This window comes from Rhodanobacter sp. FW106-HT46G03, assembly GCF_058789895.1.
On the sequence record NZ_JBYTCC010000001.1, the window covers coordinates 2,566,748 to 2,622,784 of the forward strand.

Annotated in this window: 54 protein-coding genes and 1 riboswitch (2 of these 55 only partly in view); of the genes, 26 read left to right on the plus strand and 28 right to left on the minus strand. The window is 66.9% G+C overall.

Annotated features, from left to right (window positions below):
• The 7 genes from AC3WP6_RS11390 to AC3WP6_RS11420 form a co-directional block, all read right to left on the minus strand.
• Positions 1-501: the 5' portion of a cytochrome c oxidase assembly protein gene (locus AC3WP6_RS11390; RefSeq protein WP_492627819.1), read on the minus strand. It extends 354 nt beyond the left edge of the window; the window shows 501 of its 855 coding nt (coding positions 1-501); it begins with the start codon at positions 499-501; its stop codon lies off the left edge, out of view.
• A 79-nt stretch (positions 502-580) separates the two neighbouring features.
• Positions 581-2,494, minus strand: a complete 1,914-nt coding sequence (locus AC3WP6_RS11395) for a Gldg family protein (protein WP_492627820.1) — start codon at positions 2,492-2,494, stop codon at positions 581-583.
• 2 nt (positions 2,495-2,496) lie between these two features.
• A complete protein-coding gene (locus tag AC3WP6_RS11400; protein WP_492627821.1) occupies positions 2,497-3,231 on the minus strand; it encodes an ABC transporter permease subunit in 735 nt (244 codons plus the stop codon).
• On the minus strand, positions 3,228-4,169 hold the full coding sequence (locus tag AC3WP6_RS11405; RefSeq protein WP_492627822.1) for an ABC transporter ATP-binding protein: 942 nt from the start codon (positions 4,167-4,169) through the stop codon (positions 3,228-3,230). The genes AC3WP6_RS11400 and AC3WP6_RS11405 overlap by 4 nt, the downstream gene beginning before the upstream one ends.
• A 105-nt stretch (positions 4,170-4,274) precedes the next feature.
• Positions 4,275-5,714 (minus strand): SRPBCC family protein, encoded by a 1,440-nt coding sequence (locus AC3WP6_RS11410; RefSeq protein WP_492627823.1) that lies wholly within the window; start codon positions 5,712-5,714, stop codon positions 4,275-4,277.
• Positions 5,715-5,970: 256 nt separating this feature from the next.
• Positions 5,971-6,612 carry a response regulator gene (locus tag AC3WP6_RS11415; protein ID WP_492628693.1) on the minus strand — a complete coding sequence of 214 codons (642 nt, stop codon included), beginning with the start codon at positions 6,610-6,612 and terminating at the stop codon, positions 5,971-5,973.
• Between the two features lie 151 nt (positions 6,613-6,763).
• Complete coding sequence (locus tag AC3WP6_RS11420; RefSeq protein ID WP_492627824.1) at positions 6,764-7,987, minus strand: sensor histidine kinase; 1,224 nt, start codon at positions 7,985-7,987, stop codon at positions 6,764-6,766.
• A 182-nt stretch (positions 7,988-8,169) separates the two neighbouring features.
• On the opposite strand from AC3WP6_RS11420, the gene AC3WP6_RS11425 reads away from it, so the two are divergent.
• The 14 genes from AC3WP6_RS11425 to AC3WP6_RS11490 all read left to right on the plus strand — a co-directional run bounded on the left by AC3WP6_RS11425 (position 8,170) and on the right by AC3WP6_RS11490 (position 20,892).
• Positions 8,170-8,778: a GNAT family N-acetyltransferase gene (locus tag AC3WP6_RS11425; protein ID WP_492627825.1), complete on the plus strand. Its 609-nt coding sequence runs from the start codon at positions 8,170-8,172 to the stop codon at positions 8,776-8,778.
• The gene (gene minC, locus AC3WP6_RS11430) at positions 8,775-9,530 is read left to right on the plus strand and encodes a septum site-determining protein MinC (protein WP_492627826.1); all 756 of its coding nucleotides are present in this window, start codon (positions 8,775-8,777) and stop codon (positions 9,528-9,530) included. The genes AC3WP6_RS11425 and minC overlap by 4 nt, the downstream gene beginning before the upstream one ends.
• A 53-nt stretch (positions 9,531-9,583) precedes the next feature.
• Positions 9,584-10,399, plus strand: coding sequence for a septum site-determining protein MinD (gene minD, locus AC3WP6_RS11435; RefSeq protein WP_492627827.1), 816 nt, complete (start codon positions 9,584-9,586; stop codon positions 10,397-10,399).
• Between the two features lie 4 nt (positions 10,400-10,403).
• Positions 10,404-10,682 (plus strand): cell division topological specificity factor MinE, encoded by a 279-nt coding sequence (minE, locus tag AC3WP6_RS11440; protein WP_492627828.1) that lies wholly within the window; start codon positions 10,404-10,406, stop codon positions 10,680-10,682.
• 34 nt (positions 10,683-10,716) lie between these two features.
• Positions 10,717-11,217 carry a hypothetical protein gene (locus AC3WP6_RS11445; protein ID WP_492627829.1) on the plus strand — a complete coding sequence of 167 codons (501 nt, stop codon included), beginning with the start codon at positions 10,717-10,719 and terminating at the stop codon, positions 11,215-11,217.
• Between the two features lie 288 nt (positions 11,218-11,505).
• Positions 11,506-12,624 (plus strand): T6SS phospholipase effector Tle1-like catalytic domain-containing protein, encoded by a 1,119-nt coding sequence (locus AC3WP6_RS11450; protein ID WP_492627830.1) that lies wholly within the window; start codon positions 11,506-11,508, stop codon positions 12,622-12,624.
• 278 nt (positions 12,625-12,902) lie between these two features.
• A riboswitch (Fluoride riboswitch) is annotated at positions 12,903-12,999 on the plus strand.
• 74 nt (positions 13,000-13,073) lie between these two features.
• Positions 13,074-13,454 (plus strand): fluoride efflux transporter CrcB, encoded by a 381-nt coding sequence (gene crcB, locus AC3WP6_RS11455; protein ID WP_492628694.1) that lies wholly within the window; start codon positions 13,074-13,076, stop codon positions 13,452-13,454.
• A 16-nt stretch (positions 13,455-13,470) separates the two neighbouring features.
• Positions 13,471-13,809, plus strand: coding sequence for a DUF190 domain-containing protein (locus AC3WP6_RS11460; protein WP_492627831.1), 339 nt, complete (start codon positions 13,471-13,473; stop codon positions 13,807-13,809).
• Positions 13,810-13,817: 8 nt separating this feature from the next.
• Complete coding sequence (cfa, locus tag AC3WP6_RS11465; RefSeq protein ID WP_492627832.1) at positions 13,818-14,936, plus strand: cyclopropane fatty acyl phospholipid synthase; 1,119 nt, start codon at positions 13,818-13,820, stop codon at positions 14,934-14,936.
• A gap of 7 nt (positions 14,937-14,943) precedes the next feature.
• Positions 14,944-15,810, plus strand: a complete 867-nt coding sequence (locus AC3WP6_RS11470; RefSeq protein ID WP_492627833.1) for a TraB/GumN family protein — start codon at positions 14,944-14,946, stop codon at positions 15,808-15,810.
• A gap of 84 nt (positions 15,811-15,894) precedes the next feature.
• Complete coding sequence (gene parC / locus AC3WP6_RS11475; RefSeq protein ID WP_492627834.1) at positions 15,895-18,132, plus strand: DNA topoisomerase IV subunit A; 2,238 nt, start codon at positions 15,895-15,897, stop codon at positions 18,130-18,132.
• A 111-nt stretch (positions 18,133-18,243) separates the two neighbouring features.
• Complete coding sequence (locus AC3WP6_RS11480) at positions 18,244-18,690, plus strand: hypothetical protein (protein WP_492627835.1); 447 nt, start codon at positions 18,244-18,246, stop codon at positions 18,688-18,690.
• Between the two features lie 264 nt (positions 18,691-18,954).
• On the plus strand, positions 18,955-20,196 hold the full coding sequence (locus AC3WP6_RS11485; protein WP_492627836.1) for a M20 family metallopeptidase: 1,242 nt from the start codon (positions 18,955-18,957) through the stop codon (positions 20,194-20,196).
• Positions 20,197-20,253: 57 nt separating this feature from the next.
• Positions 20,254-20,892 (plus strand): trimeric intracellular cation channel family protein, encoded by a 639-nt coding sequence (locus tag AC3WP6_RS11490; RefSeq protein ID WP_492628695.1) that lies wholly within the window; start codon positions 20,254-20,256, stop codon positions 20,890-20,892.
• Between the two features lie 3 nt (positions 20,893-20,895).
• On the opposite strand, the gene ygiD is transcribed toward AC3WP6_RS11490, so the two are convergent.
• The 5 genes from ygiD to AC3WP6_RS11515 form a co-directional block, all read right to left on the minus strand.
• Positions 20,896-21,690 (minus strand): 4,5-DOPA-extradiol-dioxygenase, encoded by a 795-nt coding sequence (gene ygiD / locus AC3WP6_RS11495; RefSeq protein WP_492627837.1) that lies wholly within the window; start codon positions 21,688-21,690, stop codon positions 20,896-20,898.
• Between the two features lie 85 nt (positions 21,691-21,775).
• Entirely contained in the window at positions 21,776-22,255 is a 480-nt protein-coding gene (locus AC3WP6_RS11500) for a DUF6691 family protein (RefSeq protein ID WP_492627838.1), read from the minus strand.
• Between the two features lies 1 nt (position 22,256).
• Entirely contained in the window at positions 22,257-22,706 is a 450-nt protein-coding gene (locus AC3WP6_RS11505) for a YeeE/YedE family protein (protein WP_492627839.1), read from the minus strand.
• A 31-nt stretch (positions 22,707-22,737) separates the two neighbouring features.
• Positions 22,738-24,009 (minus strand): OmpP1/FadL family transporter, encoded by a 1,272-nt coding sequence (locus AC3WP6_RS11510; protein ID WP_492627840.1) that lies wholly within the window; start codon positions 24,007-24,009, stop codon positions 22,738-22,740.
• Between the two features lie 304 nt (positions 24,010-24,313).
• Positions 24,314-25,522: an MFS transporter gene (locus AC3WP6_RS11515; protein WP_492627841.1), complete on the minus strand. Its 1,209-nt coding sequence runs from the start codon at positions 25,520-25,522 to the stop codon at positions 24,314-24,316.
• Positions 25,523-25,865: 343 nt separating this feature from the next.
• On the opposite strand from AC3WP6_RS11515, the gene lplB reads away from it, so the two are divergent.
• Positions 25,866-26,156, plus strand: a complete 291-nt coding sequence (gene lplB / locus AC3WP6_RS11520) for a lipoate-protein ligase small subunit (protein WP_492627842.1) — start codon at positions 25,866-25,868, stop codon at positions 26,154-26,156.
• Positions 26,153-26,929, plus strand: coding sequence for a lipoate--protein ligase family protein (locus AC3WP6_RS11525; protein ID WP_492627843.1), 777 nt, complete (start codon positions 26,153-26,155; stop codon positions 26,927-26,929). Before lplB ends, AC3WP6_RS11525 begins: the two co-directional genes overlap by 4 nt.
• Positions 26,930-26,941: 12 nt before the next feature.
• On the opposite strand, the gene AC3WP6_RS11530 is transcribed toward AC3WP6_RS11525, so the two are convergent.
• A complete protein-coding gene (locus AC3WP6_RS11530) occupies positions 26,942-27,436 on the minus strand; it encodes an NUDIX hydrolase (RefSeq protein WP_492627844.1) in 495 nt (164 codons plus the stop codon).
• 94 nt (positions 27,437-27,530) lie between these two features.
• On the opposite strand from AC3WP6_RS11530, the gene AC3WP6_RS11535 reads away from it, so the two are divergent.
• Complete coding sequence (locus AC3WP6_RS11535) at positions 27,531-28,325, plus strand: phosphodiester glycosidase family protein (RefSeq protein ID WP_492627845.1); 795 nt, start codon at positions 27,531-27,533, stop codon at positions 28,323-28,325.
• Positions 28,326-28,343: 18 nt separating this feature from the next.
• Here the strand turns inward: AC3WP6_RS11535 and AC3WP6_RS11540 are convergent, their stop codons facing one another.
• The 3 genes from AC3WP6_RS11540 to AC3WP6_RS11550 are packed head-to-tail and all read right to left on the minus strand — an operon-like array spanning position 28,344 to position 31,991.
• Positions 28,344-29,720 carry an MBL fold metallo-hydrolase RNA specificity domain-containing protein gene (locus AC3WP6_RS11540; RefSeq protein ID WP_492627846.1) on the minus strand — a complete coding sequence of 459 codons (1,377 nt, stop codon included), beginning with the start codon at positions 29,718-29,720 and terminating at the stop codon, positions 28,344-28,346.
• Positions 29,721-29,742: 22 nt separating this feature from the next.
• Entirely contained in the window at positions 29,743-30,876 is a 1,134-nt protein-coding gene (dapE, locus tag AC3WP6_RS11545) for a succinyl-diaminopimelate desuccinylase (protein WP_492627847.1), read from the minus strand.
• Positions 30,877-30,926: 50 nt separating this feature from the next.
• Positions 30,927-31,991: a VIT1/CCC1 transporter family protein gene (locus AC3WP6_RS11550; RefSeq protein ID WP_492627848.1), complete on the minus strand. Its 1,065-nt coding sequence runs from the start codon at positions 31,989-31,991 to the stop codon at positions 30,927-30,929.
• Between the two features lie 298 nt (positions 31,992-32,289).
• On the opposite strand from AC3WP6_RS11550, the gene AC3WP6_RS11555 reads away from it, so the two are divergent.
• Complete coding sequence (locus tag AC3WP6_RS11555) at positions 32,290-35,322, plus strand: ligand-binding sensor domain-containing diguanylate cyclase (RefSeq protein ID WP_492627849.1); 3,033 nt, start codon at positions 32,290-32,292, stop codon at positions 35,320-35,322.
• A gap of 1 nt (position 35,323) precedes the next feature.
• Here the strand turns inward: AC3WP6_RS11555 and AC3WP6_RS11560 are convergent, their stop codons facing one another.
• Both AC3WP6_RS11560 and dapD read right to left on the minus strand, forming a co-directional pair.
• Positions 35,324-35,686 (minus strand): Spx/MgsR family RNA polymerase-binding regulatory protein, encoded by a 363-nt coding sequence (locus AC3WP6_RS11560; RefSeq protein ID WP_492627850.1) that lies wholly within the window; start codon positions 35,684-35,686, stop codon positions 35,324-35,326.
• Positions 35,683-36,504 carry a 2,3,4,5-tetrahydropyridine-2,6-dicarboxylate N-succinyltransferase gene (dapD, locus tag AC3WP6_RS11565; RefSeq protein WP_492627851.1) on the minus strand — a complete coding sequence of 274 codons (822 nt, stop codon included), beginning with the start codon at positions 36,502-36,504 and terminating at the stop codon, positions 35,683-35,685. The genes AC3WP6_RS11560 and dapD overlap by 4 nt, the downstream gene beginning before the upstream one ends.
• 578 nt (positions 36,505-37,082) lie before the next feature.
• Here dapD and AC3WP6_RS11570 point away from each other — a divergent pair.
• Positions 37,083-38,198, plus strand: a complete 1,116-nt coding sequence (locus AC3WP6_RS11570; RefSeq protein ID WP_492627852.1) for an HD-GYP domain-containing protein — start codon at positions 37,083-37,085, stop codon at positions 38,196-38,198.
• 319 nt (positions 38,199-38,517) lie between these two features.
• On the opposite strand, the gene glnD is transcribed toward AC3WP6_RS11570, so the two are convergent.
• Complete coding sequence (gene glnD / locus AC3WP6_RS11575; protein ID WP_492627853.1) at positions 38,518-41,160, minus strand: [protein-PII] uridylyltransferase; 2,643 nt, start codon at positions 41,158-41,160, stop codon at positions 38,518-38,520.
• A 179-nt stretch (positions 41,161-41,339) separates the two neighbouring features.
• Positions 41,340-42,104: a type I methionyl aminopeptidase gene (gene map, locus AC3WP6_RS11580; protein WP_492627854.1), complete on the minus strand. Its 765-nt coding sequence runs from the start codon at positions 42,102-42,104 to the stop codon at positions 41,340-41,342.
• A 325-nt stretch (positions 42,105-42,429) separates the two neighbouring features.
• Here map and rpsB point away from each other — a divergent pair, with 325 nt between their 5' ends.
• Positions 42,430-43,266, plus strand: a complete 837-nt coding sequence (gene rpsB / locus AC3WP6_RS11585; protein WP_492627855.1) for a 30S ribosomal protein S2 — start codon at positions 42,430-42,432, stop codon at positions 43,264-43,266.
• Between the two features lie 92 nt (positions 43,267-43,358).
• Positions 43,359-44,240: a translation elongation factor Ts gene (gene tsf, locus AC3WP6_RS11590; RefSeq protein ID WP_492627856.1), complete on the plus strand. Its 882-nt coding sequence runs from the start codon at positions 43,359-43,361 to the stop codon at positions 44,238-44,240.
• A gap of 383 nt (positions 44,241-44,623) precedes the next feature.
• Here tsf and AC3WP6_RS11595 read toward each other — a convergent pair whose 3' ends face one another.
• Both AC3WP6_RS11595 and purE read right to left on the minus strand, forming a co-directional pair.
• Positions 44,624-45,784, minus strand: a complete 1,161-nt coding sequence (locus AC3WP6_RS11595; protein WP_492627857.1) for a 5-(carboxyamino)imidazole ribonucleotide synthase — start codon at positions 45,782-45,784, stop codon at positions 44,624-44,626.
• Positions 45,781-46,284, minus strand: coding sequence for a 5-(carboxyamino)imidazole ribonucleotide mutase (gene purE / locus AC3WP6_RS11600; RefSeq protein ID WP_492627858.1), 504 nt, complete (start codon positions 46,282-46,284; stop codon positions 45,781-45,783). Before purE ends, AC3WP6_RS11595 begins: the two co-directional genes overlap by 4 nt.
• Positions 46,285-46,345: 61 nt before the next feature.
• On the opposite strand from purE, the gene AC3WP6_RS11605 reads away from it, so the two are divergent.
• The 4 genes from AC3WP6_RS11605 (at position 46,346) to AC3WP6_RS11620 (ending at position 50,515) form a co-directional block, all read left to right on the plus strand.
• Positions 46,346-46,618, plus strand: coding sequence for a Trm112 family protein (locus AC3WP6_RS11605; protein WP_492627859.1), 273 nt, complete (start codon positions 46,346-46,348; stop codon positions 46,616-46,618).
• Between the two features lie 109 nt (positions 46,619-46,727).
• Positions 46,728-49,016 carry a DUF1631 domain-containing protein gene (locus AC3WP6_RS11610; protein ID WP_492627860.1) on the plus strand — a complete coding sequence of 763 codons (2,289 nt, stop codon included), beginning with the start codon at positions 46,728-46,730 and terminating at the stop codon, positions 49,014-49,016.
• Complete coding sequence (gene nadC / locus AC3WP6_RS11615) at positions 49,013-49,870, plus strand: carboxylating nicotinate-nucleotide diphosphorylase (RefSeq protein ID WP_492627861.1); 858 nt, start codon at positions 49,013-49,015, stop codon at positions 49,868-49,870. The genes AC3WP6_RS11610 and nadC overlap by 4 nt, the downstream gene beginning before the upstream one ends.
• Positions 49,871-50,071: 201 nt before the next feature.
• Positions 50,072-50,515: a DUF3301 domain-containing protein gene (locus tag AC3WP6_RS11620; protein WP_492627862.1), complete on the plus strand. Its 444-nt coding sequence runs from the start codon at positions 50,072-50,074 to the stop codon at positions 50,513-50,515.
• Positions 50,516-50,522: 7 nt separating this feature from the next.
• Here the strand turns inward: AC3WP6_RS11620 and AC3WP6_RS11625 are convergent, their stop codons facing one another.
• The 5 genes from AC3WP6_RS11625 to petA all read right to left on the minus strand — a co-directional run bounded on the left by AC3WP6_RS11625 (position 50,523) and on the right by petA (position 54,295).
• Positions 50,523-50,957, minus strand: coding sequence for a ClpXP protease specificity-enhancing factor (locus AC3WP6_RS11625; protein ID WP_492627863.1), 435 nt, complete (start codon positions 50,955-50,957; stop codon positions 50,523-50,525).
• Positions 50,957-51,580: a glutathione S-transferase N-terminal domain-containing protein gene (locus tag AC3WP6_RS11630; RefSeq protein ID WP_492627864.1), complete on the minus strand. Its 624-nt coding sequence runs from the start codon at positions 51,578-51,580 to the stop codon at positions 50,957-50,959. The genes AC3WP6_RS11625 and AC3WP6_RS11630 overlap by 1 nt, the downstream gene beginning before the upstream one ends.
• Before the next feature lie 75 nt (positions 51,581-51,655).
• Positions 51,656-52,384, minus strand: a complete 729-nt coding sequence (locus AC3WP6_RS11635) for a cytochrome c1 (RefSeq protein WP_492627865.1) — start codon at positions 52,382-52,384, stop codon at positions 51,656-51,658.
• Between the two features lie 13 nt (positions 52,385-52,397).
• Entirely contained in the window at positions 52,398-53,690 is a 1,293-nt protein-coding gene (locus AC3WP6_RS11640) for a cytochrome b (protein WP_492627866.1), read from the minus strand.
• Positions 53,690-54,295 (minus strand): ubiquinol-cytochrome c reductase iron-sulfur subunit, encoded by a 606-nt coding sequence (petA, locus tag AC3WP6_RS11645; protein WP_492627867.1) that lies wholly within the window; start codon positions 54,293-54,295, stop codon positions 53,690-53,692. Before petA ends, AC3WP6_RS11640 begins: the two co-directional genes overlap by 1 nt.
• A gap of 193 nt (positions 54,296-54,488) precedes the next feature.
• On the opposite strand from petA, the gene AC3WP6_RS11650 reads away from it, so the two are divergent.
• Entirely contained in the window at positions 54,489-55,652 is a 1,164-nt protein-coding gene (locus AC3WP6_RS11650; protein WP_492627868.1) for a S1C family serine protease, read from the plus strand.
• 3 nt (positions 55,653-55,655) lie between these two features.
• Here AC3WP6_RS11650 and AC3WP6_RS11655 read toward each other — a convergent pair whose 3' ends face one another.
• Positions 55,656-56,037: the final stretch of a lytic transglycosylase domain-containing protein gene (locus AC3WP6_RS11655; protein WP_492627869.1), read on the minus strand. 659 nt of this gene lie beyond the right edge of the window; only the last 382 of its 1,041 coding nucleotides appear in the window; the start codon falls outside the window, past its right edge; its stop codon occupies positions 55,656-55,658.

The window sequence follows — 56,037 nt, forward strand, 5'->3', positions numbered from 1 at the left end:
AAGCAGCATCGTCCAGTTCATGAAGCGGTACACGCGCCAATCCAGCATGGCCAGCGTCTGCATCGACGGCACCAGCCAGATCAGCACGAAAAACACGAACATCGCCGAGGCGAACAGCGGCTGGAACAGCACCCCGCTGGTTGCGCGCCACAGCCGTGAACGACGCAGCCCGGCGAACCGGCGCACGCGCCAGCGGCGCGGCAAGCCGGCGCGCAGCACACTGGCCGGAAACGAGGCGCAGATGATGAGCGGGACGAGATGGTGCAGCACGAGTTGCTGCAGGCGATGCACGAAAAACTCGTGCTCGGCGTAGAAATCCAGATACGTCTGCAGACTCAGCCAGATGATCGCCATGCCGGCCCAGAACGCGAGCCGGCGCGCACGCGGCACGTGCAGCCGGCGGCTGCCGCGCCAGTACAACGCACAGGCAACGAAGAAGCTCGCGAGAAACACCCACGAAAACTCCCACGGCACCAGCCATTTCAGCAGTATTGCCATCACACCCGACATCGCAGCAAACCCGGCCAGCATAACGGCAACACCGCCGGCACCCCAGCGGCGCATTGCCGCCGCCGATGCTTCAGCGCCGCCGATTGCGCCGCGTGCGACGCCAGCCGAGCAACAGGCCGATCAGCGCGACCAGGGCCGGCATCACCACGATGTTGATCACCTTGAGGCGCAGGCCGAGCGCGTCGATCTCGGCGTTGAGCTGGTGCTGCACGTCGCGCAGTTCCTTGTTGATGGCGAGCTGGCGCTGGCGGAATTGCTCCACCTCCTGCCGCTGCTCGCGGCCCGCGTGGCTGCCGTCCTTGGCGGATTGCAGCTCGGCCAAGCGCTGCCGGGTTTCCGCCAGCTCGCCTTCCAGCTCCTGCTCCTTCTGCAGGAATTTCTGGTCGGCGACGTTGCGCAAGGCCTGCACGCGGGTGAACGGTCGCTGCGAGCCGATCCGGCCGCGGATCGAGAGCAGCGCGGAGGAGCCGCTGAGGTTGTCGACGAGATTGCTGACCAGGCCGCCGTTGTTGGCGAACGGCCGCATCATGCTTTGCCCCAGCACGGTTTGCGGCTCCAGCCACAGGCGGTCGCTGAGCAGGTCGGTATCGGCCACCAGCACGACCTCGCCACCGCCTGCCGAATGCGCCAGATGACCCGGAGCCTTGGCACGTTCGGGAAACGCGCTGGCAAAGCGGCCGCGCAAGCGTGCCGCAAACACGTAGCGCGTGTTGTCGGCGCGGTAACCCTGCAGCAGCAGCGAGGGGTTGTCGTTCACCTGCTGCACCCGCGCCACCGGCACCGCCTCGGCATCGGTGCTGCTCTGCATCAGCGGAATGAGCCGCAGGGTGGCATCCGGCGCCAGATCAAAATGACCGGCAGTGGAGAGATCGATGCGCTGCAGGCTGGCCGTCACCGGGTCGGCACGATTGAGCAACGAGCTGTCCAGCCACAGCATCGCGGGGTGACTCACGCTGGCGCCGCCAAGCTCGATGGTCAGCGCATGCGAGGGGTCGAGCACCACGCGTTGCGGGTCGTAACGCACACCCCATGCCTTGAACAGGCGCGGCAAATCGGAGCTGGCGGTGGTCGCCGGCGGCGCGGACGAGGCGCCGGCCGGGGCCTCGTCGATATCCGCCATTTCGGCGTCCGGATCGACGAACACCACGAGATGGCCGCCGCGCAGCACGTACTGGTCGATCGCGTACAGTGCATCGTCGGGCAGGTTTCGCGGCTGGATCAGCAGCAGCACGTGGATATCCGCGCCGATGGCTTTGAGCCCGGCAGGGTCGAGCGTACGCACGTCAAATTGCTGCGCCAGCTGCTGCATCACCATCCACGGCGGCTGCCCCAACGCCGGGTTGCCCTCGACCGGCAGCGAGCTGATGACGCCGATCGGCGGCTTCGTGGCCTGGTTCAACTCGTAGATCAGCTTGGCGACGTCGTATTCGAGAAACGCCTCGCGCGCGGGGTCGAAAAACGCGATCGACAGCGACCGCTCCGGTACCGTCGTCTCGTCGGCCTCCTCCTGCCCGGCTTCGAGCACACTGCCGACAAGGCCGAAAAACACCCGCTCGCCGTTGGTGCCGCCGCCGGCCGAGATCAGTCCGGCACCCTCCGCGCTGGCTTCGTCGTCGGAATACGGCACCGGATCGATCAGGTTGAAATGGATGCGCCCGTGCGCGCGCGCGGTCATCTCCTGCAGCATGTCGCGCACGCGCTGCTCGTAGCTGTGCAGCTTGGGCAGATCGCGCGTGGCGTGTTCGGAAAAATACAGCGTGAGCCGCAGCGGGCGTTGCAGATGTTCGACGATCGCCCGCGTGCCGGGGCTCAGCGTGTACAGGTGATCAGTGGTCAGATCCACCCGCCGCGCGCGCAGCCAGTGGCCGCTGGAGACGATGAGCGACACCGACACCAGCGCGACGGCCATGAGCGCCGCATTCAGCAGCAAATGCCGCGTCAGGTGCAGCGGCGTGGTGAACAGCGCGGGCAGTTTCCAGCGCATCGTCAGCGCACCCGCTTGAGTTCAAGCAGCAGTACGCCGGTGGTCAGCCAGCCTGCCGCGCTGAGCAGGAAATACGCGAGGTCGCGCAGGTCGAGCACACCGCGCGCGATCGCCTCGAAGTGGCGCAGCATGCTGAGGTAAGCCAGCGCGTTCACCAGCCGTCGCGGCAATGCGCCGGAGAAGAAATCCACCACCTGCGGCTGACCGACCAGGATCAGCAGCACGCACACGGTGGCGGTCAGCACGAACGCCACGACCTGGCTGCGGGTGAGCGCGGAAAGGCACGCGCCGATCGCGACGAAGCTGCCGGCCATCAGCCAGCTGCCGATGTAGCCGGCAACGATCACGCCGTTGTCGGGTGAGCCGAGATAATTGACGGTAAGCCACAACGGAAACGTGAGCGCCAGCGCCAGCCCGATGAACAGCCACGCGGCAAAAAACTTGCCGAGCATGGCCTGCCACAGGGTCACCGGCAGGGTGAGCAGCAATTCCAGCGTGCCGCTCTTGGCTTCCTCCGCCCACATGCGCATCGTCACCGCCGGCACCAGGATCAGGTACAGCCACGGGTGGATCACGAAAAACGGTTGCAGATCGGCCTGCCCGCGCTCGTAGAAATCCCCGGTGTAGAACGTGAGGATGCCGGCCAGCACGAGAAAGATGACCAAAAACACGTAGGCCAGCGGGGTCACGAAAAAGCTGCGCAACTCGCGCCGCAGCACGGCAAGCACCGCGCTCATGCGCCCGCCTCCGCGGCTTCACCCGTGGTCGTGATGCGCCGGAAAACCTCGTCCAGACGCCCGCGCTCGAGCTGGATCTCGGACACCTCCAGCCCCTGCTCGCGCAACAGCTGCTCCACGTCTTCGAGAATGCGCGTGCCTGGTCGGGGAAACACCGTGACGCGGCCATCGAGCGCATCCACTTCGATCGCGGCGACGTTCGGCAGACGTCCGAGCATCTCCTGCGCCAGGGCGCTGCCGGGAGCGCTGAACGACACTGCACCGTGGTAACGCGAGCGCGCTTCGAGTTCGGCCGGCGTCGCGTCGGCAAGCAGTTTGCCGTGAGCGATGATGACCACCCGGTTGCACAGCGCGTGCACCTCTTCCAGCAGGTGGGTGGACACCAGGATGGTGCGCTGGCGCGCCATGGCGTCGATCAGCTTGCGCACCGCGTGTTTCTGGTTGGGGTCCAGGCCGTCGGTCGGTTCGTCGAGCATCAGCACCGGCGGGTCATGCAGGATCGCCTGCGCCAGCCCCACGCGCCGGCGCAAGCCCTTGGACAAGGTGTCGATGCTGGCTTCGAGCACGCTTTCGAGTTGCAGCCAGCCGACCACTTCGTCGAATCGATGCCGCCCGCGCTCGGCGTCGAGCCTGCGCACGCCGATGATGAAGCGCAGAAACTCGCGCACCGTCATCTCGCCGTAGCTCGGCGCCCCTTCGGGCAGGTAGCCGAGCGCGCGCCGTGCCGCCAGCGGCTCGCGCTGCACGTCATGCCCGCACACCCGCGCGGTGCCGCTGGTGGGTGCGAGGAAACCGGCAATCATGCGCATCGCGGTCGACTTGCCGGCGCCGTTCGGGCCCAGCAGGCCCAGCACCTGCCCCGGTTCGGCGCGAATGCTCAAGCCATCCACGGCGGTGAGCTGGCCGTAACGGCGGGTTAGCTGGTCGGTTTCGATCATGGAGACGCTGGTGAAAACACTGCCCGCAATGTAACGCAAAGACGCAAACGAAACGGCCCTTCCGAAGAAGGGCCGTGGCTGGATCGAAGTCGATGGCGGAAACGCTCAGCGGCGCTTGTGCTCGGTCTTGCGGGCCGGTTTGTGCACAGCCTTGCGTTCGGCCTTTGCGGCCGGCTTCTTCGCCACTTCGGGTTTGGCGGCTTCCGGTGCCGCGGTGGTGGACGCCGGGGCCGGTGCTGCATCGGCGCTGGGCTCCGGCGCTTCCAGCACCGGCTGCTTGATGCCGGCGTTCTGCTCCGGGGTCTGCTCCGGTGCATGGCTGAGCGGCAGGTAGACGTCGAACTCGGCGTAGCTGGTGATGTTGCCCTGCGCGTCCTTGACCTCGGGCTTGACCTCGATGTCGTACGGGCGGTTCACCACTTCGTCAAACTTGTAGCCATGGGTCAGCGAGTAGGCCTTGAGCATGTCCCGGGTCTGCGGCACGCCGGCGGCAGTGCCGTTCCACGGGGCCTCGAGCGCGGCACCACCGAACGCCAGCGTGGCGCGCACCGGGCCATCGACGATCAGGCGGCCGAACTTGTCGTGGTCGCCGACCTTGAGCGCGGCATCGGCCGCGGCCTGCTTCGCCGAATTGTCATCCTCCGAGGAGTCGGCATTGATTGCCGGCGGAATCGGTGCCGTGAGCTGCTGGGTCTGGCCGTTGACGTTGAGCGTGCTGGAGTCGATCGGCATCGCCACGTCGAAGGTGTAGGTCTCTTCGCCGTAGTTGGTGGTGAAGACGATGCGCGGGCCGGTCACGTTGACGCCGAGCTTCTTCGCCGTGGCTTCGATCTGGGCGACCGCCTTGCCGACGGTGGCAGCCAGGCCTTCGATGCCGTCCTTGCGCTGGATCGACGCCGGCACCAGCAGCACCGGGGTCTGCTCGGTCCGGCGGATATACGGAATGAGCTGGCTGTAATCGACATTCGGCACCGAGGCCAGGATGTTCTGCATCGTGTTCAGGCCGAACTCGATGAAGGAATCCGGATCGCCGTGGATATACAGGTTGGCGAAGCGGTTGTAGAGGTTCCAGCCGTACGTCACGTCATACGACCAGGTGACGTTGGTGAACTGGTTGCGGTTGCCCTGACGCTCGAGGTCCAGGGTGAAGGTCTTGTCGTAGCCCTTCCAGCTGTTGGTGAGATCCCAGACGATCTTGGCGCTCTTCACCGTGCCGTCGATCTTGTCGAAGTTCGGCGTGGCGCTGTCGATCGTCAACGAACCATTGCCCACGCGCGGGTCGGCGCTGGTCCAGTTGATCTCCGCGCCGGGGCCGTAGGCCTTGCCCGCATACGCGTATTTGATGTCGCGGTCGTAGGTGCCGAGCACCGAGTACTCCGGCAGGCGCTGGAAATTGTCCAGCACGTCGTAAACCTGACGCATGTCCTTGCTGATGACCTGCGAGCGCTCGATGTGTCCACTGCCCGGCATGATGATCGCGGCGAGGATGCCGATGCCGACGACGATCGCCAGCGCCACGAGAAATTCAAGAACACGAACACGCATGATTCCAAGGTCTCCGAGCGTCTGTACGCGGTACTCTCAGGGGTGCCCCAGCCAGCGCGCGAGTCGTGCCGCGGCTCGATGGCGGTGAAGTGCACCGGGGGTCGGCATACGCCGAAGGAACGGATGGTAACCGCTCAAGGGCCGGAACGCCATCACGCCCATAGGCGATATTTGGACGGCCACAAACCCGCGTGACGGCGTGCTTTGCGACCGGCGCCAAAGCATGCGCCGGCGCATGGTTCGCGCAGCCCGCGGCTCACACGATGCCCAGTTCCAGCGCCTTGAGCACGGCGCGCGTGCGGTCGCGCACGCCGAGTTTGGAGAGAATGTTGGACACGTGGTTTTTCACCGTGCCCTCGGCCACCTTGAGCGAATTGGCGATCTCCTTGTTGGAGTAGCCGCCGGAAAGCAGGCGCAGGATCTCGGTCTCGCGCTCGGTCAAGGGGTCCGGCTGCTGCAGGCTGGTGAACTGGTTCTGCATGCGGCCGACCCCCGCCATCAGGCGCTGGGTGACCATCGGCGCCACCAGCGAGCCGCCGCCGGCCACCACGTGCACCGCTTCCACCAGCTGTTCGAGCGAGACGTCCTTCAGGAGATACCCGCGCGCGCCAGCCTTGAGCCCCTGCAGCACGAGCTGGTCGTCGTCGAACGTGGTGAGGATGATGGTGGGCCGCAGCTCGTTGCGCGCCGACAGGGTCTGCAGCACTTCGAGCCCGCTCATGTTGGGCATGCGCAGGTCGAGCAGCACCACGTCGGGCTTGATGCGCGGAATATCCAGCACTGCCTGCGCGCCATCGGCGCACTCGGCGACCACGCGGATGTCCGGCGCCAGATCGAGCAGCGAGCGGATACCCTGGCGCACCAGATTTTGGTCATCGACGAGACAGACGGAAATCATCACGGGTCCTCGCTGCGGTGGTCGTCGCGGTCGCGCTGCGGCAGGCCGGATGCAGTGCATCGGCCGGGCGAGCCATGCACGTTCGCGCCGCGCACGGCCGTCGAACCCGCGCATTCTTGCACGCGGCATCGGTGCCATGGGTGGCCCGCGGTCACGGCACGCCCAATGCCGGCGGCTCCACCCGCAACGGCGCGTGCGCCAGCGCCAGCTCCTCGCCCAAGGGCAGGCGCACGGTGAGCGCAAAGCCTTCGCCCGGCGCGGTTTCCAGCGCCATGCTGCCGCCAAACTCGGCCAACCGCTCGCGCATGCCGGAAAGCCCGTTGCCGGCCTCCGCCTGCTCCGCGCCGCGGCCATCGTCGCGCGCGTGCAGGCCCACCAGATTTGGCCCGGCAAACGCGAAAGTGAGCCACAGGTTGCGCGCACCGGCGTGGCGCGCGGTGTTGGTGATGATCTCCTGCGCGCAGCGCAGCAAGACCTGCGCGCGGCGCGGGTCTTCCACGCTGAAACGCGGCGGCATCACCACGTGCACCTGCAGCCCGGGCACACCTTCGACCAGGCTGCGCAAGGCCTGCGTGAGATCGATGGCGTCGTCCTGCCGCAGCTCGCTCACCGCTTCGCGCACGTCGGCCAGCAAATGCTTGGCGGTGGCCTGCGCCTTGCGCACATGCACGTTGGCTTCCTCGTTGCACACGTGGCTGGCCACCTCGAGATTCAGGCTGAGCGCGGTCAGGTGGTGGCCGATGAGGTCGTGCAGCTCGCGCGCGATGCGCATGCGCTCGGCGATCCGGGTGGATTCGGCGAGCAGCGCGCGCGTGGCCCGCAGTTCGGCGTTGAGCCGGCGCTGCACCTCGCGCTCCTCGGCCTGGCGGCTGGCGACCAGCGAGGCGATGAACGCCATCGCGCAGATGCCGAGGTACATGCACACCTGCAAAAACGCGGTGCCGAGCGACCAGCCCATGTAGCTGGCGATCAGCGGCATCAGCAGGAAGTTCTGGCCGAGCATCCACACCACGCCCACCAGCGTCGGCAACTGCCACGGCAGCACCACCGAGATCACCACCATCAGCATCGCCGACAACCCGCTGCGGCTGGCCCAACCCATGACCAGCGCCGAGCCGGTCAGCACCAGCAGGCCGGCCAGCCGCACGCTCATCGCGCGCCACCCTTGCGCGGTCATGCCGGCGCGGCTGGTCAGCGCGAGATAGGTGATGGCAAATACCACGTCGGAAAGAATGCTCACTTCGGGCGAGCGCACGCCCACGCGCACGCCCCAGTTGTTCGGCAGGAGCTGCAAGAGCGGCAGCGACACACACACGCAGGTGAACAGCCCGGTGTAGCGCAACAGCCGAATGTGGTTGAAGTTCATCCACGACATGCCGGCATGATAAGCGCTCGTTCGCGGCGCGATATGCGCAAAAAGTCACCCGTGCCGAACGCGACGGGCGATGGCGCGAATCCGGCGTGGGTCGGTGTGCCGCCCGGGTGCACATGGCATAATGCGCCGTTGCCGAAGCGCGCCAGCGCGATCGGCACTGTCCCACCCTTGCGGAGCAACGCATGGCCCTCGCCATCCGCGACGTCGGCGAACACGATCTGGACGCGGTGCTCGCGCTCAACAACGCCGCCGGTAAATCCATCCTTGCGCTCGACGCCGTGCGCCTGCGCTATTTCTTCGACCATGCGGACTACTTCCGCGTCGCCGAGATCGACGGCCGGCTCGCCGGCTTCCTGATCGCGTTGCGCGAGGGCGGCGGCTACACCAGTCCCAACTACCGCTGGTTCGGCAAGCGCTACGACGCCTTCGTCTACATCGACCGCATCGTCATCGCCAATGCCTACCGTCGCCACGGGCTGGGCCGGGTGTTTTATTGCGACGTCACCAGCTTTGCCGAGGTGCGCGTGCCGCTGTTGGCCTGCGAGGTGTTTCTCGAGCCGCGCAACGACGTCGTCATCCTGTTCCACGGCACCTACGGCTTTCAGGAAGTGGGCCAGCAACGCATGGGCGACGATGGTCCGCTGGTGAGCCTGCTCGCCAAGGAGTTGCCGAGCTTCGCCTATGTGCGCGATCGTTGGCTGGCCCACGACGGCCTGCCCAAGGTGCCGTGGCTGGCCGAACGCTCCCATACTTCCCCCGCGTCGCTGCCTACCGGAACCCCTCGCGCATGAGCACCACCACGGATACCGCCGATGCCTGTGACCTGCGCTTTGGGCAAGTGGGGCTGGCCTGCGTACGGGTGTTTCGCGCCGACGCCGCGGCACTGTGCGCCGAGCTGGAACACCGCGTGCACAGTGCGCCGCAGCTGTTCACCCGCACCGCCGTGGTGCTTGACCTGAGCCACCTGTCGGCACTGCCGGATGACGGCGCCGTGGACGCGCTGCTCGAAGCGGTACGCAGTGCCGGCATGCTGCCGGTCGGCCTCGCCTACGGCACCAGCGAGACCGAGGCGCTCGCACGTCGCATGGGGCTGCCACTGATTGCCAAGTTCCGCGCCGCCTACGAGCCGGCAACCGCGGCACCCCAATCCACGCCACGGCATGCGACCGCGCCGGAACTGCCACCGCGCGAGCCCACCGAGCCAGCCGCGTCTCTGGCCAGTACGCTGCACCACGACGGCACCGTGCGCTCGGGCCAGCAGGTGTACGCGCAAGGCGGTGACTTGGTCATCACCGGCACCGTCGCCAATGGCGCCGAGGTGATTGCCGATGGCGACGTGCACATCTACGGCAGCCTGCGCGGCCGGGCCATGGCCGGCGCCCAGGGCAACACCAGCGCACGGATCCACGTGCACGATTTCCACGCCGAACTGGTCGCCATTGCCGGCCATTACCGCGTGTTCGAGCAGATGCAGAAAGACCTCGAAGGCCAATCCGTGCGATGCTGGCTCGACGGCGAGAAACTTCTGCTGGCCAAACTGTAAGTGGCCGCAGGTGCAGCAAACACAACGACAAGAACACCCCGGGAGATGGATCCTTGACTGCTGAAATCATTGTTGTCACCTCGGGCAAGGGCGGCGTCGGCAAGACCACGACCAGCGCCTCGCTCGCCACCGGCCTCGCGCGCGCGGGCAAGAAGGTTGCGGTGATCGACTTCGATGTCGGCCTGCGCAACCTTGATCTCATCATGGGTTGCGAGCGCCGCGTGGTGTACGACTTCGTCAACGTGATCCACGGCGAAGCCACGCTCAGACAGGCGTTGATCCGCGACAAGCGCCACGAAAACCTCTACGTACTGGCCGCCAGCCAGACCCGCGACAAGGACGCCCTGACGCAAGAGGGCGTGCAGAAGGTGCTCGATGGCCTCTCCGAGGATGGGTTCGACTACGTCGTCTGCGACTCGCCGGCCGGCATCGAAAAAGGCGCCCACCTGGCGATGTACTTCGCCGACCAGGCGGTGGTGGTGGTCAACCCCGAAGTGTCCTCGGTGCGCGACTCCGACCGCATCCTCGGCCTGCTGGCCAGCAAGACCCGCCACGCCGAGCACGGCGACCCCACCGTCAAGCAGCATCTGCTGCTCACCCGCTACAGCCCGGCGCGGGTCGCCAACGGCGACATGCTGAGCATCAAGGACGTGGAGGAAATCCTCGGCATCAGCGTGGTGGGGGTCATTCCCGAGTCCGAGCGCGTGCTGGCGGCTTCCAACGCCGGCGTGCCGGTGATTCTCGACGAAGCCTCGAACGCCGGCCAGGCCTATAGCGACACCGTGGCCCGCATTCTCGGCGAGGAGCGCGCGATGCGTTTCCTCGAAGTACCGAAAAAGGGCTTTCTGCAGCGCGTATTCGGAGGCTGAGGCCATGGGTATCCTGGACTTTCTGCGGCGCAAACCCGAAAACACCGCCGGCGTGGCGCGCGAGCGCCTGCGCATCATCGTCGCGCAGGAGCGTTCCAACCGCGGCGCCCCCGACTACCTGCCGCTGATGCGCAACGAACTGCTCGAAGTCATCAAGAAATACGTGCACGTCGACATCGAGGCAATCAACATCAACCTCGAACGCGACAGCGGCCACGAGGTGCTTGAGCTTTCGGTCGCCCTGCCCGAAGGCAAAACCGCGCCGACACCCGCCGCCACCTGATCTGCCGCCGTGCCGCTACGGCGCGGCCTGCCCCATGACCGACTCCACCGCCGACGCCGCCGTGTTGCGCCTTGCCGACATCGGCTTCGATGCGCCGCGCGCCCTGCTTGCGCGCTACCACCTCACGCTGCATGAAGTACCCGCCGACGCGCCGATCCCCGGCAGCTACTGGGGCGACGACGAGGCTGGCATCATCGCCAGCAACGTCTACGCGCGCGCTGCCACGCCGCTGCATTCGCTGTTGCACGAATCCTGCCACCTCATCGTGCTGCCGCCCGAAGTGCGCGCCAAGGTGCACACCGACGCCACCGACTCCCTCGCCGAGGAAGACGCCACCTGCTACCTGCAGATCGTGCTCGCCGACGAGCTGCCCGGTTTTGGCCGCGCGCGCGCCTTCGCCGACATGGATCGCTGGGGCTACAGCTTTCGCCTCGGCAGCGCGCGCGCCTGGTTCGAGCACGATGCCGAAAACGCCCGCAATTGGCTGATCGAACACCGCCTGCTCACCGTCGAAGGCGCACCGCGGGTGCCGTGATGCTGGAATGCCGGGATTCGGGATTCGGCATTCGGCATGCGGCATTCGGGAAGGACTGACCGCGCGAGTTTGCTGCTGCCCGCCTGACCCGCCCGTAGGCCGGAATTCATTCCGGCGAGCCGGGATGGTGGATACCGGATGGGGGATACGGCAGATCAAAAGCGTGGTGCACGCAGGCGACGCCTTCATGGACCGAATGCAGATCGGGTTCAATCCGCCGTGCCGGCAAAACCCGCTACGCTTCCGCCATGCGGCTCGGGCTTTCGCCCGACCACCGGGAGGCGGTCCATGGCCACGCGCAACCTCGTCGCGCTGTTTGACGGCACCTGGAGTCGGCCGGAATCCGGCACCAACGTCGAGCGCTTCTGCCGGTTGATCGCGCCGCGCGACGCCGCCGGCAACCCGCAAGTGGTCAATTACCTGCCCGGGGTCGGCACCGGACACGGCATCGGCCACCTGATCGGCCACCTCATCGGCGGCGCGTTCGGCTATGGCCTGTCCGCCAACATCAAGGACGGCTACCGCTGGCTGAGCGAAACGTTCGCCCCCGGCGATGCCCTCTACCTCATCGGCTTCAGCCGCGGCGCGTTCACCGCGCGCAGTCTGGGCGGCATGATTCGCAAATGCGGCCTGCTGCGCAGCGCGGATGCGGCGGGCGTCGACGCGGCCTACGCGTTCTACCGCGACACCCAGGTCAAGCCCGGCGACGATGCCGCGCGGGCCTGGCGCGCGGCACGATCGGTCGAAACCCGCATCCGCTTCATCGGTGTCTGGGACACGGTCGGCGATCTCGGCATCCCCGACACCGCCGCGTGGGTACCGTTTTCGCGCAAGCGCTACCAGTTCCATGACACCGACCTCTCCCGCATCGTGCAATACGCCTATCAGGCGTTGGCGCTGGACGAACATCGCGCCAATTTCAAACCGACCAAGTGGATGCGCTACCCCGCGACCATGGCGCCGGGCGAATCCCGCACCGCCAGGAAACCCGAACAGATCGACGTCGAACAGCGCTGGTTCGTCGGCTCCCACAGCGACATCGGCGGCGGCTACGCCCACGACGGCGCCGGCCACACTCCCGACCTCCTGCCCGATCTGCCGCTGGCATGGCTGCAAGCCAAAGCCCAAGCCGCTGGCCTCGCCAGCACCGCTCCGCTGGTTCCCGCAGACGCCGTTGCCGCCATCCCGCGCAACTCCTATGCCGAATTCCTGGGCGGCCTTTACCAACTTTTCCACCGCCCCTTCAACCGCACCTTCGGCACCGGCGTCAACGAAACCGTCGACCAGTCGGTATGGGCGCATGTGCGGGCGTTGGCGGGGTATGCGTCGGGGACGTTGGCCAATGCCATTGGCGACGACCTGGTGGCGCCACCTGCCGGTATCCGATGGCCGCCGACAACCGCGTGACTTGCCACCTTACGATTCCGCCCCAGGCCACCAACTTGTCGAGCGAGCTGGAGCCACGGCGCCGCGCAAGCGATTGCCCATCCAGGGCCACACCGATACCTTGCGTCACCAGCTGGGGCGGACGTTCGATCTGCGCAGCGATGGTCGATCCATCGCCAGTCGTGCCGGCGCCAATTCGGTGTTGCAAGGATCATCCAGGGCCATCCCGAAACGGTAGCCCCACTCGCTGCGGACAGCCACATCCCACGTGTGTCCGACCGCCAACCGTTCTAAGCTCGGCCCTCCACGGAGATGGCATGCCTCCGGTTCCCTCGGGAACGAACCGCCACGGCTTGACCTCGGGTCACCGCCTGCGCTGATGATGCCTGCGCCACCGGGTTCCGGCGGGGCAGGCGCGCCTGTCGTCGCGAACCCGCCACTTCGCACACAGGAGAGATACACACGTGAACATGGCTGGTTTTCTTGCCGTCGGGTTGGGCGGCGCGATCGGGTGCTGGTTGCGCTGGATCCTGGGCACTTTGTTCAACCCGCTGTTTCCCACGCTGCCGCTGGGCACGCTGGCCGCCAACCTTCTGGGCGGCTTCATCATGGGCTGCATGATGGGGGTGTTTGCGCACTTCCAGGCACTGCCGCGCGAGTTGCAACTTTTTGCGATCACCGGTTTTCTCGGCGGCCTCACGACGTTTTCGACATTCTCGGCAGAGGCGGACACGCTCCTGCTGCGCCAGCAATACCTCTGGTTCGGCACCCACGTGGCCGTACATCTGGTGGGCACGCTGAGCATGACGCTCGTGGGCCTGGCTCTTACCCGCAGTCTGCTGCGCGCCTGATACGGAGGATCGCACCATGACCACCGAAGTCACGCTGGACGGCGCCTACCTGCGCTTTTTCATGCACCAGAGCGCGCGCCAAGGGGGTCTGTTGGTTTCGCAATGGCTGCTGGAATTGGCGAAGAGCCACAAGCTCGGCGGTGGCTCGGTGTTTCGCGCCATCGCCGGCTACGGCCGTCACGGCGTGCTGCACCATGAGGCGTTTTTCGAGCTCGCCGACGACTTGCCGGTGAAGGTGGAGTTTCTGCTGCGCGACGGCGAAGCCGACACGCTGTTGCAACTGGTGCGCGAAGCCGGCGTGGAGCTGGTGTATGCGCGCACCCCGGCGCATATCGGCATCCTCAGCAAGGAGTGAACCGAACGATGGCTGCCATCTCCATGAAACAACGTGCCGAAGCCCTGCTGAAGCATGCTGGCATCCGCATCGACGGCGCCGCGCCCAGCGACATCCAGGTGCACAACTCGCGGCTGTACGCGCGGGTGTTTGCCCATGGCCCGCTCGGGCTCGGCGAGGGTTACATGGATGGCTGGTGGGACGCCGCCGACCTGCCCGGCTTCCTGACTCGCCTGCTCGGCGCGCACCTGGACGAGCACCTGCACACGCTGAACATGCTGGTGGCGCATCTGCGTGCGCGCTACTTGAACCGCCAGCGCGGCAAACGCGCCTTCGTCATCGGCAAGGCGCATTACGACCTGGGCAACGAACTGTTCGCGGCAATGCTGGGCAAGTACATGATGTATTCGTGCGGGTATTGGGCGCAGGCCAACACGCTCGACGACGCCCAGGCGGCCAAGCTCGATCTCATCTTTCGCAAGCTGCGGCTCGCTCCCGGCCAGCGCGTGCTGGACATCGGCTGCGGCTGGGGCGTGGCGCTGAAATACGCTGCCGAGCATTACGGCGTGGGCGGCGTCGGGGTGACGGTGTCGCACGCACAGGCCGCGTACGCGCGCGGGCTGTGCAAGGGTCTGCCGATCGAGATCCGCCTGCAGGATTACCGCGAAGTGCCGGAGACCTTCGATGCGGTGTATTCGATCGGCATGTTCGAGCACGTCGGCGGCAAGAACTACCGCAACTACTTTGAAACCGTGCGTCGCTGCCTGAAACCCGAAGGGCTTTCGCTGCTGCACTGCATCGGATCGAACAGCGCGCCGGCGCAGACCGACCCGTGGATCGAAAAGTACATTTTCCCCAACTCGATGATCCCGGCCGCGAGCCAGGTCACGGCCGCGCTTGAGGACCTGTTCGTGGTGGAGGATTGGCACAATTTCGGCGCCGACTACGATCGCACGCTGACCGCGTGGCAAACCAACTTCGACACTGCATGGCCGCAGCTTTCCGTTCATTACGACGAGCGGTTCCGGCGCATGTGGCACTACTACCTCGCCGCTTCGGCCGCGGTGTTCCGTTCACGCCGCGACCAGCTCTGGCAACTCGTGCTGAGCCCGCATGGGGTGCCGGGCGGCTACCGCGTACCGCGCTGAACCCCGCATGCGGCACCGCCTGGCCCGCCTGCTCCTCGCACTGTTGCTGTGCGGCCCGCTGGTCGCGCTCGCGCACCCGGCGTTGTGGGTAGTGCGGCAGGGCGCCACCACCGTGTACCTGTTCGGCACCATCCACGTGCTGCCGGCAGGCACCGCATGGCGGTTCCCCGCACTGGACGCAGCGCTGGCCAAAAGCGATGCGTTGTACGTGGAGATCACCGACGACAACGCGGCGAACATGGCGGCGCTGGTGCTGCGCTACGGGCTGGACACCACCCAGTCCCTGTCCAGCACGCTGCCGCCGTTCGACCGCGGGCGGCTCGAACATGCGGTGCGCCTCGCGCAGGTGCCCGGCGGCATGCCGGCGGTGAACCTGATGCGCCCGTGGCTGGCGGCGTTGACGCTCACCGTCACCCCGCTGCTCAAGGCCGGCTTCGACCCGGCCCTGGGCGTGGATCGGCAACTGCGCGCGCAGATGCAGGCTGCCGGCAAACCGGTGCGTGGGCTGGAAACGGCGGAGGAGCAGATCCGCTACCTCGCAGACATGCCCACCGCGCAGCAGCTGGCGTTTCTGCGCGCCACGCTGCGCGACCGCGACCATGCCGGCATGGACGTGCGCAAGCTGTTGGCAGCCTGGCTTGCCGGCGACACCGACACCATTGCGCAGCTGGAAAACACCGAGCTGCGCGAAGGCCAGCCCGCGCTTTACCAGCGTCTGCTGGTCACCCGCAACGCCACCTGGGCCGCGCGCATCGCGCATCTGCTGGATACGCCCGGCACCGTGTTCGTGGCGGTCGGCGCGGCGCATCTTGCCGGCCCGGACAGCGTGCAGGCGCAGCTCGAAAAGCGCGGTATCCGCGCCCAGCGCGAGTAGCCGCGCCCGCCGCGTCAAGCTGTTGCGCCCCGGCGCAAGCTGGCATCATCGGCCGGTTACGGGCAACGCGGCGCGACACCAAGCATGAATCTGCAGGCCAATTGCGAACAAATCCCGCTCAAGGAATACGTGGAGCGGGCCTATCTCGACTACTCGATGTACGTGGTGCTCGACCGCGCCCTGCCGTTCGTCGGCGACGGCCTGAAGCCGGTGCAGCGACGCATCATCTACGCGATGAGCGAGCTCGGCCTCGCCGCCAGCGCCAAGCCGAAAAAATCCGCGCGCACCATCGGCGACGTGATCGGCAAGTTCCACCCGCACGGCGACACCTCATGTTACGAAGCGATGGTGTTGATGGCGCAGCCGTTCTCCTACCGCTACCCGCTGGTGAACGGCCAGGGCAACTTCGGCTCGCCGGACGACCCCAAAAGCTTCGCCGCGATGCGCTACACCGAGTCCAAGCTGAGCCCGATCGCGGAAGCGCTACTGGGCGAGCTCGGCCAGGGCACGGTGGACTGGGTGCCCAACTTCGACGGCACACTGGAAGAGCCATCGTGGTTGCCGGCGCGCGTGCCACACGTGCTCCTGAATGGTTCGATGGGCATCGCCGTGGGCATGGCCACCGACATCCCGCCGCACAACTTGCGCGAACTCACCACCGCCTGCATCCGCCTGCTGGATGAGCCAAACGCCACCGTGGCGCAGCTGTGCGAACACGTGCAGGGCCCGGATTACCCCACCGCGGCCGAGATCATCACCCCGCGCAACGAGCTGCTCGCCATGTACGAGAGCGGCGTCGGCTCGGTGCGCGCGCGCGCCGTGTACACCCGCGAAGAGGGCAACATTGTCATCACCGCGTTGCCGCACCAGGTCAGCCCGTCGAAGATCCTCGAGCAGATCGCCGCGCAGATGCGTGCGAAAAAGCTGCCGATGATCGAAGACCTGCGCGACGAATCCGATCACGAAAACCCGATCCGCCTGGTGCTGGTGCCGCGCTCCTCGCGCGTCGACGCCGACGAGCTGATGCCGCACCTGTTCGCCACCACGGACCTGGAAAAGAGCTTCCGCGTCAACCTCAACATGATCGGTCTGGATGGCCGTCCGCAGGTGAAGGATCTCAAGAAGATCCTCATCGAATGGTTGAAATTCCGCACCGACACCGTCACCCACCGGCTGAACCATCGGCTGGAGAAAGTGGAGCGCCGGCTGCACCTGCTGGAAGGCCTGCGCATCGCCTACCTCAACCTCGACGAGGTGATCCGCATCATCCGCACCGAGGAGGAACCCAAGCCGGTACTGATGGCGCGCTTCAAGCTCTCCGAAGAGCAGACCGACTACATCCTCGAAACCCGGCTGCGCCAACTCGCACGGCTGGAAGAGATGAAGCTGGACGCCGAGCGCGAACAGTTGGAGGAAGAGCGCGCGCGGATCAACGTGCTGCTGAAATCCCCGGCCAAGCTCAAGGGGCTGATCAAGGACGAGCTGCGCGCGGACGCAGAAAAATACGGCGATCCGCGTCGCTCGCCACTGGTCGCGCGCGAAGCTGCGCACGCGCTGGACGAAAGCGCGCTGGTGGCGAGCGAACCCGTCACCGTGGTGCTGTCGAAGATGGGTTGGATTCGCGCCGCCAAGGGCCACGACGTGGACGCCGAAGCGCTCGGCTACCGCGAGGGTGACGGCCTGCTCACCGCGGTCAACGCGCGCACCACGCAACAGATCGCGGTGATCGACTCCACCGGCCGCGGCTACTCCACGTCGGCACACACCCTGCCCTCTGCGCGCGGCAATGGCGAGCCGCTGACCGGCCGCTTCACGCCGCCGGGCGGCGCCACGTTCGATGCGCTGGCGGCCGGCGACAACGACACCCGACTGGTGTTGGCCACCGACCTTGGCTACGGCTTCGTCACCCGCTTCGAGGCGCTCACCGGACGCAACAAGGCCGGCAAGCAGGTCATTACGCTCGGCGACGGCGCCAAGGTGCTGGCACCGCGCACCAGCAGTGACCCCGCACGCGACCGCATCGTGGTGGTCACCAGCGAGGGGCATCTGCTGATGTTCTCGGTGGCCGAGCTGCCCGAGCTCGATCGCGGCAAGGGCAACAAGCTGATCGAGATTCCCAAGAAACAGCTGGCCGAAGGCGAGCGCGTGGTGGGCATCGCCGTGGTCGCCGAAGGCAAGGGCGAAGTCACCCTGCACGCCGGCGCGCGCAAGCTCACCCTGCGCTGGGCCGACCTGGTGGAATACGGCGGCAACCGCGCCGGGCGCGGCGGCGTACTGCCGCGCGGGCTGCGCCGAGTGGAGCGGATCGACACCACGGGCTGAGCGCCTGAACCTCTGCATGCCGGTCGCGGTCAAATGACAGTTACGCACGGCAGGCTTGTGCACGCGCACGGCCTGCCGCGCGTTTTACCCGGCATCCCCGGAGCCTTTGTCATGCACCTGACCCGCATCGTCCTGATCGTCGCCGCCAACCTGATTGCTGGCGCGGCCTTGGCGCAATCCGCGCCGACCGCACCGCTCAACACCAAGCTGCCCCCGCAAACCGACCTGCCGCCGACCAGCCTGCCGGCCAGCGCGTCTACCGCGCCGGCACCAGCCAGCGCGCCCGGTGTGTATTACGGCGACACCAGCGGCGCCATCAGCCGCCCGCGCGATACCGAATTGGCCGACGCCCGCCGCTGCGACGACAGCACCTACGACAAGCCGCAGGTACACGGCAGCGTCGGCATGGGCGCGATGGGCGGCAGCCACATGAGCGGCAACTATCAGACCGGCACCATGAGCGTCGGCAAAAACCTCGGCAGCTGCGACGACCCCAAGGGCTCAGTCAACTTCTCCATCGGCGTGGGACAAGGCAACTTCCACGGGCGGCGGTGGTAGGAGCCGGGATGGGGGATGCGGGATTGGGGATTTGGCTAAGCGCGATGCGGCGAGTTGGCAGTCCGCGGCAAAACCGGACTGCCGATGATCCGCTGGATTTGCCGCTGGTGCCCTGGCCAAAACCTGCCATCGTGCGGATGAAGTTGCGACTGCTTCAAACCGACGGGCGCCCATCACGCCGAGCTAATCCGGTTGCGGATCAAATCGCCGGATTGATCTGACGGGCGCCTATCCGCGATGAACGCCACACCAGAAAACACAGCCATGGCAGCGTTGGCGCGGCTTCCAGGCCTGTTGCCGGATCTGGAGCAGCTCTACACCGACATCCACGCGCATCCGGAACTGTCGATGCAGGAAACCCGTACCGCGGGTATCGTCGCGGCGCGGTTGCGCGCAGCGGGCTTCGAGGTCACCACCGGCATCGGCAAGACCGGCGTGGTCGGGCTGCTGCGCAACGGCGATGGGCCGACGGTGATGCTGCGGGCCGACATGGATGCACTGCCGATTGCGGAAGCCAGCGGCGCGCCTTACGCCAGCACGGTCACGGCAACCGACGCGGAGGGCCACACGGTGCCGGTGATGCACGCCTGCGGGCACGACCTGCACGTCACCTGGCTGGCTGGCGCCACCGCGCTGCTGGCGCAAACGCGCGACTCGTGGAAAGGCACGCTGATGGCGGTGTTCCAGCCGGCCGAGGAAACCGCCGCCGGCGCGCAGGCGATGATCGACGACGGGTTGTTCAAGCGCTTTCCAAAACCCGACGTGGTGCTGGGCCAGCATGTGATGGTGGGGCCGGCCGGCGCCGTCGGCGGACGCACCGGCACCATCACCTCGGCGGCGGACAGCTTCCAGATCCGCCTGTTCGGGCGTGGCGCGCACGGCTCGATGCCGCAGACCAGCATCGATCCGGTGGTGATGGCCGCGGCCACGGTGATGCGCCTGCAGGGCATCGTGGCGCGCGAGATCGGTCCGACCGAAGCGGCGGTGGTTACCGTCGGCGCACTGCAGGCCGGCACCAAGGAAAACGTGATCCCGGACGAGGCCATCATCAAGCTCAACGTGCGCACCTTCGACGCCGGCGTGCGTGCGCGTGTGCTGGCCGCGATCACCCGCATCGTCAACGCCGAAGCGGCCGCCTCTGGTGCACCAAAGCCCCCGGAGATCACGCCGCTGGATCGCTACCCGCTCGTCAGCAACGACGAGGCCGCGACGCAGCGCGTGGCTGCGGCCTTCCGTGGGCACTTTCCTGCCGAAAGCGTCCACACGGTTGGGCCGGCTGCGGCCAGCGAGGATTTCGGCTCGTTCGGCACCGAATGGGGCGCGCCATCGGTGTTCTGGTTCGTCGGCGGCACCGATCCTGGGGTCTACGCGAAAGCCAAGGCCGCCAACCGCATCAACGAGATTCCGAGCAACCACAGTCCACACTTCTTGCCGGTGTTGCACCCGACGCTGGAAGCCGGGGTGGCAGCAATGCTGGTGGCGGCCTGCGCATGGCTGGCGGCGTGATCGCGCCCGCCTGCGGGTGGGTGCTGGAACGGACCACCGCGCATGCATGACGAGCTGATCCGCCTGCTGCTGGCCGTGCTCGATCTGGGTGGCACCTTCGTGTTCGCCATCAGCGGCGCCGTGGTGGCCGTGCGCAAGCGGCTGGATATTTTCGGCGTGATGGTGCTGGCGTTCGCGGCCGGCAACGCCGGCGGCATCACCCGCGACCTGCTGATTGGCGTGGCGCCCCCGGCCGCCATCGCCAGCTGGACGTATGTCGGCGTCTCCGTGCTCGCCGGCTTCATCGTGTTCTTCTGGGATCCGATCGTCACCCGCCTCAACCACCCGGTGCAGTGGTTCGACGCGATCGGCCTGGCCTTCTTCGCCGTGGCCGGTACGGAAAAAGCGCTGGTGCACGGGCTCAATCCGTTGATGGCGGCGCTGCTCGGCATGCTGACCGGCATTGGCGGTGGCATGCTGCGCGACGTGCTGGTGGGCGAGATCCCGGTAGTGCTGCGCGCCGACCTGTACGCGTTGGCCGCGCTCGCCGGCGCGGCAGTGGTGGTGGGCGCGCATCTGCTCGGCATCTCGCCGGTCGCCGGTACGGTCGTTGGCGGGCTGGCGTGTTTCGCGCTGCGCTACGGCGCGATCCGCCATGGCTGGCATCTGCCCACCGCGCCAGCAGACGACGCACGCCGCGGCACCCGCGGGCGCTGACGATCAGCCGAACTGCACGCTGAGCATCGACATCGAGGCGCCGTCGATGCCGCCGGTCGGGAACGTCGCCGGTTCTCCCGCATCGCTGGCACCCAGCACGTACAGCAGCGGCAGGTAGTGGTCGGGGGTCGGGATCGCGAGTGCGGCGTCCTGCCCCAGCGCGGCGTAGTTCACCAGTGCCGCATGATCGCCCTGCGCGATCAGCTCGCGCACCTTGGCGTCGAAGCGCAGCGTCCAGTCATAGGGCGCGGTCGACGGGTTCTTCCACGCATAGGCACGCAGGTTGTGCACCACGTTGCCGCTGCCGATGACCAGCACGTCTTCGTCGCGCAGCGGCCGCAGGCGGCGGCCAAGCTCGTAGTGGAACGCGGGCGGCTGCGTCGCGTCGATCGAGAGCTGCACCACCGGCACGTCGGCCGCTGGAAACACGTGGCGCAGCACCGACCAAGTGCCGTGATCCAGACCCCAGTCGAGATCCGCGCGCACCACGGTCGGATCGAGCAGCGTGCGCACGCGGCGCACCAGCTCCAGATCGCCGGGCGCCGGATATTCCACCTCGAACAGCTCGCGCGGAAAGCCGCCGAAATCGTGGATCGTCGGCGGTTTTGCCATCGCGGTCAGCGCCGTGCCCGGCTGATACCAGTGCGCGGAAACCGCCAGTACCGCGCGCGGTCGCCGCGGCAGCTTCCGGCCCATCTCGGCCCAGCCGCGGGTCCAGTCGTTGGGATGCAGGGCGTTCAACGGATTGCCGTGCCCGAAGAAGATCGTCGGCATCGCCGACGCACCGTGGTTTGTCATCGGGAAAGCTCCTCGGGCCAGCAGCCGGTGCGCTGCCCCTGAAGTCTACGGCGCAGCGCGACCCGCGACAGGGGATCTCTCGGACTCAACCGTGTGCGTGTGCCGGCACGCCGGACACGTGGCTGTCGCGGACTTGCGCCGCCGGCCACTGCCCTGCCAGCCAGTGCCCGAAGGTCATGGTCGCGACGAAGCCGACGACGGGCCACATGCCGCTGGCGAGGGCGGCGATGGCCGGGCCCGGGCAGAAGCCGCCGAGCCCCCAGCCGATGCCGAAGATCGTCGCGCCGCCGACGAGGCGAATGTCGATCACGGTGCGCGTGGGCAGATCCCAGTCGGCAGCCAGCAGCGGCCGGTAGCGGCCATGCATGGCGAGCTGGAACGCGGGCAACGAGACCAGCACCGCGCCGCCCATTACCAGCGCCAGGGTGGGATCCCAACGGCCGGCAAGGTCGAGGAAGTTCAGCACCTTGGCCGGATCGAGCATGCCCGAAACGCCAAGCCCGAGACCGAACACGAGACCCGCCGCCAACGCGATCGGGCTCCGCCATTTCCGTGCACCGTTCATGTCAACCTCCCACCACGTGCCGCACGACAAACACCGTCGCGAACGCCGCCAGCATGAAGGTGCCGGTGGCGACGAACGAACGCTTGGACAGCCGCGCGATGCCGCATACGCCGTGGCCCGACGTACAGCCGCGCCCAAGCCGGGTGCCGACGCCGACGAGGAATCCCGCCGCCAGCAGCACCGGCCACGATGCCTGCAGGTCGACGCTGAAATGCGTGCCCGGCAGGCCGTGCCGCGTCAGCCACTCGTAGCCGAACACGCCGCCGATGAGCCCGGCGAGATACCACGCACGCCAACTGCGATCGCCCGCGGGCTCCTTCAATACCAACCCGCCGAGGATCCCGCTGATGCCGGTAACCCGGCCGTACAACCACAGCCACGCAACGGTGGCAATGCCGATCAGCAAGCCGCCGACGAGGCCCTCCCAAGGGGTGAAACTGGTGATGCTCATGATTGCCTTTCCTGCCCCCTCATATGGGGGCTCACAGCCGCCATCCGTAGCCGATGCCGATCGAGTCTTCATGCATGCGCAAGGTTTCGCTCGCCATCGGATCGATCAGCGAAACGCCGCGCACGCGGTTGCTGAACGCGTGCAGGTACGACAGCGACAACTCGCCGCCGGCCGTGCGATATGCCAGCCCCAGCGTCGCGTGATCGCGGATGACGCCGGGCGCGAGGATGTTGAACGTGACGTTGGCGGCGGTCACCGGGTTGGTGCTGTGGTTGTAGCCGGCGCGCAGCGTCCAGCGGTCGTCCACGCGCCAGGCCACACCCAGCTTCCACACGTTGGTGTTGCGCCAGCCAAAGCCGGGGCCTGCCGGAGAACCCAGCGGCGCCTGCACGCGGCTCGTGCGGCCGACGCTGGGCACATCGCCATAGTTGATGCGCTGGTAGTCGGCAGCGATCAGCCAGCGGCCGTTCGGCCTCAGCGCCACGCCGACATTCCAGTTTTCCGGCAGATCGAAACTGCCGTGGCCGGCGAACAGGCCGCGGTAATCATCAAACCGGCTCATGTGCAGCCGTGGCGAGTAGGCGGCGCCCAGGGTCACGTGGTTGCCCACCTGCGCATACCAGCCCACGCGCACGCCCACGCCGGTGGAACTGCTGGTGCCGCGGTTGGTGAGGTGATCCGGCGCCACCGACATGCCGGCAAACGCCTGCAGGCCATAGGCCTCGAACCGCTGGTAAGCGAACAGCGGCGAGAAGCCCAGCGCCTGGTGTTCGGTCAGGCGCAGCGCAAACGTGGGCGCAACCACGAGCTGCTGGAGATTCACCCCGAGATGGCCTTGGCCACACAAGAGGTTGGACGCCGGCGCACCGGCGCCGCAGGTGTTGGCCGCAAGCGCATGGCCGGGGTAATCGGTATTCATGCCGCCATTGCCGTAGACCGTGACGCCCAGGGCGTAGCGGCCATCCACCACGTGGTTCCAGCCAAACGACGGCACCGGAAAATAGTTGCGCCCGCTGGCGGCCGCACCGACCGGCCCGGGGAAGGCGCTGTCGCGACTCGCCCGTCGACGCGGACTGAAGGCCACCAGCCCGGCATCCAGGCGGTTTCCGGCAAACAGCATCGATGCCGGGTTGTTCGCGCCGCCCATGGCGTTGTCGGCCACCGCAGTGGCAGCGCCGCCCATGCTCTGCGCCTCGATGCCGTAACCGTGTTGAAAATAACCGTCAGTGGCGTGCGCGGCCGGTACCGCCAACACGGTCATCGCCACCCACCAGAACTTGCTTGCCAACATCTTGTCCTTCATCCGCTGTGCCGCCGCCAACTGCGCAAAACGGCTAGCCGGTCGTCACGACAACATGCGCAGCAACGCCAAGTTAGTGCGGCGCACCATGCCTGCCCAACTCCCTCCCGTCATGTACTTATGCCGTGCGTGCATATGGCATGCGCGGCATTGGCCGGGCCTGCATCACGCATACCGGGAATCGGGAATCGGGAATCGGGAATCGGGAATCGGGAAAAGCATGACGCGGGTAGCGCTTTGCACGGCGGGTATGGCAAAGGCGTCGCTTTGACGCCTGCGCCCTATACCCAAGCCCGAACCGACCGCCCTACGCGCCGCGTGGACGCTCGCTGCGGAACAGACGCAGCGCCAGCGCCGCTGCCAGCCACGCGGCTGCGGCAAACACACCCAGGGCGACGGCAAAGCCGGCGACCAGTACCGCCTGGAACACGAGGCTGCCCAGCCCGAACCCGACAAACAGCGAGAATGCCATCAGCGCCACCGCCTGCCCGCGGTCGCCCTTGAGGTCGGTGGCAATCGCCGCCAGCTGCGGGTGGGTCAGGTCGAAGCCGAGCGAGAGCAGCACGATCGCCACCCGCACGCCGTTCAGCGGCAACGGCAGCGCCAGCAGCAGCGCGCACACGCCGGTCAGTGCCACCCCGGCAGGCACGATGCGCGAGCGGCCGTAGCGATCCGCCAGCTTGCCGATCAGCGGGCCAAAGATGAGGCCGGGAATGCCGTAACCCAGCATCACCCAGCCGATGCCGGCCTCGCCCAAACCGAAACGCTGGTGCAGGTACACGCCCAGCCAAGTGAACACGCCGGAGATCAGGACCGCGTTGATCAGCACGTAGGCATACGTGCGCCGCGCCCTGCCCTGCGCCAGCAATTGTCCATAACCGCGAAACACGCGCGACCACGCATGCGCGATGCGCGACGCCGGCAGGCGCGGCAAGGCATCGGCGGCGACGGCATAGCCCAGCGCCAGCGCGCACAGCGCCGCCACGCCGAGAAACAGCGCCCGCCAGCCGACCAGCGGTTCCAGCAGCGCGCCGATCGCGGCACCGGCCGCGGTGCCGCCGGCAATTGCGCCGAACAACCAGCCCACCGCCTTGCCGCGCCGGGTGAACGGCACCACGTCGCCGATCAGCGTGAGCGAAATCGGCACCACGCCGGCGGCGCTGATGCCGGCAACGACGCGCCAGGCGATGAAGGTGCCGACGTGGGTCGCGCTCACCGTCAACGCGGTGATCGCGGTGAACAGCGCCAGCGAGGCGAGGATCACGCTGCGCCGGCTGAAGTGGTCGGACAACGGCCCGCTCGCCAGCGTGGAAATGCCCTGCGGTATCACGTACGCCGGCACCGCCAGCGCCACCCACGCGATCGGGCTGGCAAACACCGCGGCCAGGCGCGGAATCAGTGGCGCGACCATGAAGGTCTGCACAAACACGAGAAAGGCGGCAGTACAAACCAGCGCCAGCATGCGGCGCTCGGCGCGCAGCGACACCGCTGGCGCAACAGATTGAGAAGAAGGCATGGAAGGGTCGAAGGGCATGTGAGATGCGGGTGCACGGTAGCGCTGTGCGACCCAAGCTGCGAAGCATGCGCGCGTCTGCGGCACGGTAGTGTGTAGATGTGCCGGAAGCGTGTGCGGCCACAACGCCAGCGACAGCGGCCACGTCGTTTTGGCCATCTTTCCCGCCAGTTCTGGGTCCTTGGAACCGCCATGAGCCGGCAAACCGTCGCGCAAGCGGGCTCAAAACGACGCTGCCTCGCCTGCCCGGTTTCCCCCGCGCACGCTCCTGGATCAAGAGCCGGCGCGCCGTGCTTGCTAGACTTTCCTGTCTGGTCCGCCTGCGCGGACGCCAACGAGGCAAGCCATGCACGGTGAATACAAAATGCCCGGCGGCAAGCTGGTCGTGATCGACCTCGCGGTGCGCGATGGCCGGCTGGATGGCGTGCGTCTGAGCGGCGATTTTTTTCTTGAACCCGACGCCGCACTGCCGGCGATCGACGCCGCGTTGAACGGCCAGCGCGCCGACGCCGACGACGCCGCGCTCGCTGCCGCCATCCTCGGCAAGCTGCCCAAGGACACTTCGATGTACGGCATTTCCCCGGAAGCCATCGTCACCGCCGTGCGCCGCGCACTCGCGCCTGGAGAAACCGCATGAGCCGCAGCATGTGGCGCGACCACGACTGGCAGTTGATCCACACCGCCCCGCAGGCGCCGCTGCTGCACATGGCGCTCGACCAGGCGCTGCTCGACGAAGTGGCCGCCGGCCGCCGCCAGCCGACGCTGCGACTGTGGGAATGGGCCTCCTCCGCAGTCGTCATCGGCCGCTTCCAGTCGCTGCGCAACGAGGTCGACGCCGAAGCCGCCAGGCAGCACGACATCGAAGTGGTGCGCCGCATCTCGGGCGGCGGCGCCATGTTCATCGAGCCGGGCAACACCATCACCTATTCCATCTACGCCCCGCTGTCGATGGTGGAAGGCATGAGTTTCCAGGAGAGTTACGCGCTGATGGATTCCTGGGTGCTGGCCGCGCTGGGCGAGCTGGGCATCAAGGCGTGGTACCAGCCACTCAACGACATCACCTCCGCCGGCGGCAAGATCGCCGGCGCCGCGCAGACCCGCAGCCGTGGCGCGCTGCTGCACCACGTCACCATGGCCTACGACATCGACGCCACGAAGATGCTCGACGTGCTGCGCATCGGCCGCGAAAAACTCTCGGACAAAGGCACCGCCAGCGCGGCCAAGCGCGTCGACCCGCTGCGCAGCCAGACCGGCCTGCCGCGCGCCACCGTGGTTGAACGCATGCTGGCCACCTTCCGTCGCCTGCATGGCCTGGCCGACGACACCTTGCGCGATGCCGAACTGGCGCGCGCCGAGGCCCTGGTCAAGGAAAAATTCGGCACCTCGCAGTGGGTTGCCGACGTGCCCTGAGGCGCGTGCCGCTCACAACCGCGTGCAGGCCCACGACTGCATGTGGCCGTCGCGATACGGCATCACGCCGTGGAACGGGCGTGGATCGGCGTCGAACACCAGCGGCAGGAAGTGGCGGTCGCCGTCCCACATCGGCAGGGTGAATGCCAAAAGGTCGCTGCGCGCGACCCAGCGCAGCGTGCCTTCGTGGTTGCCGGGCAACGGCGTGCCGGTGAACCCGTCGATCAAGAAAACGAAGCCGAGCCAATCCTCGCCATGCTTGCCGAAGCCCGGCCAGTTCAGCGTGCCGCGCAATTGCATCGAGGTGATGGCGATGCCGGCTTCCTCGCGAATCTCGCGCCGCATGCAGCCGGCAATGTCCTCGCCGGGTTCCATCTTGCCGCCCAGGCCGTTGTACTTGCCGTAGTGCTGGTCGCTCGGCCGCGTGTCGCGGTGGATCATCAGCACCTGCGTGCGATCCGGCGACAGCACGTAGCCGAGCGAGGCGACGATGGGCGTGTAGGGCATGGCAACCGGCAGGCGAAAACATTGATTGTAGCGACGCCGGCGAACGACACGGGCGCGCTTGCCACGAACGGGGTGCCACGGCGACCATGCGCGCATGCGTGTTCCCTCATTTCCCCCTCGCCGCATCACCTGCTGGCTGCCGATGCTGGCCTTCACGCTTGCCGGGTGCGGCGCCGCCGCACATGCGCCACACGGCAGCGAGGTCAACCTCGACGGCCAGAGCTACCGCGTGGTGCGGCTCGATCTCAAGCATGAAACCCTGAGCCTGCACTGGCGCGACCCCGCCACCGGCGCGCCGTTCGCCAGCATCGACGCGCTGCGTGAGTGGGCCGGCGCACACGGCCAGCGTGTGCTGTTTGCCACCAACGCCGGCATCTACGATGCCAACGCCGCGCCGCTCGGCCTGCATGTGGAAGACGGCAAGACACTGGTGCCGCTGAACCTTGCGCACGGCAACCCGGCGTCCGGCAATTTTTCGCTGCTGCCCAACGGCGTGTTTGCCATCGACCGCCACGGGCACGCCAGCGTCGAGACCAGCGCCGCGTTCAAGGCCGCCGGCAAGCCGGTGCGCTGGGCCACGCAATCGGGGCCGATGCTGGTGATCGACGGCGCGCTCAACCCGCACTTTCTCGCCGATTCCGGCAGCCTCAAGTGGCGCAGCGGCGTGTGCGCAAAAACGCCAAACGAAGTCGTGTTTGCCGCCAGCGAGGTGCCGGTCAACTTCCACGATTTCGCGCGCCTGTTCCGCGACCAGCTGGGCTGCCGCAACGCGCTGTACCTGGACGGCACCATCTCCCAGCTCTACGTGGACGGCGAAGGCTACGCCGGCGCGCCGAGCTTCATGGTCAAGCCCTACGCCGGCATCTTTGCGGTGCTGGTGCCGCAGTAGCTGCGCTGCGCCACCGCGTCACGCCGCTTGCGTGGCGCCGGCCTGCGCCAGCGTCACCGCAATCCCATGGCGCCGGTGCAGCTCTGCCGCCAGCGCGCGGCGCGCGTCGTCCTCGCCATGCACCAGCACCACCGGTGGCCGGTCGCCGGCGCTGGCGTACCAGTCGAGCAGGCCGCGCTGGTCGGCGTGGGCAGAGAGGCCGCCCACGGTGTGGATCGCCGCGCGCACCGGGATTTCCGCGCCGAACAGGCGCACGCGCGGTGCGCGGTTGACCAGGGTGCGGCCCAGCGTGCCGGCGGCCTGGTAGCCGACAAACACCACGTGGTGGCGGGCAAAGGCAAGGTTGTTGGCAAGGTGATGGCGCACGCGCCCACCGTTGGCCATGCCGGAGCCGGCAATGATGATCGCGCCGCCGTGGATGCGTTTGATCGCGCGGCTTTCCACGGTGGTTTCGCACACGCGCAGGTTGGGCAGCTTGAACGGCCGCCGCCGGCCGCGCCACAGCTTCTCTGCCCTGGCGTCGAACAGCGCCTCGTGACGGTCGTAAACCGCCATCACCTTGGCCGCCATCGGGCTGTCCAGAAAGATCGTCCACGACGCGAGCTGCCAGCGGTCGAAATACTCGGCAAACCAGTACAAAAGTTCCTGGCTGCGGCCCACGGCAAACGCGGGAATGATCACGTTGCCGCCGTCGGCGCGCGCGTGGGCGAGAATGTCGCCCAGCTCGGCCACGGTGGCGGCGCGGTCGCGGTGGTTGCGGTCGCCATAGGTGGACTCCAGCAGCACCAGATCGGCCGCCGGGCGCGGTGCGGGGTCGCGCAGGATCGGCGTGCCGCGCACGCCCAGGTCCCCGCTGAACACCAGCGTGCGGCCTTCGGCACGCAGCTCGACCACGCTGGAGCCGAGGATGTGCCCGGCTTCGTGCAGGCGCAGCATGACGCCGGGCAGGATTTCCACTGGCGTGTCGTACGCCTGCGGACGCAAACGCCGCTGCGTGGCGGCGACATCGACCGGCGTGTACAGCGGCTCGATCGGCGGCAGGTCGGCGCGGCGTTCGCGGTTCTCACGCTCGGCGCTGCGTTCGGACAGCGAAGCCGCATCGCGCAGCATCACCGGCAACAGGTCGCAGGTGGCAGTCTGTGCATGGATGGCGCCGGCAAACCCGCGCTTGAGCAGGATCGGAATCCGCCCGCAGTGGTCGATATGCGCGTGGCTCAGCACCAGCGCGTCGATCGACGCCGGATCAAACCCGAACGACGCGCGGTTGCGCGCTTCGACATCGCGGCTGCCTTGCAGCATGCCGCAGTCGAGCAGAACCCGTTTGCCGGCGACTTCGACCAAGTGGCAGGAGCCGGTGACCTCGCCGCCTGCCGCTCCGTGAAATACGACTCGCATGTGCGCCTCCGTGGCGTCGGTGTCAGCGCAGCAACTGCCGGCAAATGGCTTCGTACACATCGGGCAGACGTTCCAGCTCACCCACGTCGATGCATTCGTCCACCTTGTGGATGCTGGCGTTGACCGGCCCGATCTCGACCACCTCGGCGCCCAGCGGCGCGATGAAACGGCCGTCGGAAGTGCCGCCGCCGGTGCTTTGCTCGGGCTCGATGCCGCACAGTTCGCGGCACACCCCGATCACCGCCTCGCGCAGGCGCCCGCCGGGCGGCGTCAGGAACGCCGCGCCGGAGAGGTTCCAGTCGAGCGTGAAGCGCACCCCGTGGCGGGCGAGGATGGCTTCGGTGCGTGCGCGCAGATCCTCGGCGCGGCTCGCCGTGCCGTAGCGGAAATTGATCAGTGCCACCAGCTTGCCGGGAATCACGTTGTTGGCCCCGGTGCCGGCATTCACGTTGGACACCTGGAACGAAGTAGGCGGGAAATCCGCGTTGCCATCGTCCCAACGCTCGGCGGCGAGCTCGGCCAACGCCGGCGCAAACGCGTGGATCGGGTTCAGCGCCTTCTCCGGGTAGGCGACGTGACCCTGCACCCCGTGCACCGCGAGCGTGCCGGAGAGCGAACCGCGACGACCAACGCGCACGCGGTCGCCGAGCCGTTCGATGGCGGAGGGTTCACCCACCACGCACCAGTCGATCCGCTCGCCGGTGGTGCGGAAGTGCTCGGCCATGCGCCGCACGCCATCCAGGTTGGTCGGGCCTTCCTCGTCGCTGGTCAACAGCAGCGCCACGCGCCCGGCGTGCGCGGGGTACGCCGCGACAAACCGTTCGAGCGCCACCGTCATCGCCGCGACCGCGCCTTTCATGTCCGCCGCGCCACGGCCGTATAGACGGCCATCGCGCACGGTCGGCGTGAACGGCGGACTTTGCCACGCAGCCTCCGGGCCGCTCGGCACCACGTCGGTATGGCCGAGGAATGCGAGCGTGGCGCCGCCATCGCCGTGCACCGCCCACAGGTTGTCGACTGCACCGAAACGCTGCCGCTCGATGCGAAAACCGGCTTGCGCGAGGCGTGCGGCCAACAGCGTCTGGCAACCGGCGTCTTCCGGCGTGGTCGAACGCCGAGCGATCAGCTCGCGCGTCAATGCAAGCACTGCGGACATCCACCCACCTCGCCGTTGGCGCCAACCCGCAGCATAGCAAGCCCCCGCGCTCAGCCCGTGAGCGTTACGCCCAGCACATGGCCCACGCCCCAAGTCACCGCCGCGGCGCCGAGCGTGATGCCGAACTGGCGCGCAATCGAAAACAGCATGTTGCGTCCGGTGAACAGGGCCGTGCCGACGCCGATCAGGCTGAGCCCCACGGCCGTGGTGGCCGCGCTCGCAGCGAGCGCGGTACCGCCACCGGTGAAGAAATACGGCGCCACCGGAAACAACGCACCGCAGGCAAACAGGAAAAACGACGAGATCGCCGCGCTCCACGCCGAACCGCCGAGCTCGGCGGGATCGACGCCCAGCTCCTCGCGCACCAGCATGTCCAGCGTGGCGCGCGGCGAGGCGGTGACATGGCCGGCGAGGTGCTCGGCCGCCGCCGGGTCGAGCCCCTTGTCGCGATAGATATCGGCAATGTTCGCCAGCCCTGCTTCCGGCACCGCCGCCAGGCGCTCCGCGCGCTCGGTGATCTGCGCTTGGTAGAACTCGCGCGAGCTGTTCACGCTGAGCCATTCGCCCAGCGCCATCGAACAGGCGCCGGCCACCAGCCCGGCCAGCCCCGCCAGCAGCACCGCGCGGTCGCCGGTGGCGGCGCCGGCCATGCCCATCACCAGCGACACGTTGGAGACCAGCCCGTCGTTGGCGCCGAGCACCGCGGCACGCAGGGTATTGCCGCTTTGCGCACGATGCCGGTGGCCGGCCCCAGCGAGCAGACCCGGTGACGCAAAGTGGTCGCGATGGCCGCTGCGGTCGACCGGCGTGGCGAGGTAATCGGCGTGGACCCGGCGCACCACGGTCGGCATGACAAATTCGGTGCCGAAGTGACGTGCAAACCAGCCAAGCACGCGTACGCGCGCTCCGATGCGCACCGGCGGCACCACCGCCCCCAACGCGCGCAGCCGCGCCTCCCAAAACGCCGCATTGGCCTTTTCGCCCGCCGCGATGCGGCGATAGACCTGAGCCTGCGGCGCATCGCCCGCCAGCGCCGCCAGCCGCGCGTAAAGCGCGGCGTTGTCGCGCTCGATGCGCAGATTGTTGCGGACACGGCGGGTGCGGGGATCGCCCATGGGGTGTCAACCAGTGGTGACGCGGCGGTCTGCCGCGTCGTGCAGCTTACGATGGGCCGCCGCAAACCACCTGCGCCAAGGTTCGCGCGGCCGCAACCGCCGCCAGCAACTGGCAAGCCATTTGCTTGCCAGCCTTCGAGGCAGGCGCTTCGAGCCTGCCGCTACCACTGAGGATGTAATGGGGCAGCCGCCCATCGCCGGACACCATTGCACCGGGCCACACCCGGGCCAGTGGTGCGCCTGCGTCGTTTTGTGCCTTTTTGCGGCGTGTGCGCTGGCCGCCGTACCCACCGGAGCTGTGTCCGCGACGACAGCCAGCAACGCCGGTTTGCCGTTCGTGCACAATTTTTCGCCTTCGGAATACGGCGGTGGCGCGCAGAACTGGGCGATTGCGCAAGACCGCGACGGCGTCATCTACGTGGGCAATGTGGAAAGCGGCATCCTGGTGTTCGACGGGGCACGCTGGGAGACCATCGCAGTACCCGACCACGCCACCGTGCGCTCGCTGGCACTCGGCCCGGACGGGCTCATCTATGTCGGCACCGTCGGCAACCTCGGGTATTTGAAACGCGACGCGGCCGGGCGCCTGGTGTTTGCCTCGCTGCTGCCAGCCGTGCCCAAGGCTGAGCGTGGCTTTGCCGACGTGTGGAACATCCACGCCACAGCCCACGGCGTGTATTTCGTCACGCTCTCCAGCATTTTCTATTACCAACGCGGCACCATGCAGGTGTGGAAACCAGCCACGAGTTTCCACTTCAGCTTCATCGTCAACGACACCCTCTACGTGCGCGAAGTCGGCCGCGGGCTAATGCAGATGGTGGCCGGCAAGCTGCAACTCGTTCCCGGCAGCGGGCGCTTTGCGAACGAAAAGATCTACGCGCTGCTGCCGTGGCGCGGGCCTGGCCATTTGCCCGGCGAGCTGCTCATCGGTACCCGTTCGCAGGGCTGGTTCCTTTACCACGCCGGCACCTTTACGCCGTGGGCGCTGGACGTCGCGGCCGAGATCCGCCGTGACAACCTCTACGGCGCCACCTGGCTCGCCAACGGCCAGCTCGCGATCAACACCTTGCGCGGCGGGGTGTACGTGGCGGATGCCTCGGGGCACCTTGCCTACACCCTCGACTACGCCACCGGGCTGCGCAGCAACCTGATACTGGCCACTCTCGTTGATCGCGACAACGGGCTGTGGCTGGCCACCGGCAACGGTATCGCGCGGGTGGCGACCGCCGCGCCGCTGACTGTGTTCGATACCCGCAATGGTCTGCGCGGCGAGGTACAAACCATCCGCCGCTACGCCGGTGCGCTGTTCGTCGGCACCACCGAAGGCCTGTTTCGGATGACGACCGGCGCCAATGCCCATTTCACCCGGGCGGAACCCTTGCCGGGGCAGATCTGGGATCTCGACGAGGCCGACGGCGAGCTGGTGGTGGCCACCGATGACGGCGTGTTTGCCTACACCGACCGTGGCAACGGCCAGCCGCCAGTTATCACCCGCATCACGCGCGGCACCGCGGCATTGGCGCTGCAGCGCTCCCAGCGCGACCCCAACCGCCTGTTTGTCGGCTATCAGGACGGCTTCGGATCGATCCGCCGCACCGCGAAGGGCTGGTTGGACGAGGGCCGCATCGCGGCGGTGCAAGGGCAAATCCGCAGCATTACGGAACACCGCGATGACCAGTTGTGGCTCAGCCCGTGGGTGGGCGGCCTGCTGCGCGCGCGCGTTGCGCCGGATACCGTCGATGGCGGTCGTGGCGCCGTCCGCATCGAGCGTTTCGGCCACCACGACGGCTTGCCGGATGGGCTGGTGCAAGAGGCGCGTATCGACGGCACCATCCGCTTCATCACCAACGCCGGCATCTATCGTTTTGCGGCAAACCAACGTTTCGAGCCGGACCCTGGCGCCGCCGGATTGGTACCCCACAGCACCCTGCCGGTGGACAGCCTGTATCAAGACCACCACGGCGAGGTGTGGACCACCATCACCGACGCCAAGGGGTTGAGGCATACCGGACGCGCGATCCGCACCCCAAACGGCTGGCAATGGAAGGAAACGCCGCTGCAACTCATCCAGGGCGCCGGCGCCAATACGTACCTCGACGAGGGCGACGACGCGTTGTGGATCGGCAGCGACAACGGCTTGTTTCGCTATCAACGCAGCCACCGCAGCACACCGGCAGCAACGCCCGCCACCCTGCTGCGCATGGTTGCCGAGCAAGGCGACATCGCCTTGTTCGGCAATCGCCCGGCCACCGATAAGCTGGCCGTGCCGTACGCTCACAACGCGCTGCGCTTCGAGTTCGCCCTGCCCAGCTTCGACAAACTCGCCGGCAACCGCTACCAGGTGTGGCTGCAAGGTCTTGCCCGCGACTGGTCGCCGTGGGCGGCCGCTGCCTATCGCGACTACACGAACCTTGCGCCGGGGGTGTACCGGTTTCACGTGCGTGGTCGCGATGCCTACGGCCGGGAGGCGCGTGCGGTCACGTTCGATTTCCGCATCCTGCCGCCGTGGTACGGCACCTGGTGGGCGTGGTTGACCTGGCTGCTGCTGGCCGGCACTGCGCTGTACCTGCTGCTGCGTTGGCGCGTGGCGCGCATGCAACAACGCAACCGCGCGCTCGAAGCCGTCGTGGCACTACGCACGGCAGAACTCGCACATGCCAACGATGCGCTGCGCGAAGCCAATCAGGCGCTCACCCAGCAGGCCGTCACCGACCCGCTGACCGGGATGAAAAACCGGCGCTACCTGGATGAATCCATCCAGCACGACATTCAGGCTGCGCACCATGTGGACACCGGGCGGCTGCTGTTCCTGATGATCGACATCGACCATTTCAAGGCGATCAACGACGCCTGGGGGCATGCGGCCGGCGACCGCGTGCTGCAGCAACTGCGCGACATCCTGCTGGCCGCCATCCGCAGCACCGACATACCGGTGCGCCGCGGCGGCGAGGAGTTTTTGATCGTGGCACGCAACGTGCCGCACGACGACGGTTCGCTGTTGGCCGAACGTATCCGCGCCACCGTCGCCAACCACGTGTTCGACCTGGGCGAAGGGCGCCGGACCCACGTCACCTGCTCGATCGGCTTTGCCTGCTACCCGTTCTTTGCCGATGCGCCCGACCAGCTCGGCTGGGACCAAGTGGTGAACCTCGCCGATGCGTGCCTGTACGCCGCCAAGCACGGCGGCCGCAATGCGTGGGTTGGCATTGCGCCGATGCACGCGCCACTGGCCGAGGATGTGCTGGGCACGCTGCGCGCGATGCTGGCACGCCAGAACGCGCCCGGCCCGCTGCCGATCCTGACCTCGTGGACACCGGCACCGGCCCCGTAAATCAGCGCGGAAACAGCTTCTTGAAGCCGTTGTCGCTGAACCCGACGCTCACGCTGCCATCTTCGCGCACCACCACCGGGCGGCGGATCAGCGCCGGGTATTCCTTGAGCAACAACGTCCACTCCGGATCGCTGCCAGGGCCGGGGTTCTTGCGCTGCGGCAGCAGGTTGCGCCAAGTGGTGGAGGACTTGTTGACCAAGTGCTCCCAACCGCCCAACGCCTGCGCCCACGCTTTGAGCGTACCGGCCGGCACCGGGTTCGCGCGGTAATCCACAAAGGCGTAGGCCACGCCAAAGCGATCGAGCCAGTTGCGTGCCTTGCGGCAGGTGTCGCAGGTGGACAGGCCATACAGCGTGACGCTCATGCCTCGCCCCGCAAGAGTTCATTGATCGAGGTCTTGCCGCGCGTCTTGGCATCGACCTGCTTGACGATGATCGCGGCATACAAGCTGTGCGTGCCGTCCTTGGCCGGCAGGCTGCCGGCCACCACCACGCTGCCGGCCGGCACCCGGCCGTAGCTCGTCTCGCCGGTCAGGCGGTTGTAGATGCGCGTGGACTGGCCGAGGAACACCCCCATGCCGATCACGCTGCCGCGCTCCACCACCACGCCTTCGACCACTTCCGAACGCGCGCCGATGAAGCAATCGTCTTCGATGATGGTCGGCCCGGCCTGCAACGGTTCGAGCACGCCGCCAATGCCAACGCCGCCGGACAGGTGCACGTGCGCACCGATCTGCGCGCATGAGCCGACCGTGGCCCAGGTGTCAACCATCGTGCCCTCGCCGACGAACGCGCCGATGTTGACGTAGCTCGGCATCAGCACCGCGTTTTTCGCCACGTGCGCGCCACGCCGCACCAGCGCGCCGGGCACCACGCGCGCGCCGAGGTTTTCCAGCTCGGCGGCCCGCGCAAACCGCAGCGGCACCTTGTCGAATGCGAGCGCCGCGCCACCGTCCACCACCCGGTTGCCACTCAGGCGGAAATACAGCAGCACGGCTTTTTTCAGCCACTGGTTGACCACCCAGCCGCCGTGCCCGTCCGGCTCGGCCACCCGCCGCTGCCCGGATTCGAGCAGATGCAGCGCCTCCTCCACCGCGCCGCGCGTGCGGGTTTCAAGCTCGCCGCCGACAAACGGCTCACGGTGCACAAACGCCTCGTCGATCAGGGCCTCAAGATTCTGCATGGCAAACGGATGTCCAAACGGGAAAGAGCTGCTGCATTGTGGCGGCCCGGCGCGCGGGTTGCCAGCTCGGAACCCGACACTCACGCCAAAGGTCGGCCCGCGGTACAGCGCCCGCGCGCTGCTGGCGAGCCTGGCGGCCGCCAAGCCAAGCGAAGACCTGACCTGCCGATCATTCGGGCCCCTCATTCACAACGAGGATGAGCTGGCGCAACGCGAAACCGCAGGGATGACGACCGGCCGCGCGATTAGACCAGGCCCCTCCGGGAATGCAGAATCTCCCGGCTGGGAAATCGGGAATCGGACACAACGGGTACCCGCAGGGTGATTGCCCTTGTGGGTCGGGCCCAAGCCCGGCAACCGCCGCCAGCAAAGCCACCAGGCCCGCCCTCGCATCGGCTCGCTCTTCCTGTTCCCGGCCCCACTCAACTTTCCTCCCGTCCCGCCGATGACCCAGCGAAGTTACGCTCAGCGCGCCGACCACCCCGTGACCGATGGTGCGATCGACTCGCGAGGTGTCCGCGAGAGGAGGTGCCCAACATGCCGCAACCACAACCCGCTCCCGACCGGCCGTACCGGCCATGAAGTCACGCGATTTCGACCCCAATGACCTGACCGTAGGCCAGGTGCTGCCGCGCGATGCGTATAACGGCAAGGGCCAATTGCTGCTGCGTCACGGCTCGATCATCCGCAACACCTTGCAACGCGACCTGATTGCGGAAAACGCGTTGGCAACAACGGCGCCGTCCCCTGGGCGCGCGGAGCAGGAAACCACCATTCCGGCGACGCCACTGGGCATGCTCATCGCCGCCCGCTGGCGTCTGATGGCGCTGTTCGAGCAGGGTTCGAGCTATTTTCCGGCCGACCTGGTGCGCATCGCCGCACTCGTGCGCCGCGCCTGCCGCGCCAACGCCGACCTCGCGCTGGCTGCCGTGGTACTGATGCGCGACGCGCCCTACGCGGTGCGCCACGCAGTCAACGTTGCCACGCTGTGCCAGGTCGTCGGTGCCACGTTCGAGTGGGACGACGACCTGCTCGCCTCGACCACGGCCGCTGCCTTGACGATGAACATCGGCATGCTCGAAGTGCAGCAGCAGCTGTACAAGTCGCATGCGCCGCCGACGCCGGAACAGCAGGAGATCATCCGCCGTCACTGCGAGCGCGGGGTCGAGATGCTGCGCGAACTGGGCGTGGACGATCCGGTGTGGCTCGCTACCGTGCGTGACCATCACGAACGCATCGACGGCAGCGGTTATCCGGCGGGTCGGCGCGGCAGCGCCGTTGCCCAGCCGACCCGCCTGCTCACGCTCGCCGACATCTACTGCGCGCGCATCTCGGCACGCGCCTATCGCCCCGCCATGGTACCTACGCCCGCCCTGCGCCAGTTGTTCTTGAATGAGGGTGGCCAGATCGACGAAACCCTGGTGGCGCAATTCATCAAGGCGATCGGCGTGCACCCGCCAGGCACCGGTGTGCGCCTGCGCAACGGCAGCATTGCCATCGTCACCCAGCGCGGCACTGGCAAACACGGCCCGCGGCTGGCGGCGATCACCAACGCGGTCGGCATGCGCCTGCCCACGCCGCTGCGCCACAACGGCGATTCGCCGATGCACGCGATCCAGACCACCGCCGATCTCGAAGCCCTGAAAATGCCGGTAAGCATGGCTGCACTGTGGGGCGCCGACGCGACGTTGTGAGGGTCCGGGATTCGGGATTGGAGATTGAGGATTCGAGGGGAGCGCAGCCCGGCAAGCAGGGACTCGGAATGCAAGATTCGGGATTCGAAAGAGCGCGACTCGGCGAGCACCGTGCTTGTGGACCGGGCTTCAGCCCGACGGGTATCGACGCGGTCGCGTTTCAAGGCTGCCCACACTGCGTGGCGAGACCAACACCCTCGAAAGCAGAAAGCAAAGCGACCCGATCCACGCGCGCAAAAAAACCGCGATACCAGACGCCAGCAATTCCGATTTCCGATTCCCACTCCTCCGCCCGACACCCCCTTGGCAGCAAAACGCGTCAGCCATGTGGCGCGCCGATACGGGCGACCAGCACGGTGCGCAGGCGCTCTTGTGCCGCGTCGTCGAGTGGCCGATCGTTGCGGTCGGAGACGAGGAAAAAATCCTCGGCGCGTTCGCCGAAGGTGGCAATGCGCGCATCGTGCACGCGTACGCCGGCTTCGAGCATGCCGCGCGCGACCGCCGCCAGAAGGCCGGGGCGATCGGTGGCCACCAGCGCCAGCTGGGTGCGATTGCCGGCAGCGCTGAACGCAATCCGCGGCGCGCTCTGGAAGTGTTTCAAATGCCGCGACATGCTGCGCCGGGCCGGCGCCACCGGCGCGGTCTGCGCCAGTGCGCGCTGCATGCGCACCCGTAGTTCGGCGCAGCGTGCAGCGCTTGCCGGCTGCTGGGTATCGGCTTCCAGCAGCAAAAAGGTGTCGAGCGAGCGCCCGTCGCGCGAATTGAGGATGCGCGCCTCCAACACCGAAAAACGCATGCGGTCGAGCATCGCCGTCGCCGTGGCGAACAAGCCGTCGCGGTCCGGTGCGCAGATGAAAAGCTCGGTGGTGCCGCGCACCGACAGCGGATGCACCTCCACCAACGGTGCGCTGTCGGCGTGCCGCAGGAGCGCTGCCGTCTGCCACGCGATCTGCTCCGGCCGGTGGCGCAAAAAGCTCGGCTCGGAAAAACTCGCCCACAAGGCCTGTGCCGCAGCGGCGTCGATGCCGTCGGCCGCGAGCAGCGCCAGCGCGCGATCGCGGCAGGCCTGCGCGCGCAAGGCCGCACGCTGGGCGGGCTCTTCGCCACTGCGCAGCGCATACCGCGTCGCGGTGTAGAGGTCGGCCAGCAGGCGATCCTTCCACGCGTTCCACAAGCGCGGGCTGGTGCCGATGATGTCGGCCACGGTCAAGAGGTAGAGATGATCGAGCCGCGCCCAATCGCTGACGACATCGGCAAAGCGCTGCACCACGGCCGGATCGGTGATGTCCTGGCGCTGTGCGGTGGCACTCATCAACAGGTGTTGGCGCACCAGCCATGCCACCAGCTCCACGTCGTCCGGCGGCAACCCGAGCCGGATGCAGAACGCGCGCGCCTCGCCTTCGCCCAGCACCGAATGGTCGCCGCCGCGGCCTTTCGCGATGTCGTGAAACAGCCCGGCCAACAGCATCAGCTCGGGCTTGTCGAGGCTCGGCCAGATATCGCACGCCAGCGGAAAATCGCTGCGCGCGGCCGGGTCGGCAAACCGCGCCAACTGGCGCAGCACGCGCAGCGTGTGCTCATCCACGGTGTACACGTGGAACAAGTCGTACTGCATGCGCCCGAACACCTTGCCGAACGCGGGCAGCAATGCGGCCAGCAGGCCGTGACGATTCATCCGCCACAACGCGTCCACCGCCGGTGCGCCACGCTTGAGCAGGCGCAAAAACGCGGCCAGCGCCGCCGGGTCGTCGCCGAGTTTGCTGCCCAGCGTCGCCGTGGTCTGATGGATGCGGCGCATGGTGTCGGCGCTGAAGCCGACCAGCCCGGCCTGGTCCAGCCGGGCGATGAAAATCTCGATCAACGCCTGCGGCCGACGCGTAAACAACTCGGGATCGCGCGCCGCGAGGCGGGTACCGTAGCGGATGAAGTCGGCGCCGACCGGCACGCCGTCGCGCGGCGGCTCCAGCATTTCCACAAAGCGCTCGGAAATCTGCACACCAAGGCGTTCGACCACGCTGGCGGCGCGGTAGTAGCCCTGCATGAACTGCTCGACGCCGAGGTTTTTCGCGTGCTCGTCCTCGAACCCCAGGCGGGTCGCCAGCGCACGCTGGTAGTCGAACAGCAAGCGCTCTTCCGGTCGCCCCGCTTCGAGATGCAGCGCAAAACGGTAGCGGCGCAAGGTGCGCTCCGCCGCGCACAGCGCGTCGCGCTCGGCCGGATCGAGCAGGCCTTCCAGTTGCATCTCGCCAAACCCGCTCGCATGCGCCAGCCGCTGCCCCAGCCAGCGCAACGAATCCAGCGTGCGCAGCCCGCCGGGGCCATCCTTGAGGTTGGGTTCGAGGTTGTACGCAGTGTCGTCGAAGCGTGCATGGCGCGCGTCGCGCTCGCCCAACCGGGCGGCGAGATACGCCTTGGGCGGCCACAGCGCGGGATCATTCACGATGGCGCGCAGGCTCGCTTCCAGTGCGCGGTCACCGGCAAGCCGGCGCGCGTCCAGCAGGCTGGTGAACACGCTGGCGTCCGCCGCCGCAAGCTTGCGGCACTGCTCGGCATCGCGCACCGCGTGACCCACCTTGAGGCCGACATCCCACAACGTCGCAAAACACTGTTCGAGCGCGCGCAAACGCGACGGCTCGGAGCGTTCGGCCAGCACCAGCAGATCCACATCCGACTGCGGAAACAACAGGCCGCGGCCAAAGCCGCCCACGGCAAACAACGCCGCGCCAGTCACCTCGCCCAGGCAGGCATTCCACACATGCACCACGATGCGCGCCACCGCCTCGCCACGCCGACGGGCCAGCGCCTCGGCGTCGCCACCATCGCGAAACGCCGTCGCCAGCGCGCGATCCACGTCCCCCAGCAATTGCCGCAACGCGTGCCGCGCCTCGCCGGACACCCCGGAACGGGGCACCGTTGGCGGCAGACGCGGCAGCGGTGGCAGCTCGACACTGGCGGCAGTCATTCGCGCAGCCTAGGAGCGTGGGCGGCAGAAACCAAGCCGGTGCGGTACCGCCTCACCCGGCTCTTTCGAATCGCGATTCCAGAGTCCCCGCTTGTCGGACTGCAGTCCGCCCCACGAGCATCACGCCCGCCCAATCGCGCTTTTTCGAATCCCGAATCCCGAATCCCCAGTCCCGGCAATCAAGCATCCGGCCACGGCGTGAGGATCTCGAACCCGTCCTTGGTCACCACCAGCGTGTGCTCCCACTGCGCCGACAGCGAGTGGTCCTTGGTGACCACCGTCCAGCCATCGGGCAGCTGCTTGGTGTTCGGCTTGCCGGCATTGACCATCGGCTCCACGGTGAAGGTCATGCCCTCCTTGAGCTCCAGCCCGGTGTGCGGCTTGCCGTAATGCAGCACCTGCGGGTCATCGTGATAGATCTTGCCGATGCCGTGGCCGCAGTATTCGCGCACGATCGAGTAGCCCGCCGACTCCGCGCAATGCTGCACGGCGTGGCCCACGTCGCCCAGCGTGGCGCCGGGGCGCACCGCGCGGATGCCGGCCATCATCGACTCGAACGTGGTATCCACCAGGCGCTTGGCCAGCACCGACGGAGTGCCAACGAAATACATGCGGCTGGTGTCGCCGTGCCAGCCATCCTTGATGACAGTGATGTCGAGATTGATGATGTCGCCATCCTTGAGCACCTTGGATTCGCTCGGGATGCCGTGGCAGATCACGTGGTTGACCGAGGTGCACAGGGTCTTGGGGAAGCCGTGGTAGCCGACGTTCGCCGGAATTGCCTTCTGCACGTTGACAATGTGCTCGTAGGCGCGACGGTCGAGCTCTTCGGTGGTGACGCCGGGCTTGACGTATTCCTTGAGCAGCGCCAGCACTTCGGCCGCCAGCTGGCCGGCCACGCGCATGTGCTCGATGTCTTGCGGGGATTTCAACGTGATGGCCATGATCGAGTCCTGATGGGCGGCACAAGCCGTCGCACCGGGCCATGGCTCGTGCCGGCAACTTGCCGCGTCGCCGGCGTACCGGCTACAATTTCGAAGTTTTGCAGCGCATTGCAGCCACTTCACGTGGGCAACGGTTGCAAGACGAAAACGGGATGATTGTAACCGCGCCGCGGTGCAACACCCAAACCAACGCCACACACGCATCGGCACCGTCTTCGGGGTGCTGCGCGGCTGCCGCCTGGCAGCCGACGCGGTCGAAGCCGGGGATGCGTGGAGGTCCCAACCCCCGGGCCACACCTACAAGGCCCACTGCAAGGAGTCACCCATGGCACAAGTCACCATGCGCGAAATGCTCGAAGCCGGCGTGCATTTCGGTCACCAGACGCGTTACTGGAATCCCAAGATGGCGCCGTACATCTTCGGTGCCCGCGGCAAGATCCACATCATCAACCTTGAAAAGACCCTGCCGCTGTTCACCGACGCGATGAACTTTCTGTCGGGCCTGGCGCAAAAGCGCGGCACCGTGCTGTTCGTCGGCACCAAGCGCTCCGCGCGCGAGGCGGTGGCCGATGAAGCCCGCCGCGCCGGCATGCCGTTTGTCGCTGCGCGCTGGCTGGGCGGCATGCTCACCAACTTCCGCACGGTCAAGCAGTCGGTCGGCCGCCTGAAAGAGCTGGAAGCCGCCGAGACCGACGGCACCTTCGACAAGCTGGTCAAGCACGAAGTGCTGTCGCTGCGCCGTGAGCGCGACAAGCTCGAGAACTCGCTGGGCGGCATCAAGGACATGGGGCGCCTGCCCGATGCGCTGTTCATCATCGACATCGGCCACGAAAACATCGCCGTGCAGGAAGCCAAGAAGCTCGGCATTCCGGTCGTGGCAGTGGTCGACACCAACTACAACCCGGAACTGGTCGATTACGCCATCCCCGGCAACGACGACGCGATCCGCGCGGTACAGCTCTATACCCGCCTTGCCGCCGACTCCATCCTCGAAGGCAAGGCTGCCGCACCGGCCGCTGCGCAGGGTGACGGCGACGAGTTCGTCGAACTCGACGAGGAAGGCAACCCGGTGGCCAAGGCCGAGCACGCCGAACGCAAACCGGCACCGCGCAAACACGCCCCGAGCCGCGATGGCGCACACGCTCCGCGCGACGCCAAGTAATTCGGCCCGGCAGCCCCGCTGCCGCACCGATCCGCCACACCGGCGTCGCGATGCCCGTCATCGCGACGCTTTCAAGCATGCGAGGAATACCGATGAGCAATATCACCGCCCAACTGGTCAAGGAGCTGCGCGAACGCTCCGGCGCCGGCATGATGGAGTGCAAGAAGGCACTGGTGGCGAACGACGGCAACATCGACGCCGCCATGGAGTACCTGCGCAAGTCCGGCCTGGCCAAGGCTGACAAGAAGGCTGGCCGCGTCGCCGCCGAAGGCCGCATCGTCACCGCCCACGCCGGCAGCACCGCGGTGCTGGTCGAGGTCAACTGCGAAACCGACTTCGTCACCACCAACCCCGATTTCGTCAAGTTCAGCGACACGGTTGCCGAGCTCGCGCTCAAGACCAACGCTGCCGACGTCGAGGCGCTGAATGCCGCCGCTTATCCCGGCGGCAACACTGTGGCCGATGGCGCCAAGGCGCTGATCGCCACCATCGGTGAAAAGATCGAGGTGCGCCGCCTGGCGCGCGTCGTCCATGACGGCGTGCTGGCCAGCTACATCCACGGCGGCCGCATTGGCGTGCTGGTGGCGCTCGAGGGCGGCAACGAGGAATTGGCCAAGGGCATCGCGATGCACGTCGCCGCCATGAACCCGGCCTACGTCCACGCCGAGGACGTGCCGGCCGACTTCATCGCCAAGGAAAAGGAAATCGCGCTGGCCGCGATGTCCGAGAAAGAAAAGCACAAGCCGGCCGAGATCCTCGAAAAGATCATTACCGGCAAGGTGCACAAGATCATTTCCGAAGCCACGCTGGTCGGCCAGACCTACGTGATCGACACCACGGTCACCGTGGCCGAAGCCCTGAAGAAAGCAGGCGCCGAGATCGTCGCCGTTGCCCGCCTCGCGGTTGGCGAAGGCATCGAGAAGGTGGAAGAGGATTTCCATGCCGAGGTGATGAAGCAGGCCGGGCTGGCCTGATTCCCCGCAAGCCCGGAGTTCGGGGTGCCCAGCGGCACATGAATGTGCCGCTCGTAAGGCCTACGGGCCCCACGGAGCCTGGCACGCTCTGCGGGCCAGGTGAGTCAAAAACGGGCAGGAGCCCGTTTTTGACTATCGGACAAACTGGCTCTTGCCCTAATCCTGCGCCACACAGAAAAGCCACGGGGGACCGTGGCTTTTTCGTATCACGAAACACCAGAGCCAGAGCGCCGTTACCGATGCCCGAAAAGGGCCCCTGCCTTTTTCGGGCTCGCATGGCTCGCTACCGTGAGCCATGCTCCGTTGGCCGGGCCTCCGGTCCGGCCAACGTGCGCCCATCCATGGGCGCAGCTCTGTACCGCACCTTCTCGTAACCCCACACGCTATCCGGCGTGCAAAACCTCAAGCGCCCCCGCCACTTGGGCCTCTCGCCCCAGCGCCCGGCTCACGGTCTCCAGCCGCGCAATCATCGTCGCGGCGTCCGGTGCACACACCGTGGCGTGGCCCACCTTGCGCCCCGGCCGTGCAGCTTTTCCGTAGTCGTGCCAGTGGGCATCGGTGGCGCGCAGCAGCGGCGCCGGGTCGGGCAGCTCACCGAGCCAATTGAACATCACCGAGAGGCCACGCACGCCGGTATCGCCCAGCGGGATGCCCATCACCGCGCGCACGTGGTTCTCGAACTGGCTGGTATAGGCGCCCTCGATCGACCAATGCCCGGAGTTGTGCACGCGCGGCGCCATCTCGTTGCCCAGCAGTTCGCCATCTTTCACGAACAGCTCGAGTGCGAACACGCCGACGTAATCGAGTTTTTCCGCCAGCACACACGCCAGGGCGTCCGCCTTGGCCTGCAGGTTGCCGAGGTCTTCCGCGGGCGCCAAGCTCAGATTCAACACGCCGTCGACGTGCCAGTTGCGCGTCAGCGGCCAAGTGCGGAACTCCCCATCGGCGCCGCGCACGGCAATCACCGACAGCTCACGCTGGAACGGCACGAAAGCTTCGAGGATCAGGCCGTTCGGGCTGGCCTGCGGGCCGAGTGCCACCCACGCCGCATCGGCATCGGCCAACGATTTCAGCCGGAACTGGCCCTTGCCGTCGTAGCCAAAACGACGGGTCTTGAGAATGGCCGGCGCACCAATTTGCGCCAACGCGCGGTCAAGCTCCTCGCGCGTTGCCACTGGCGCGAAATCCGCGGTGGGGATGCCGCATTCGCGGAACGTGGTTTTCTCGATCACGCGGTCCTGGGCGACCGCCAGCGCATGCGGGTTTGGCCGCACCGCAACCCTCTCGACCAGATGCGCCGCGGTTTCCGCCGGCACGTTCTCGAAGTCGAAGGTGACGGCATCCACTTCGTGCGCAAACGCTTCAAGCCCGGCGTAGTCGTTCCACGGCATCACCCGCAGCGGCGCCACCTGCCCCGCACAGGCGTCGGGCGAGCCATCCACCACCACCGTCCTGACGCCGAGCGGCGCGGCCGCAAGCGCCAGCATGCGCGCCAGCTGGCCGCCACCAAGAATGCCCAGCACGGGCTGCCGATGCGCGCTCATGCGCGCGGATCCGGCCGGTCGAGAACGGCTTGCGTCTGCTGCGCCCGCCAGTCGCGCAGGCGCTGCGCCAGCGCAGGGTCGCCCAGCGCCAGCACTGCTGCCGCCAGGAGCGCCGCGTTGATCGCACCAGAACGGCCGATCGCCAGTGTGCCCACCGGCACACCCGCCGGCATTTGCACGATGGAGAGCAGCGAATCCATGCCATTCAGTGCCTTCGACTGCACCGGCACGCCAAACACCGGCAAGGCGGTCTTTGCCGCCAGCATGCCCGGCAGGTGGGCGGCACCACCGGCGCCGGCAAGGATGACCCGAATGCCCCGTGCCGCCGCCTCTTCCGCGTAGCGAAACAGGAGATCGGGCGTACGGTGGGCCGAGACCACGCGCACCTCGTTGGCGACCCCGAGTGCGCTCAAGGTCGCCACCGCATGCTCCATGGTTTCCCAATCCGAACGCGAACCCATCACCACGCCGACGCGTGGCGTTTCGGTGCCGGCCATCATGGCTCCATCGTCGAAAAGCCGTTATTGTACGGGCTTTCTCGCACGATCACGCCTTCCCGCCATGGACAAACGCCTGCTCGATATTCTGTGCTGCCCGGTAAGCAAGACGCCGGTACGCCTGCTGGTGCGTCCCGAGCTCGAAGCCGTGAACACCGCCATTGCTGCTGGCGGCGTGCTCACCACCGCCAACACGCCCGTCCGTGAGCGGCTGGACGAAGGCCTTATCACCCTGGATCGCAAGGTAATTTACCGGGTGGAAGACGGTATTCCGGTGATGTTGCCCGAAGAAGGCATCGGCACCACACAGTTGAACGATTTTCCAGCCGCCGCATAACCCGCACCAACGAGGTACGCGGTCGCCAACCCGAGGGTACCGCTCTCGTGCCACAAGCGCGGCACGACTTTTGCTGCGCTATATTGCGAACCAGACTGCCGGTGTGGCCATGAACGACGCCTTTGAACCCTCCAAGCCCAAGATCGTGCCCCTCGGGCCACGCATCGAGGCCGCTTCCGGCGAGCGCGTTGGCGAATTGCTCAACGGCGTGCGCGGCATTGCGGGCAAACATCTGCAACAGTGCATTGCCAACCTGTTCGAGCATGTCGACGATGCGTTGTTCGACCTGGCCGAAAAGGCCGAGAACAACGCCACCCAAACCCATTACTTCGACGGCATGCGCGAAGTGCGCAAGCGGCGCCCGGTCATCGAGCGTGCATTCCTCGCCCGGGTAAACCGCGAGCTCGGCAACCTGGCTGGGCACGGCGCATCCAACGCTGCCGGCAGCGGCTCGCTGCCGGTGGAACTGTCGTTGCTGGACGATGCTGACCTCGAGGAATCGTTGGCCATCACCAGCATGAGCAGCAAGCACGACAGCCGTCTGGCGCGCGTGCTGTACTCGGTCAACCAGCGGTTGTCGGTCATTTGCGGAGGCCGCAAGATCGAGGACGCCAGCAACCCGATGGCGCCCGGGGCGTTGTCCCAGTCGTTTCGCATCGCGCTCAAGGAGCTCAACGCCGACCTGCGCGTGAAGCTCTTGATCTACAAGTTGTTCGATCGCTACGTGCTGTCTGCGCTCGAAGAGTTGTACGCGGAAACCAACGAACAGCTTTCGCGTGCCGGCGTACTGCCGCAGCTGCATTTGCACCATGCCGGCAACGCCGAACACAAACCAAGCGCCACCGGTACGCGCGCGAGTACCGGCAACGCCACCGCGGTGACCGTGGCCGAGGAAGCCATCGACCCGGCCACCAGCGAGATCCTGCAAACGCTCCACAGTCTGTTCGTCGCTCGCCGTGGCAACGCCCGCGGAAATGCCGCGGGAGTCACCGAACCCAGCGGCCCGCCCCCGTCCGCCAACGAGTTGCTGGGAGCCTTGAGCCTGCTGCAGACCCAGTTCGCCACCGGCGGAGTTGCGCACCCGGCGGGTGCCGAAGCGGGCGATTACCCGACCATCACCGCCGCCGAGCTCAAAGACCAACTGCTGGCCCAGCTCGGCGCCTTGCGCGGCAGCCGCCCAAACCAGGTGGCCAGCGTCGACGAAGACACCATCGACCTGGTCGGCATGCTGTTCGAGTTCATTCTCGAAGACCACACGCTGCCGGCGGAAATGCAGGCCATGCTTGCACGCCTGCAAATTCCCTATCTCAAGGCGGCCATCATCGACCGCAAGCTGTTCTCGCACCGCCAGCATCCGGCACGGCGGCTGCTGGATGCCATGGCGGAGCAGGCCAAGGGCTGGTCACACGATTCCGATCGCGATGGCCACCTGTACGCCACGATCAAGCACATCGTGCATCAGCTGCTGCACGACTTTGACGATGACCTCGGCATCTTTGACCGCCTGCTCGCCGAATGGCAGCAGTTCATCGATACCAACCGGCGGCGCTCCGAAATCGTCGAACAGCGTGTCGCCGAAACCGCGCGGGGCCGCGAAAAACTCGATCAGGCGCGCCGCCGCGCGGCCCGCGAGATCATCGAACGCATCGATGGCCGGCATCTGCCGCCGCTGGCCAACGAAGTGCTGACGCGCGCATGGGCCAACCATCTGGTGCTGGTGCTCTTGCGCCAGGGTGAGGATTCCACCGAGTTCCGCGATGCGTTGCACTTCGTCAACGATTTCGTCGCCAGCACGCAACCGGTCAAGGACGAACTCGCCCGGCACCAATTGCGGCAGCTCTTGCCCGGCATCGTGCGCGCGCTGCGCGGCGGCCTCGCCAACATCGCTTTCCAGCCGCAGGATACCGAGCGCCTGCTCGCCCAATTGCGCGATTGGTACGGCCAGCAGCTCGGCGAACCGATCCGCAACGAGGCCCCCCACGCCGATCCGGCCAAGCCGGTGCAGCCGATCATTCCGGAGAGCATCCAACCGATCGCGGAAACCGTGCCCGCGCCCGAAGAGCTGCCCGATGAGACGGTGGCGGTTGCCACCGACAGCCCGGAGTGGCGGCAGGTCGAAGCGTTGCAGCCGGGCGTGTGGCTGGAGTTCCAGCTGCCGAACGAGCCGATGGTGCGCGCCAAGCTGTCGTGGATCAGCCCGATGAGCGGCCGCTACCTGTTCGTCAACCGACGCGGCCTCAAGGTTGCCGACTACGCACCGCAGGAGCTGGCGGTGCTGCTGGGCAGCAAGCACGCGCAGGTGCTGGCCACCAACGCGCTGTTCGACCGCGCAATGAGTGCCATCGTCAACCGCCTGCGCCTGGACGAAAACGCCGCACCGGGTACCCCTTCCGCATGAACCCAGGTCTTGTTGTTGCACCGCCGGCCATCGAGTCGATCAACGCCGATGTCGAACACGCCTTCGCCGAGGATTTCGGCAGCGGCGACGCCACGGTGAGCTTGTTGGCCATCGATGCCACGGCAACGGCCGCCCTCACCTGCCGCGACGACGCGGTGCTGGCCGGCACACCATGGTTCGACGCCTGCTTCCGCCGGCTCGACCCAGCGGTGCATATCGAATGGCACGCCCACGACGGCGACTCTGTCGCCGCCGGCAGCATCGTTTGCCATGTCGCTGGCCGCGCGCGCGCACTGGTCGGCGCCGAGCGCTCCGCGCTCAATTTCCTGCAACTGCTGTCGGCCACGGCAACCGTCACCAGCCGTTACGTCGCGGCCGTGGCAGGCACCCGCACACGCGTGCTTGATACCCGCAAGACCCTGCCGGGCCTGCGCCTGGCCCAGAAATACGCGGTGCGGTGCGGCGGCGGGCACAACCACCGCATGGGGTTGTACGACGCCATCCTGATCAAGGAAAACCACATCATCGCCGCCGGCGGCATCGCCGAGGCGATTGCCGCAGCGCGGCGCCTGCACCCGGAACTGCTGCTGGAAATCGAGGTGGAGAATCTCGACGAATTGCAGCAAGCCATCGCTGCCGGTGCGGGACGCATCATGCTCGACAACTTCACCGTACCCCTGATGCGCGAAGCGGTGGCGCTCACCGCCGGCCGTATCCCGCTGGAAGTCTCCGGCAACGTCGACCTCGCCACCATTGCCGAATACGCCCGCACCGGCGTCGACTTCATCTCGGTTGGCGCCCTGACCAAACACGTGCACGCCGTGGATCTGTCGCTGCGCTTGCAGGTGGGGTAAGAGCCGGGATTCGGGATTCAAAAAGAGCGTGCGGCGCTTGTCGTGTTCGCGCGAGCTCGGCGTCAATCCAGCAACCCGTAGCCGCTGGGGATGCCCACGACACATGCATCACCGCGATGCGCTGTGACGAATCCCATATCCCCAATCCCAGCTTCTAACGCACCCTTGCACGCACCCTGCACCACCCGCACACTGGCTGGCATGAGCAATCTCGACGAACTGCTGGTACTGCTAGGGTTGGCAGCGCTGGTCGGCTTTTGGCTGAAGCAGAGTGGTGCGCGCGAGCGCGCCACGCGCGTGGCGCGTTCCCAGTGTGAGCACTACGGGTTGCAGCTCCTGGACGAGACGGTGGGGCTGCATGCGTGGCGGTTGCGTCGCCGCGATGGGCGACTGGGCCTCGAACGCGGCTACGGCTTCGAAGTCAGCATCGATGGCGCCGACCGCAACACCGGCATGCTGTGGATGCACGCCGGCACGCTGGTCGAGTTGCGTCTGCCGACCGTGGTGCTGGCAACCACCCCCGGCGAACCTGGCGCCGGGCACGATGGAGAGGCGATCACCCTGCCGCCAGCCATCGCACTGCCACCGGTGACGCGCGACAACATCATCCCATTGCACCCGCGTCGTGACCCCGGCGACCGCTGAGTATTGATTATTTGACGATACGCAGGTGCGGTGCACCGCGTTTGGGCGGTTCGCCTTCGCCGTCGGTGGTGTCATCGGGCGCCGGTGGCGTCGGTGGTGGCGTTTCACCGCCCTCTTCGGCGGGAAACATCATGCCCTGGCCGTTTTCCTGCGCATACAGCGCCAGCACGGCGCCAACCGGCACATGCACGGTATGGCTCACGCCGGAAAACCGCGCGGAGAAGTTGACCCAGTCGTTGCCCAGCTCAAGGTTGGCCACCGCGCGCATGGCGATGTTCAACACCACCTGGCCGTCCTTGACGACATGCGCTGGCACGCGCACACCCTCGAAGCCGGCGTTGACCAAAAGATACGGGGTCAAACCGTTGTCGCTGATCCAGTCGTAGATCGCCCGCAACAGATACGGGCGGTTGGAACTCATCGTGGCGGGGGTATCGCTCATCAGGGTCGCATTGCCTGTTCTTGTTCGGTCATGCTGCGCGCAAAGCCCTGGCTGTGGAACAGGCGCTCGCCGTAATCCATTACCGGGTGCCCTTCGCGGCCAAGATCGACGCCCAGCCACGGCAACCGCCACACCACCGGCGCCACCAGACAATCGAGCAGGCTCATCTCGGGGTTCAAAAAGAACTTTGCGGCCTTGAACAGCGGCAACGCGCCCAGCAATTGCGCACGCAAGCGCTTGCGCGCCGGCTCAGCGCCGCGTCCGCCGGCGCGGATGGTGTCGATTTCGGCGAGCCAATCCTTCTCGATGCGCACCGCGGCGACCCGCAGGCGTGCCCGGGACAACGGATCGATCGGCATCAGCGGCGGGTGGGGGTAGCGTTCGTCCAGGTACTCACATACCACGTTGGTGTCGTACAACGTGAGGTCGCGGTCGACCAGCGTGGGCGTGGTGGCGTAGGGATTGAGGTCGATCAGATCCTCGGGCGGCTTGGTCGGATCCACGATCACGCGATCGTAGCTGACGCCCTTGGCAGCCAGCACCAGCCGCGCCCGATGACACTGGATGTCATCGGCGCTGGTGTAAAGGGTAAGTGCGTTTCGCGAGCGAGCGCTTGGAACCATGCGCGGTGTTTCCCATTTGCGGTTGCGCGAACGCGGCAGCCTGCGCCGCCGCATTCGTGGGCGCCCCTCTGAAACTCAGTGGACGTCCTTCCAGTATTCCTTCTTGAGGAAATAGGCGAGCAAGGTGAACAAGGCAAGGAACAGGATCACCCACACGCCGTAGTGGTGGCGCTGCAGCGCTGCCGGCTCGGAAGCGTAAGTGAGGAAGTTCACCAGGTCACGGGTGGCCTGCTGGTACTCGACCGGAGTCAACGACCCCGGCGTGGTGAGCTGCAGTTTTTCAACCTCGTGCGTGCCCGGCTTCATCACCGCGGTCTGCTCGCCCTGCAGCTCCCACAACGGGAACGGCATCGCGGCATTCTTGAGGGTGGTGTTGTTCCAGCCGATCGGGGTCGACGGATCGAGATAGAAGGTGTTGAGGTAGGTGTAGACCCAATCCGCGCCCTTCGCGCTCACTTCCAGCGACAGGTCGGGCGGATTCTTGCCGAACCACTTGGTGGCGTCCGCCGCGGGCATGCTCGACACCACCGGCTCCTGGAACTTGGCGCCGGTGACATTGAGGTTGTCCATCACCTGCTTTTCGGTCAGGCCGAGATCGTCGGCCATGCGCGAGTAGCGCAGGTACTTGAGCGAGTGGCAACCCGCGCAGTAGTTGAAGAACAAGTGGGCGCCGCGCTGCAGCGAGGCCGGATCGCGCACGCTGGCGTGCGCCGACATCAACCCCTCCCCTTCCGCCTGGGCAGCGGGCTGGGCGCCCAGCAGCAGGCCGAAGGTCAGCGCAATGGCCGGGAGAAACCGTTTCATCAAGAGCGTCCGCTTAGTCATGCATCGTCACCCGTTCCGGAACCGGCTTGGTCTTTTCCCAGCCAAGATGCGTGTACAGCCACAAGAACACGAAGTACCCGAAGTACACCAGCGTCCAGAACCGGCCGAACACGTTGTCCCACGTGGTGAGGTCGATGCCGCTGCCGAAGATCCGCGGGAAATACTCGTCGGTCAGGTCCATGCCCAGCGCCATCAGGCAGAAGAACGAGAGGACGAACACCATGAGGCCGACCTTGTAGCCAGTGCCGCGGTAGCGGATCGAGCGCACCTTGCCACCGTCGATCCACGGCAACGCGAACAGCAGCGCGATCGAGCCGAACATGCCCAGCACGCCCCAGAACGCGGTACCGAACGCTGACGGCACCATGCGCACGATCGCGTAGAACGCGGTGAAGTACCACACCGGCTTGATCTGCGCCGGCGTCAACAGGTTGTTGGCCGGGATCGAGTTGTCGTGCTCGAGGAACCAGCCGCCGAAAGTCGGTGCAAAGAAAATGATGAACGCGGCAACGATCAGGAACACGCCGACGCCGACCAGATCCTTGAGCGTGTAGTACGGATGGAACGGGATACCGTCGACCGGCGCGGTCGGGCTCCAGCGATTGCCCTTGGGACCGTGCTTGACGTCCACGCCATCGGGGTTGTTCGAGCCCACCTCGTGCAGCGCGGCAAGGTGCAGCACCACCAAGAGCAGCAACACGATCGGCAACGCCACCACGTGCAGCGCGAAGAAGCGGTTGAGCGTGGCGTCGGCGGGCAGGAAATCGCCCATGATCCACTCGACCAGATCGTTGCCCACTACCGGCACCGTGCCGAACAGCGACACGATCACCTTGGCGCCCCAGAACGACATGTTGCCCCACGGCAGCACGTAGCCCATGAACGCTTCGGCCATCAAGGTCAGGAAAATCAGCATGCCGAGCAGCCACACCAGCTCGCGCGGCTTCTGGTAGGAGCCGTACAGCAGGCCGCGGAACATGTGCAGGAACACCACCACGAAGAACAACGAGGCGCCGGTGGTGTGCATGTAGCGGATCAGCCAGCCCCACTGCACGTCGCGCATGATGTACTGCACCGAGTCGAAGGCACCGGCCGCGCTCGGGTTGTAGTTCATGGTGAGGAAGATGCCGGTGACGATCTGGTTGATCAGCACCAGCAATGCGAGCGAACCGAAGTAGTACCAAAGATTGAAATTCTTCGGTGCGTAGTACTCCGTCATGTGCTTGCGATAGGTGGCGTCAAGGCCGGGGGCCCGCTCGCCGATCCACGCGGAAAACTTGGACATCACGCCTCCCCTTTCGGCCCGACGCCGATCTGCACCGTGGTGTCGTCAATGAAGTGGTACTTGGGAATCTCCATGTTTTTCGGTGCAGGTACGCCCTTGTATACGCGCCCGGCAATGTCGTAGCGCGAGTGGTGGCACGGGCAGTAGTAACCGCCGGCCCAGTTCGGGTCGAACGGCTCGGGCTTCATCTCGCCGTGGTAATCCGGCACGCAGCCCAGGTGGGTGCAGATGCCGACCATCACCAGCCACTGCGGCTTGATCGAGCGGGTCTCGTTCTGCGCGTACTCGGGCTGCTGGCCAGACGAGGTGCCGTCCGACTTGGGGTCGACCAGGCGGTCATCCTGCTTGGGCAACGCGGCAAGCTGTTCGGGCGTGCGGTTGACGATGAACACCGGCAGGCTGCGCCAGGGCACCACGATCTGCTGGCCCGGCTCGATCTTCTTCAGCGACTGCGTGACCGGCGCACCGGCCGCCAGCGCGCGGGCACTGGGTTCCCACGACTTGATGAAGGGCACAGCTGCCGACACGACTCCAATGCCACCAACCACGGCTGTGGTTGCTGTCAAAAAGCGGCGGCGGCCATGATCGACGACTTCGTTCGCCATCAGGCTCTCCGGTACTGGCTACGTCAGACAAGGGCTCGCGCCCCGGAAGGAATTCGGAACCCTTGAAAATCGCGCTAGTCTAGCGACACGCCCGGCGCCGTTACAATAAACCGGATGCCGCGCCCCGCCAGCGACCGCCTGCGCGCCAGCCTATCCCACCCGCCCGCTCTCGCGTCACGGACTGCAGCTCGACATGAAACCGGCCGCCGGCACGCTCGCTTTTCTCGCCCGTTGCGTCGTCGTTGGCCTGGCGCTGGCGTTTGTCGTCGGTCTGTTCTGGCCCGGCCTCGGCAACCGGCTGCGCCATCGCCTTGGCCTGCCGGGCGCACCGGCCGCGGCGACGCAGGCGCGCACGACACCAATGTCCTACGCCAATGCCGTCGGTGCCGCGGCGCCGTCGGTGGTCAACATCTATGCGGACAAGATCGTCAACGAGCGGGCGATCAAGATGTACGACAACCCGATCCTGCAGCAACTCCTGGGCGGCACGCTCACCACTTACGCCCGGCGCGAGCAGACCTTGGGCTCCGGGGTGATCGTGAGCTCCAAGGGCTACGTGCTGACCAATTTCCACGTGATCTCGCAGGCTACCGACATCCAGGTGCTGCTCTACGATGGCCGCGTCGCCAAGGCCACGGTGATCGGCTCGGACGAGGAAACCGATCTGGCGGTGCTGAAGATCAACGCCGGCAACCTGCCAGTGATCCAGCTTGCCGAGCAAAAGCCGCGGCCGGGCGACGTGGTGCTCGCCATCGGCAACCCGCTGGGACTCAACCAGACGGTGACCATGGGCATCGTCAGCGCCGTCGGCCGCCAGCTCAACACATCGAGCGCGGAAGACTTCATCCAGACCGATGCGGCAATCAACCTCGGCAATTCGGGCGGTGCGCTAGTCAATGCCGAAGGTCGGCTGGTGGGCATCAACACGCTCCTGATCGGCAAGGCGGCCAATGCCGAGGGCATCGGTTTTGCCATCCCGGTGAACACCGCCAAGAAGGTGCTGGACCAAATCGTCACCACCGGCCACGTCGTGCGCGGCTGGCTGGGCGCCGATTACACCTTCGTGCCGGTGGCCGCCAACAGCGGCCTGCCGGCGGCGGCGCGCGGCGCGCTGGTGACCGATGTCTACCCCGGCAGCCCAGCGGCGCTGGCCGGCATCCAGCCGCGCGACATCCTGCTGCGCATCGGCGACACCAACATCCGCGACCCGGCTGACCTGCGCCGGCGCGAAGCGGCGATCAAGCCGGGCACCAAGGTGCACCTTTCCGGCCTGCGCAACGGCACGCCGTTCCACGTCGAGGCCACGCTGGCCGAACGCCCGCCGGCCAGTGCCGAGGCCGGCGGGATGGAGCCGTAGCCATCAGCCAGCAGGCAAGCCGTGCACCGCGGCAAGCGGCTCGTGCAGGGCAGTTTCGTAGCGCTTGCGCAAGGTATCCACGCGCTGCACGTAGACCTGGGTCTCGGCATACGGCGGCACGCCGTTGTAGCGCTGCACGGCCTTCGGCCCCGCGTTGTAGGCGGCCGCGGCGAGGTGCTGGTTGCCGTTGAAATCGCGCAGCAGCAGGGCAAGGTAGCGCGCGCCGCCGCGAATGTTCTGCGCGCTGTCGAACGCATCGAGCACGCCCATGTCGTTCGCGGTGCCGGGCATGAGCTGCATCAAACCCTGCGCGCCCTTGATCGACAGCGCCCGTGGATTGAACGCGCTTTCCGCGTGGATCACGGCGCGCAAAAACGCCTCGTCC

Excerpts from the sequence above, each read along its gene's own strand:
- AC3WP6_RS11620 (WP_492627862.1), top strand. The coding sequence starts at position 50,072 with ATGAGCAATCTCGACGAACTGCTGGTACTGCTAGGGTTGGCAGCGCTG.
- AC3WP6_RS11610 (WP_492627860.1), top strand. The coding sequence starts at position 46,728 with ATGAACGACGCCTTTGAACCCTCCAAGCCCAAGATCGTGCCCCTCGGG.
- minE (WP_492627828.1), top strand. The coding sequence starts at position 10,404 with ATGGGTATCCTGGACTTTCTGCGGCGCAAACCCGAAAACACCGCCGGC.
- AC3WP6_RS11530 (WP_492627844.1), bottom strand. The coding sequence starts at position 27,436 with ATGCCCTACACGCCCATCGTCGCCTCGCTCGGCTACGTGCTGTCGCCG.
- tsf (WP_492627856.1), top strand. The coding sequence starts at position 43,359 with ATGAGCAATATCACCGCCCAACTGGTCAAGGAGCTGCGCGAACGCTCC.
- AC3WP6_RS11450 (WP_492627830.1), top strand. The coding sequence starts at position 11,506 with ATGGCCACGCGCAACCTCGTCGCGCTGTTTGACGGCACCTGGAGTCGG.
- glnD (WP_492627853.1), bottom strand. The coding sequence starts at position 41,160 with ATGACTGCCGCCAGTGTCGAGCTGCCACCGCTGCCGCGTCTGCCGCCA.
- crcB (WP_492628694.1), top strand. The coding sequence starts at position 13,074 with ATGGCTGGTTTTCTTGCCGTCGGGTTGGGCGGCGCGATCGGGTGCTGG.
- AC3WP6_RS11445 (WP_492627829.1), top strand. The coding sequence starts at position 10,717 with ATGACCGACTCCACCGCCGACGCCGCCGTGTTGCGCCTTGCCGACATC.
- AC3WP6_RS11635 (WP_492627865.1), bottom strand. The coding sequence starts at position 52,384 with ATGAAACGGTTTCTCCCGGCCATTGCGCTGACCTTCGGCCTGCTGCTG.
- AC3WP6_RS11540 (WP_492627846.1), bottom strand. The coding sequence starts at position 29,720 with ATGCGAGTCGTATTTCACGGAGCGGCAGGCGGCGAGGTCACCGGCTCC.
- AC3WP6_RS11515 (WP_492627841.1), bottom strand. The coding sequence starts at position 25,522 with ATGCCTTCTTCTCAATCTGTTGCGCCAGCGGTGTCGCTGCGCGCCGAG.
- purE (WP_492627858.1), bottom strand. The coding sequence starts at position 46,284 with ATGATGGCCGGCACCGAAACGCCACGCGTCGGCGTGGTGATGGGTTCG.
- AC3WP6_RS11525 (WP_492627843.1), top strand. The coding sequence starts at position 26,153 with ATGAGCCGCAGCATGTGGCGCGACCACGACTGGCAGTTGATCCACACC.
- AC3WP6_RS11415 (WP_492628693.1), bottom strand. The coding sequence starts at position 6,612 with ATGATTTCCGTCTGTCTCGTCGATGACCAAAATCTGGTGCGCCAGGGT.
- AC3WP6_RS11460 (WP_492627831.1), top strand. The coding sequence starts at position 13,471 with ATGACCACCGAAGTCACGCTGGACGGCGCCTACCTGCGCTTTTTCATG.
- dapD (WP_492627851.1), bottom strand. The coding sequence starts at position 36,504 with ATGCAGAATCTTGAGGCCCTGATCGACGAGGCGTTTGTGCACCGTGAG.
- AC3WP6_RS11420 (WP_492627824.1), bottom strand. The coding sequence starts at position 7,987 with ATGTCGTGGATGAACTTCAACCACATTCGGCTGTTGCGCTACACCGGG.
- AC3WP6_RS11535 (WP_492627845.1), top strand. The coding sequence starts at position 27,531 with ATGCGTGTTCCCTCATTTCCCCCTCGCCGCATCACCTGCTGGCTGCCG.
- AC3WP6_RS11550 (WP_492627848.1), bottom strand. The coding sequence starts at position 31,991 with ATGGGCGATCCCCGCACCCGCCGTGTCCGCAACAATCTGCGCATCGAG.
- AC3WP6_RS11470 (WP_492627833.1), top strand. The coding sequence starts at position 14,944 with ATGCGGCACCGCCTGGCCCGCCTGCTCCTCGCACTGTTGCTGTGCGGC.
- nadC (WP_492627861.1), top strand. The coding sequence starts at position 49,013 with ATGAACCCAGGTCTTGTTGTTGCACCGCCGGCCATCGAGTCGATCAAC.
- dapE (WP_492627847.1), bottom strand. The coding sequence starts at position 30,876 with ATGTCCGCAGTGCTTGCATTGACGCGCGAGCTGATCGCTCGGCGTTCG.
- AC3WP6_RS11410 (WP_492627823.1), bottom strand. The coding sequence starts at position 5,714 with ATGCGTGTTCGTGTTCTTGAATTTCTCGTGGCGCTGGCGATCGTCGTC.
- AC3WP6_RS11625 (WP_492627863.1), bottom strand. The coding sequence starts at position 50,957 with ATGAGCGATACCCCCGCCACGATGAGTTCCAACCGCCCGTATCTGTTG.
- AC3WP6_RS11400 (WP_492627821.1), bottom strand. The coding sequence starts at position 3,231 with ATGAGCGCGGTGCTTGCCGTGCTGCGGCGCGAGTTGCGCAGCTTTTTC.
- AC3WP6_RS11485 (WP_492627836.1), top strand. The coding sequence starts at position 18,955 with ATGGCAGCGTTGGCGCGGCTTCCAGGCCTGTTGCCGGATCTGGAGCAG.
- AC3WP6_RS11425 (WP_492627825.1), top strand. The coding sequence starts at position 8,170 with ATGGCCCTCGCCATCCGCGACGTCGGCGAACACGATCTGGACGCGGTG.
- ygiD (WP_492627837.1), bottom strand. The coding sequence starts at position 21,690 with ATGACAAACCACGGTGCGTCGGCGATGCCGACGATCTTCTTCGGGCAC.
- AC3WP6_RS11560 (WP_492627850.1), bottom strand. The coding sequence starts at position 35,686 with ATGAGCGTCACGCTGTATGGCCTGTCCACCTGCGACACCTGCCGCAAG.
- AC3WP6_RS11510 (WP_492627840.1), bottom strand. The coding sequence starts at position 24,009 with ATGAAGGACAAGATGTTGGCAAGCAAGTTCTGGTGGGTGGCGATGACC.
- AC3WP6_RS11640 (WP_492627866.1), bottom strand. The coding sequence starts at position 53,690 with ATGTCCAAGTTTTCCGCGTGGATCGGCGAGCGGGCCCCCGGCCTTGAC.
- minC (WP_492627826.1), top strand. The coding sequence starts at position 8,775 with ATGAGCACCACCACGGATACCGCCGATGCCTGTGACCTGCGCTTTGGG.
- AC3WP6_RS11595 (WP_492627857.1), bottom strand. The coding sequence starts at position 45,784 with ATGAGCGCGCATCGGCAGCCCGTGCTGGGCATTCTTGGTGGCGGCCAG.
- rpsB (WP_492627855.1), top strand. The coding sequence starts at position 42,430 with ATGGCACAAGTCACCATGCGCGAAATGCTCGAAGCCGGCGTGCATTTC.
- cfa (WP_492627832.1), top strand. The coding sequence starts at position 13,818 with ATGGCTGCCATCTCCATGAAACAACGTGCCGAAGCCCTGCTGAAGCAT.
- map (WP_492627854.1), bottom strand. The coding sequence starts at position 42,104 with ATGGCCATCACGTTGAAATCCCCGCAAGACATCGAGCACATGCGCGTG.
- AC3WP6_RS11505 (WP_492627839.1), bottom strand. The coding sequence starts at position 22,706 with ATGAGCATCACCAGTTTCACCCCTTGGGAGGGCCTCGTCGGCGGCTTG.
- lplB (WP_492627842.1), top strand. The coding sequence starts at position 25,866 with ATGCACGGTGAATACAAAATGCCCGGCGGCAAGCTGGTCGTGATCGAC.
- AC3WP6_RS11395 (WP_492627820.1), bottom strand. The coding sequence starts at position 2,494 with ATGCGCTGGAAACTGCCCGCGCTGTTCACCACGCCGCTGCACCTGACG.
- AC3WP6_RS11500 (WP_492627838.1), bottom strand. The coding sequence starts at position 22,255 with ATGAACGGTGCACGGAAATGGCGGAGCCCGATCGCGTTGGCGGCGGGT.
- AC3WP6_RS11570 (WP_492627852.1), top strand. The coding sequence starts at position 37,083 with ATGAAGTCACGCGATTTCGACCCCAATGACCTGACCGTAGGCCAGGTG.
- AC3WP6_RS11480 (WP_492627835.1), top strand. The coding sequence starts at position 18,244 with ATGCACCTGACCCGCATCGTCCTGATCGTCGCCGCCAACCTGATTGCT.
- AC3WP6_RS11650 (WP_492627868.1), top strand. The coding sequence starts at position 54,489 with ATGAAACCGGCCGCCGGCACGCTCGCTTTTCTCGCCCGTTGCGTCGTC.
- AC3WP6_RS11605 (WP_492627859.1), top strand. The coding sequence starts at position 46,346 with ATGGACAAACGCCTGCTCGATATTCTGTGCTGCCCGGTAAGCAAGACG.
- AC3WP6_RS11405 (WP_492627822.1), bottom strand. The coding sequence starts at position 4,169 with ATGATCGAAACCGACCAGCTAACCCGCCGTTACGGCCAGCTCACCGCC.
- parC (WP_492627834.1), top strand. The coding sequence starts at position 15,895 with ATGAATCTGCAGGCCAATTGCGAACAAATCCCGCTCAAGGAATACGTG.
- petA (WP_492627867.1), bottom strand. The coding sequence starts at position 54,295 with ATGGCGAACGAAGTCGTCGATCATGGCCGCCGCCGCTTTTTGACAGCA.
- AC3WP6_RS11630 (WP_492627864.1), bottom strand. The coding sequence starts at position 51,580 with ATGGTTCCAAGCGCTCGCTCGCGAAACGCACTTACCCTTTACACCAGC.